Annotated in this window: 52 protein-coding genes (2 of these 52 running past the window's edge); 23 read left to right on the plus strand and 29 right to left on the minus strand. The window is 41.0% G+C overall.

What is annotated here, in order from left to right; all coding sequences use genetic code 11:
- A protein-coding gene (locus R2Q66_RS06295) for a hypothetical protein (protein WP_316747152.1) crosses the window boundary here: on the minus strand, positions 1-75 show its start. The gene continues 114 nt to the left of window position 1, outside the view; the window shows 75 of its 189 coding nt (coding positions 1-75); its start codon is at positions 73-75; its stop codon lies off the left edge, out of view.
- A 117-nt stretch (positions 76-192) separates the two neighbouring features.
- Between R2Q66_RS06295 and R2Q66_RS06300 the strand changes: the two genes are divergently transcribed.
- Positions 193-1,152: a polysaccharide deacetylase gene (locus tag R2Q66_RS06300; protein WP_316747153.1), complete on the plus strand. Its 960-nt coding sequence runs from the start codon at positions 193-195 to the stop codon at positions 1,150-1,152.
- Between the two features lie 103 nt (positions 1,153-1,255).
- Positions 1,256-2,293 carry an Atu2307/SP_0267 family LLM class monooxygenase gene (locus R2Q66_RS06305; protein ID WP_316747154.1) on the plus strand — a complete coding sequence of 346 codons (1,038 nt, stop codon included), beginning with the start codon at positions 1,256-1,258 and terminating at the stop codon, positions 2,291-2,293.
- A gap of 76 nt (positions 2,294-2,369) precedes the next feature.
- Here the strand turns inward: R2Q66_RS06305 and R2Q66_RS06310 are convergent, their stop codons facing one another.
- The 9 genes from R2Q66_RS06310 to R2Q66_RS06350 form a co-directional block, all read right to left on the minus strand.
- Positions 2,370-3,734: an aldehyde dehydrogenase family protein gene (locus tag R2Q66_RS06310; RefSeq protein ID WP_316747155.1), complete on the minus strand. Its 1,365-nt coding sequence runs from the start codon at positions 3,732-3,734 to the stop codon at positions 2,370-2,372.
- Positions 3,731-4,447, minus strand: coding sequence for a gamma-glutamyl-gamma-aminobutyrate hydrolase family protein (locus R2Q66_RS06315; protein WP_316747156.1), 717 nt, complete (start codon positions 4,445-4,447; stop codon positions 3,731-3,733). The genes R2Q66_RS06310 and R2Q66_RS06315 overlap by 4 nt, the downstream gene beginning before the upstream one ends.
- 45 nt (positions 4,448-4,492) lie before the next feature.
- Complete coding sequence (locus R2Q66_RS06320) at positions 4,493-5,641, minus strand: iron-containing alcohol dehydrogenase (protein WP_316747157.1); 1,149 nt, start codon at positions 5,639-5,641, stop codon at positions 4,493-4,495.
- Between the two features lie 28 nt (positions 5,642-5,669).
- The gene (locus R2Q66_RS06325) at positions 5,670-7,028 is read right to left on the minus strand and encodes a glutamine synthetase family protein (RefSeq protein ID WP_316747158.1); all 1,359 of its coding nucleotides are present in this window, start codon (positions 7,026-7,028) and stop codon (positions 5,670-5,672) included.
- Positions 7,025-8,341, minus strand: coding sequence for an ethanolamine permease (gene eat, locus R2Q66_RS06330; protein ID WP_316747159.1), 1,317 nt, complete (start codon positions 8,339-8,341; stop codon positions 7,025-7,027). The genes R2Q66_RS06325 and eat overlap by 4 nt, the downstream gene beginning before the upstream one ends.
- A gap of 54 nt (positions 8,342-8,395) precedes the next feature.
- Positions 8,396-9,958: a SusD/RagB family nutrient-binding outer membrane lipoprotein gene (locus tag R2Q66_RS06335; RefSeq protein WP_316747160.1), complete on the minus strand. Its 1,563-nt coding sequence runs from the start codon at positions 9,956-9,958 to the stop codon at positions 8,396-8,398.
- Between the two features lie 23 nt (positions 9,959-9,981).
- Complete coding sequence (locus R2Q66_RS06340) at positions 9,982-13,380, minus strand: SusC/RagA family TonB-linked outer membrane protein (RefSeq protein ID WP_316747161.1); 3,399 nt, start codon at positions 13,378-13,380, stop codon at positions 9,982-9,984.
- A gap of 222 nt (positions 13,381-13,602) precedes the next feature.
- Entirely contained in the window at positions 13,603-14,724 is a 1,122-nt protein-coding gene (locus R2Q66_RS06345; RefSeq protein WP_316747162.1) for a FecR family protein, read from the minus strand.
- Between the two features lie 71 nt (positions 14,725-14,795).
- Complete coding sequence (locus tag R2Q66_RS06350; protein WP_316747163.1) at positions 14,796-15,389, minus strand: RNA polymerase sigma-70 factor; 594 nt, start codon at positions 15,387-15,389, stop codon at positions 14,796-14,798.
- A gap of 295 nt (positions 15,390-15,684) precedes the next feature.
- On the opposite strand from R2Q66_RS06350, the gene R2Q66_RS06355 reads away from it, so the two are divergent.
- Positions 15,685-15,981 carry a Dabb family protein gene (locus R2Q66_RS06355; protein WP_316747164.1) on the plus strand — a complete coding sequence of 99 codons (297 nt, stop codon included), beginning with the start codon at positions 15,685-15,687 and terminating at the stop codon, positions 15,979-15,981.
- 135 nt (positions 15,982-16,116) lie between these two features.
- Positions 16,117-16,407, plus strand: coding sequence for a thioredoxin (trxA, locus tag R2Q66_RS06360; protein ID WP_316747165.1), 291 nt, complete (start codon positions 16,117-16,119; stop codon positions 16,405-16,407).
- A gap of 54 nt (positions 16,408-16,461) precedes the next feature.
- On the opposite strand, the gene R2Q66_RS06365 is transcribed toward trxA, so the two are convergent.
- The 4 genes from R2Q66_RS06365 to R2Q66_RS06380 form a co-directional block, all read right to left on the minus strand.
- Positions 16,462-18,165 carry an ArnT family glycosyltransferase gene (locus R2Q66_RS06365; protein ID WP_316747166.1) on the minus strand — a complete coding sequence of 568 codons (1,704 nt, stop codon included), beginning with the start codon at positions 18,163-18,165 and terminating at the stop codon, positions 16,462-16,464.
- A 13-nt stretch (positions 18,166-18,178) separates the two neighbouring features.
- On the minus strand, positions 18,179-18,589 hold the full coding sequence (locus R2Q66_RS06370; protein WP_316747167.1) for a GtrA family protein: 411 nt from the start codon (positions 18,587-18,589) through the stop codon (positions 18,179-18,181).
- Between the two features lie 262 nt (positions 18,590-18,851).
- A complete protein-coding gene (locus R2Q66_RS06375; RefSeq protein ID WP_316747168.1) occupies positions 18,852-20,048 on the minus strand; it encodes a glycosidase in 1,197 nt (398 codons plus the stop codon).
- A gap of 9 nt (positions 20,049-20,057) precedes the next feature.
- The gene (locus R2Q66_RS06380) at positions 20,058-21,887 is read right to left on the minus strand and encodes a sodium:solute symporter family protein (protein ID WP_316747169.1); all 1,830 of its coding nucleotides are present in this window, start codon (positions 21,885-21,887) and stop codon (positions 20,058-20,060) included.
- Positions 21,888-22,048: 161 nt separating this feature from the next.
- Here R2Q66_RS06380 and R2Q66_RS06385 point away from each other — a divergent pair, with 161 nt between their 5' ends.
- A complete protein-coding gene (locus tag R2Q66_RS06385; protein WP_316747170.1) occupies positions 22,049-22,927 on the plus strand; it encodes an AraC family transcriptional regulator in 879 nt (292 codons plus the stop codon).
- Positions 22,928-22,929: 2 nt separating this feature from the next.
- Here the strand turns inward: R2Q66_RS06385 and R2Q66_RS06390 are convergent, their stop codons facing one another.
- Positions 22,930-23,619, minus strand: coding sequence for an MCP four helix bundle domain-containing protein (locus R2Q66_RS06390; protein WP_316747171.1), 690 nt, complete (start codon positions 23,617-23,619; stop codon positions 22,930-22,932).
- 26 nt (positions 23,620-23,645) lie between these two features.
- Positions 23,646-25,082: an ATP-dependent RecD-like DNA helicase gene (locus tag R2Q66_RS06395; protein ID WP_316747172.1), complete on the minus strand. Its 1,437-nt coding sequence runs from the start codon at positions 25,080-25,082 to the stop codon at positions 23,646-23,648.
- 68 nt (positions 25,083-25,150) lie between these two features.
- On the opposite strand from R2Q66_RS06395, the gene R2Q66_RS06400 reads away from it, so the two are divergent.
- From R2Q66_RS06400 to coaD, 3 genes are read left to right on the plus strand one after another with little or no spacing between them, the layout of a single operon-like run.
- Positions 25,151-25,981, plus strand: coding sequence for a DUF3822 family protein (locus R2Q66_RS06400; protein ID WP_316747173.1), 831 nt, complete (start codon positions 25,151-25,153; stop codon positions 25,979-25,981).
- The gene (locus R2Q66_RS06405) at positions 25,972-26,511 is read left to right on the plus strand and encodes an RsmD family RNA methyltransferase (RefSeq protein WP_316747174.1); all 540 of its coding nucleotides are present in this window, start codon (positions 25,972-25,974) and stop codon (positions 26,509-26,511) included. Before R2Q66_RS06400 ends, R2Q66_RS06405 begins: the two co-directional genes overlap by 10 nt.
- Positions 26,512-26,561: 50 nt before the next feature.
- Positions 26,562-27,026, plus strand: coding sequence for a pantetheine-phosphate adenylyltransferase (gene coaD / locus R2Q66_RS06410; RefSeq protein ID WP_316747175.1), 465 nt, complete (start codon positions 26,562-26,564; stop codon positions 27,024-27,026).
- On the opposite strand, the gene R2Q66_RS06415 is transcribed toward coaD, so the two are convergent.
- A complete protein-coding gene (locus R2Q66_RS06415) occupies positions 26,994-27,626 on the minus strand; it encodes an NUDIX hydrolase (protein ID WP_316747176.1) in 633 nt (210 codons plus the stop codon). The genes coaD and R2Q66_RS06415 overlap by 33 nt on opposite strands.
- Before the next feature lie 404 nt (positions 27,627-28,030).
- On the opposite strand from R2Q66_RS06415, the gene R2Q66_RS06420 reads away from it, so the two are divergent.
- The 4 genes from R2Q66_RS06420 (at position 28,031) to R2Q66_RS06435 (ending at position 30,010) form a co-directional block, all read left to right on the plus strand.
- Positions 28,031-28,549 (plus strand): hypothetical protein, encoded by a 519-nt coding sequence (locus R2Q66_RS06420; RefSeq protein WP_316747178.1) that lies wholly within the window; start codon positions 28,031-28,033, stop codon positions 28,547-28,549.
- A gap of 158 nt (positions 28,550-28,707) precedes the next feature.
- The gene (locus R2Q66_RS06425; RefSeq protein WP_316747179.1) at positions 28,708-28,860 is read left to right on the plus strand and encodes a hypothetical protein; all 153 of its coding nucleotides are present in this window, start codon (positions 28,708-28,710) and stop codon (positions 28,858-28,860) included.
- Positions 28,861-28,944: 84 nt separating this feature from the next.
- On the plus strand, positions 28,945-29,604 hold the full coding sequence (gene pyrE, locus R2Q66_RS06430; protein WP_316747181.1) for an orotate phosphoribosyltransferase: 660 nt from the start codon (positions 28,945-28,947) through the stop codon (positions 29,602-29,604).
- A 7-nt stretch (positions 29,605-29,611) separates the two neighbouring features.
- On the plus strand, positions 29,612-30,010 hold the full coding sequence (locus R2Q66_RS06435) for an SRPBCC family protein (RefSeq protein ID WP_316747183.1): 399 nt from the start codon (positions 29,612-29,614) through the stop codon (positions 30,008-30,010).
- Between the two features lie 69 nt (positions 30,011-30,079).
- On the opposite strand, the gene R2Q66_RS06440 is transcribed toward R2Q66_RS06435, so the two are convergent.
- Positions 30,080-30,910: an endonuclease/exonuclease/phosphatase family protein gene (locus R2Q66_RS06440; protein ID WP_316747184.1), complete on the minus strand. Its 831-nt coding sequence runs from the start codon at positions 30,908-30,910 to the stop codon at positions 30,080-30,082.
- 7 nt (positions 30,911-30,917) lie between these two features.
- Entirely contained in the window at positions 30,918-32,171 is a 1,254-nt protein-coding gene (locus R2Q66_RS06445) for an MFS transporter (RefSeq protein ID WP_316747185.1), read from the minus strand.
- A 370-nt stretch (positions 32,172-32,541) separates the two neighbouring features.
- Between R2Q66_RS06445 and clpB the strand changes: the two genes are divergently transcribed.
- Positions 32,542-35,136, plus strand: a complete 2,595-nt coding sequence (gene clpB, locus R2Q66_RS06450) for an ATP-dependent chaperone ClpB (RefSeq protein WP_316747186.1) — start codon at positions 32,542-32,544, stop codon at positions 35,134-35,136.
- Between the two features lie 246 nt (positions 35,137-35,382).
- On the opposite strand, the gene R2Q66_RS06455 is transcribed toward clpB, so the two are convergent.
- Entirely contained in the window at positions 35,383-36,594 is a 1,212-nt protein-coding gene (locus R2Q66_RS06455; protein WP_316747187.1) for an MFS transporter, read from the minus strand.
- 121 nt (positions 36,595-36,715) lie between these two features.
- Here R2Q66_RS06455 and R2Q66_RS06460 point away from each other — a divergent pair, with 121 nt between their 5' ends.
- Positions 36,716-39,010 carry a glycosyltransferase family 4 protein gene (locus tag R2Q66_RS06460; protein ID WP_316747188.1) on the plus strand — a complete coding sequence of 765 codons (2,295 nt, stop codon included), beginning with the start codon at positions 36,716-36,718 and terminating at the stop codon, positions 39,008-39,010.
- A 2-nt stretch (positions 39,011-39,012) separates the two neighbouring features.
- Entirely contained in the window at positions 39,013-40,020 is a 1,008-nt protein-coding gene (locus tag R2Q66_RS06465; RefSeq protein WP_316747189.1) for a glycosyltransferase family 4 protein, read from the plus strand.
- On the opposite strand, the gene R2Q66_RS06470 is transcribed toward R2Q66_RS06465, so the two are convergent.
- Positions 40,017-41,624, minus strand: coding sequence for a glycoside hydrolase family 130 protein (locus R2Q66_RS06470; RefSeq protein ID WP_316747190.1), 1,608 nt, complete (start codon positions 41,622-41,624; stop codon positions 40,017-40,019). The two genes, R2Q66_RS06465 and R2Q66_RS06470, sit on opposite strands and share 4 nt — an antisense overlap.
- 375 nt (positions 41,625-41,999) lie before the next feature.
- Between R2Q66_RS06470 and R2Q66_RS06475 the strand changes: the two genes are divergently transcribed.
- The 3 genes from R2Q66_RS06475 to R2Q66_RS06485 all read left to right on the plus strand — a co-directional run bounded on the left by R2Q66_RS06475 (position 42,000) and on the right by R2Q66_RS06485 (position 45,033).
- On the plus strand, positions 42,000-42,641 hold the full coding sequence (locus tag R2Q66_RS06475; RefSeq protein ID WP_316747191.1) for an outer membrane beta-barrel protein: 642 nt from the start codon (positions 42,000-42,002) through the stop codon (positions 42,639-42,641).
- Between the two features lie 213 nt (positions 42,642-42,854).
- Positions 42,855-43,958 (plus strand): C1 family peptidase, encoded by a 1,104-nt coding sequence (locus tag R2Q66_RS06480; RefSeq protein WP_316747192.1) that lies wholly within the window; start codon positions 42,855-42,857, stop codon positions 43,956-43,958.
- 358 nt (positions 43,959-44,316) lie between these two features.
- On the plus strand, positions 44,317-45,033 hold the full coding sequence (locus tag R2Q66_RS06485; RefSeq protein WP_316747193.1) for a glycosyltransferase family 2 protein: 717 nt from the start codon (positions 44,317-44,319) through the stop codon (positions 45,031-45,033).
- Between the two features lie 138 nt (positions 45,034-45,171).
- On the opposite strand, the gene R2Q66_RS06490 is transcribed toward R2Q66_RS06485, so the two are convergent.
- A complete protein-coding gene (locus tag R2Q66_RS06490; protein WP_316747194.1) occupies positions 45,172-47,670 on the minus strand; it encodes a S9 family peptidase in 2,499 nt (832 codons plus the stop codon).
- A gap of 190 nt (positions 47,671-47,860) precedes the next feature.
- Here R2Q66_RS06490 and R2Q66_RS06495 point away from each other — a divergent pair, with 190 nt between their 5' ends.
- A complete protein-coding gene (locus R2Q66_RS06495; protein WP_316747196.1) occupies positions 47,861-48,748 on the plus strand; it encodes a polysaccharide deacetylase family protein in 888 nt (295 codons plus the stop codon).
- Positions 48,749-48,756: 8 nt separating this feature from the next.
- A complete protein-coding gene (locus R2Q66_RS06500) occupies positions 48,757-49,626 on the plus strand; it encodes a polysaccharide deacetylase family protein (RefSeq protein WP_316747197.1) in 870 nt (289 codons plus the stop codon).
- A gap of 117 nt (positions 49,627-49,743) precedes the next feature.
- Here the strand turns inward: R2Q66_RS06500 and R2Q66_RS06505 are convergent, their stop codons facing one another.
- Positions 49,744-50,379 (minus strand): hypothetical protein, encoded by a 636-nt coding sequence (locus R2Q66_RS06505; protein WP_316747198.1) that lies wholly within the window; start codon positions 50,377-50,379, stop codon positions 49,744-49,746.
- A gap of 292 nt (positions 50,380-50,671) precedes the next feature.
- Between R2Q66_RS06505 and R2Q66_RS06510 the strand changes: the two genes are divergently transcribed.
- Positions 50,672-51,463: a glycosyltransferase family 2 protein gene (locus R2Q66_RS06510; RefSeq protein ID WP_316747199.1), complete on the plus strand. Its 792-nt coding sequence runs from the start codon at positions 50,672-50,674 to the stop codon at positions 51,461-51,463.
- 156 nt (positions 51,464-51,619) lie between these two features.
- On the plus strand, positions 51,620-52,411 hold the full coding sequence (locus R2Q66_RS06515) for a glycosyltransferase family 2 protein (RefSeq protein ID WP_316747200.1): 792 nt from the start codon (positions 51,620-51,622) through the stop codon (positions 52,409-52,411).
- On the opposite strand, the gene R2Q66_RS06520 is transcribed toward R2Q66_RS06515, so the two are convergent.
- The 3 genes from R2Q66_RS06520 to R2Q66_RS06530 are packed head-to-tail and all read right to left on the minus strand — an operon-like array spanning position 52,408 to position 54,094.
- Positions 52,408-52,860, minus strand: a complete 453-nt coding sequence (locus R2Q66_RS06520; RefSeq protein WP_316747201.1) for a 3-oxoacyl-ACP synthase — start codon at positions 52,858-52,860, stop codon at positions 52,408-52,410. The genes R2Q66_RS06515 and R2Q66_RS06520 overlap by 4 nt on opposite strands.
- Before the next feature lie 3 nt (positions 52,861-52,863).
- Positions 52,864-53,514: a nitroreductase gene (locus R2Q66_RS06525; RefSeq protein WP_316747202.1), complete on the minus strand. Its 651-nt coding sequence runs from the start codon at positions 53,512-53,514 to the stop codon at positions 52,864-52,866.
- On the minus strand, positions 53,486-54,094 hold the full coding sequence (locus tag R2Q66_RS06530) for a hypothetical protein (protein ID WP_316747203.1): 609 nt from the start codon (positions 54,092-54,094) through the stop codon (positions 53,486-53,488). Before R2Q66_RS06530 ends, R2Q66_RS06525 begins: the two co-directional genes overlap by 29 nt.
- Before the next feature lie 92 nt (positions 54,095-54,186).
- Between R2Q66_RS06530 and R2Q66_RS06535 the strand changes: the two genes are divergently transcribed.
- Positions 54,187-55,809 carry an ABC-F family ATP-binding cassette domain-containing protein gene (locus R2Q66_RS06535; RefSeq protein WP_316747526.1) on the plus strand — a complete coding sequence of 541 codons (1,623 nt, stop codon included), beginning with the start codon at positions 54,187-54,189 and terminating at the stop codon, positions 55,807-55,809.
- Between the two features lie 44 nt (positions 55,810-55,853).
- On the opposite strand, the gene R2Q66_RS06540 is transcribed toward R2Q66_RS06535, so the two are convergent.
- The 3 genes from R2Q66_RS06540 to R2Q66_RS06550 all read right to left on the minus strand — a co-directional run.
- Positions 55,854-56,729, minus strand: coding sequence for a glycosyltransferase family 10 domain-containing protein (locus tag R2Q66_RS06540; RefSeq protein ID WP_316747204.1), 876 nt, complete (start codon positions 56,727-56,729; stop codon positions 55,854-55,856).
- 86 nt (positions 56,730-56,815) lie between these two features.
- Positions 56,816-57,538, minus strand: coding sequence for a hypothetical protein (locus R2Q66_RS06545; protein ID WP_316747205.1), 723 nt, complete (start codon positions 57,536-57,538; stop codon positions 56,816-56,818).
- 9 nt (positions 57,539-57,547) lie between these two features.
- On the minus strand, positions 57,548-57,671 hold the 3' end of the coding sequence (locus tag R2Q66_RS06550; RefSeq protein WP_316747207.1) for a hypothetical protein. The gene runs 485 nt beyond the window's last position; 124 of the gene's 609 nt are visible here — the last part of the coding sequence; its start codon lies beyond the right edge, outside the window — the gene reads right to left on this strand; the stop codon is at positions 57,548-57,550.

Genomic DNA, 57,671 nt, shown 5'->3' on the forward strand with positions numbered 1-57,671 from the left:
TAACACCAGGTCTTCTTCTTTAAGTTCTCCGCTAACCTGAGCTTTGCAATAATGTAAAAATTCAATTTCCGTCATGATGTTTTCCTTTGTTTGATAATTATTCTATTAAAACAGGCACTAAAATTGCCGTAGCCAGCCTGATATTCTCCGGCAAATATCGCTATCTTAATCATCATTACATACCATAAACAGATGATAAAATTATACGCCACCTTGATTCTCTTATGCTGTAGCCTGATGGTACAGGCTCAAAAAGAAATACAACAGTACCAAACGTACTTTGCAACCGGCAATTACAAGGGGAAAAACATCCTGGTCTTACGTAAGTTTGAACAATCTGATCAGCAGCACTACCTGATTGTTGATCCCCGTAGCCTGGAAACACAAATTATAAGCAGCAAACAAATTTCCGTAAATCCCATCAAATTTGAGGACTTCGGAACCTACAATACCCCATACTTTAAGGCTCTTCAAACGGCACAAAAACAATCGCTCAACCTTCAGGATGCCGGAATTACCCAGGGCTTTCCAAAGGAAAAAGGCATCACGCTAACGATAGATTTATGCCCTTCCCATAAACCTTTAGACAGGAGTATCTTCAATTCACTGATCGCTGCATTTCAAAAAGAAGAGCGACCGGTTCCAGTGGCCTTATCCATTACCGGAAAGTTTATGTTGAGTCATACGGCCGATATCAACTGGCTTCAGGGACTGGAAAAATCGGGCGATTTAGCGATAACATGGACCAACCACACCTATAACCACCATTATGACCCCAAAGCCCCCTTGGCGATCAATTTTTTAATGAAACCAGGAACCGACCTTAACTTTGAAATATTAGGCCTGGAACAGGCAATGATCGAGCGGGGATTACTACCTTCGGTTTTCTTTAGATTTCCAGGTTTGGTATCTGATCAAAAGCTAGTCGACAAAGTAACCAGCTATGGCCTTATTCCAATTGGAAGCGATGCCTGGCTGGCAAAAGGACAACAAAGTCATGCCGGAAGTCTCGTGCTGATTCATGGAAACGGAAACGAACCTATTGGCGTTCAGGATTTCCTAAAGCTATTGGCTAGCGAGAAAGCGACCATTAACCAGCAGCAATGGCTACTTTATGATTTGAGAACAAGCGTTGGAAATGAATTCAAATAAGGAAAAACGGGTTTAAATTAAAACTTAAAACAAGGCTTTTGGTTCTCTCTTAAAAGAGAAACACAGCTGCATTAAAATAAGCAAAGCAACTAAAAATTTACACATGGAAATTGGGATCAGCACATTTGGCGAGTTACAACCTGATGGCGTAGCAGGAAAAGCTGTTAACGCACATAAAAGAGTTCAGGAATTATTAGAAGAAGTAAAGCTTGCAGACGAAGTTGGTCTCGACGTCTATGCCTTCGGAGAGCATCATCGTTCCGACTTTGTCATTTCCGCACCTGAAATTATGATGGCAGCGGCAGCGGCCATCACCAAAAACATTAAACTATCAAGTTCTGTAACGGTATTGAGTTCCACAGATCCGGTCCGAACTTTTCAAAACTTCGCTACCGTAGATTTAATCTCTAACGGAAGGGCTGAAATTATTGCCGGTAGAGGATCATTTACAGAATCATTCCCTCTTTTCGGTTATAATCTGAATGATTACGATGAGCTTTTCACTGAAAAGCTAGGTTTATTCCTACAGCTCAATGAAGAAGAAATTGTAACCTGGAAAGGAAAGCACCGCGCTCCAATTGTGAAAAGAGGCGTATATCCACGTCCTATCCAACCTTCTATACCACTATGGATTGGGGTTGGTGGCACACCCGCATCAGCACAACGTGCCGGAAGAATGAACCTGCCGATGGCAGTGGCAATCCTGGGTAGTCCGCCAGAACAATTTGTCCCTTTTATCAACCTATATCGTAAATCAGCACAGGAAGCCGGACACGATCCTACTAAACTTCAACTGGCCATCAGCTCGCAGTTTTACGTAGCAGAAAATGCGCAACAGGCTGCTGATGAGTTTTACCCATCTTATGAGCAATTGATGAACCGTGTAGGGAAAGATAGGGGCTGGTCGCCGATGAGCAGAGAACAATTCGATTATTTACGTACTGCCGGGCCATTGGTCGTTGGAAGTCCCCAACAGGCAATTGATAAAATCATGCATCAGTATGAGCTTTTCAAAAACACCAGATTCCTGGCGCAGCTGGTAACCGGATCTATTTCGCACAAACAGGTATTGAAAACCATTGAATTACTGGGCACTCAGATTGCCCCGGTGATCAGAAAAGAAACACAGTATAAAAGCTAAATACCATTATATTTAAGTTGCCTTCAAAATACCGGAGGCAACTTAATTACGCAGCTATCGGCAGCTCATCAATCAGTTATTTGCGCAAATGCCAGGCTTTTGGCTTCGCAAAAGCACGCAATCCCTGATGCGAAAGCGTAGCACCAAAACCAGAATGTTTCCTGCCGCTCCATGGCAAACCAGCGCTTACCCGATCGCAACAATTCCAATATCCTGAACCCGCATCAATATCTCCAAGAATCTGCGCTGCGCGATCCTGATCAGCAGAATATACCGCAGCAGTTAAGCCATAATCACTATCTTTCATCAATGCGATAGCTTCCTCATCATCTTTCACTTTCATGATGCCTATAATAGGACCGAAACTTTCTTCCCGCATCACTTTCATCTCATGATTTACGTTTATCAATACTGTTGGTTCAAAATAATAGCCCTTTCCTGGTCTTCTTTTCCCTCCACACAACAATACTGCGCCTTTCGACAAAGCATCCTGCACCTGATCTTCTAATACCTCCAGCTGCTCCTTCCTCGTTAGCGCAGCGATATAAACCACTTCTTCCGTTGGCAAACCTATTTTCCAGGACTGTACTTCTTTCAAAAATGCGGCTTCATAAGTATCATAAACCTCCTCATGAACATAAATACGCTCTACTGCACAGCAACTCTGGCCATTGTTATAAAACGCACCATCTGCTGTTCCTATCGCTACCGCAGCCACATCAGGCACATCATTAGCCACATATAGCGGATCCTTCCCTCCTAATTCCAGCTGACAAGGCACCATTTTCTGCGCTACCCTTTCATAAATATATTTTCCCGTACGATAAGATCCTGTGAAAAAATAACCGTCAAAATCAAGGTCCAGCAAGGCCTCCCCTGTTTCTTTAGCGCCAATAGCAACTTTAAAAACATCATCAGGTAATCCGGCCTCTTGCCATAACCTTTCAATTTCCAGCCCGGTTAATGTGGCATATTCAGAAGGTTTATACAACACTGCATTTCCAGCAATTAGTGCAGGAACAAACACATTGACACCCACCAGATAAGGGTAATTCCAAGCAGAAATATTACAGATTACCCCCAAAGGTTCATAAGAAATTTTTTCCTGTAGCTCCTCCGTATCCGTTACCAATTCATCAGCTAAATATCGTTCTGCGTAATTCATCATCCAGGAAATCCGCGTTCTTGCCCCCTTAATTTCATTGCGCGACTGCTGTATGGGCTTTCCCACTTCCGAGGTCAATACCGTAGCCAAAACTTCTGTTTCTAATGCCAACAGGTCGAAAAAGCGCTGTACAACAGCCAATCGTTCCGCTAACGTTTTCTTTGCCCATCCTTTCTGCGCCTCCCGGAGTAAAGTATATTTCTCCTTTAACGATGCAAGGTTGTCTTCCTGGACCGCCTTTATGATTTCTTCAGTGGCTGGATTGATGATCTTCATTTTTGATGATTTCTAATTTCCTGAATAAATTGTTCTTTGATCTTTTGAGAAAAAGGCCGGGTTTCCTTTTCCTCCATTCTTTCCGGATGCCATTGAACCGCCAGCATAAAGCCATGGTTCTTTTTATCCTTGTACTCTAAACCTTCGATGGTTCCATTTCCTGAAACCGCATAGGCATTGATCATTAAGTTATCCGCCAGACGCAAAGGATCTACTGCCTGATGGTGTGCACTATTAACCAGTCCGTTTTGTTCATTGGTAATTTCTGCTAATAAAGAGCCTTCAATTAGTTTTACCTCATGAACTTTATCAATTGATCCTTTTTTATGAATCGCATTCTCCGCTTCTCCGATATCATCAAAAACAGCTCCTCCTTCTAAAATATTGATGTATTGCATTCCTCTGCAAATACCCAGCAAGGGCAATCGTGCTGCTTTTGCATAGCTATAAATCTGCCGTTCAAATTCGTCCCTTTCCGGAGAAAACTGTGCGGGCCGGTAAGGATAATCTGCTGCTCCGCCAGAAATAGCAGGTGTTACATCAATCCCTCCGCTTAATACAAACCCATCGCATTTCGCAATATCTTCGGTGTTTCCCTTTTCAAAAGAAAGTTCCAGCAATTCCAAATCTTCCCCAAGATCAGTAGCGGTAAACCAATTCCAATAATTTTGAAAACCAGCTTCCGTAAAGCTAATTCCTATCTTTTTCCGCATTGATCAAATCATTTATATTATTGAAATACTATTCCCCTTTAAAACTTACAGTGCCTCTAAATATAAAGCTTTAAAATCGGCCCTGCTCACCGGTTTAGGGTTATTTGGATGTGCAAAATCCGCAAAAGCGAGATCAGCCAGCGTATCAATATTTTCCATGGAAACCCCGATATCCCTCAAATGATGGGGAATACCTAACTTAGAATTGAGTTCAAAAAGATAATTGACCACTGCTTCTCCTGTTTCGGTTTTCAAGCCCAGGGCCTGCGCGATCCTGGCAAACCTATCCTCAAAACCGGCAATATTGAAGGCCATTCCATAAGGAATATTCACAGCATTTGCTAAACCATGGTGGGTATCTAACAAAGAAGAAAGTGGATGTGCCAGAGAATGAACCACTCCTAAACCCTTTTGAAAAGCAATAGCACCCATCATCGAAGCCAGTAGCATTTTACTCCGACTCTCCACATCTGGTTTCAGCGTAGCGGTTACTAAGGAATCCCGGATCAAGCTAATTCCTTCCAGCGCAATTCCATCACATAAAGGATGGTAATTTTTGGCGAGGAAAGCCTCCATATTATGTGTTAAGGCATCCATACCAGTCGCAGCGGTAATATGTGCCGGTAAGTCCATGGTCAACAAAGGATCTGCAAACACAATTTTCGCCATCAGCTTTGGCGAAAACAAAATCTTCTTTTGATGCGTCTCATCATCAGAAATGATTGCACTTCTCCCCACTTCGCTCCCTGTACCGGAAGTTGTAGGCACCGTAATAAAATGAGGCACCTCATTGGTTACAAACACATCGCCACCAATCAAATCATCATATTTGAATAAATCTTCCCTGTGGTTTACGCGTAAAACAATAGCCCTGGCTACATCTAAAGCTGCACCACCACCAATTCCGATCACACAATCTCTGGAATTCTGGTCCCAAACCTCCGTTCCTTTGTAAACATCACTTTTAACCGGATTCTTATGAATATCATTGAAAACCACTACAGAAAAATGATGCGCTTCCAGGTCTGCAACTATCTCAGTAAAAAAAGGCAGAGCGGAAACCGTAGGATCGGTTACCAGTAAGGGCTTACTTAAGCCATTGGCTTTTAAATAAGCTGGCAATTCTTTGATCACACCAGCACCAAAACGAATCGTTGTCGGAAAATTAAATTGATGTATTTTATCAAAAATCATAGTTAAGCAGGTTTAAATAAATCAAAGTTTAAATAATTTCAAAATATCTTTTCATTTCCCAGTCGGTCACCGCTTTGGCGTACTGCTTACACTCCCATTCTCTGGTCAATGTGAAATGTGATACAAAGTCGGCACCAAATAAAGTAGCAGCCAAAGGCGATTCCTTCATTTTCCTGGTGGCCTCTTGTAAACTACCCGGAAGTATGCCATTGGCAATATCTTTATAACCATTCCCCTGAGTAGCAGCCTGATCTAAGGAAAGCTTGTTTTTAATCCCGTAGAGTCCGGCGGCCAGACAAGCAGATAAGGCCAGATACGGATTGGTATCTGAACCCACCACCCGCGTTTCTAAACGCGTGGTCTTTGCATGACCTGGCAAGGCCCGTAAAGCCACTGTTCTATTGTCGATTCCCCAGGTTAAGGTAGTTGGTGCCCAGGCGCCTTCCACCAGCCTTTTATAACTGTTAATTGTGGGCGCAATCATGGGTAAAATAAAAGGCAGACAATACAATTGTCCGGCAATATAAGACTTCATCACTGCACTCATTTTTGAGGCATCCTGCTCCTCATAAAACAGGTTATGCTTGCCTTCTTTATCCCATAAACTCTGGTGTACATGACCACTGCAACCCGGCAGATTTTCATTAATCTTAGCCATAAAGGTGGCCATAATACCATGCTGATAGCCAATCTCTTTAACCGCTGTTTTAAATAAAACGGCTTGATCTGCGGCTTCCAATACCCCGGCATATTTAATCGCGGCTTCATAAACCCCGGGCCCTGTTTCGGTATGTAAACCTTCAATAGGAATTCCGAATTTGCACAGGAGTTCAAACAGATCGGTCATATAGCTGTTTTTCAAGCTACTGCGCAGGATCGAATACCCGAACATCCCCGGTGTTAAGGGCTGGAGCTGCTGGAAATTCTTTTGATGCACAGATTCCGGTGTCTCCGCAAAATTGAACCACTCAAATTCCTGAGAAAAAAACGGTTTAAAGCCCATATCTTCTGCTTCCCCGCGTATTTTATGGAGCAATTGCCGCGGACAAGCATACAGTGCCTGATGCTGTTCATCCACAAAATCACCTAAAAAAAACGGCAGGTCATTTTCCCAGGGGATTTTACGAAAAGTCTGTAAGTCTAATTTCACCTGAGCATCTGGATAGCCCGTATGCCATCCGGTAAGTTTGACATTATCGTAAGCCACATCGCCCATATCCCATCCAAAGGTGACATCGCAAAAGCCTAATCTCCCTTCCAGAATCGATAAAAACTTCTCTGTTGCAATGTATTTACCCCTTAAAACCCCATCAATATCGGTAACAGCTACTTTTACTTTCCCGGAGGGATGTTGTTTTACATAAGCTAAAATTTCTTCTGTTGTCATTTATCTGCCGATTTAAAAGTCCTGTATAATAAAAAGGTAACCGCTAAAATGGAGAAGTAAATTAATCCAAGTTTAGGGTTAAAAATAAACATAGCGACGATAGATATCGTGGCTATCACTAAAGCAATTATTGGAAACAAAGGGTAAAAGCGCAAACGGAAAGGGCGTGGCAAATCCGGTTCTCTTTTCCTTAAAATCATGATGGAAATCATGGAAATGATATAAAGCGTTAATGCGCCAAAGACAGAAACGATGATAATTTCGGAAGTTTTTCCGGAAAGTAAGGCCAGAATACCGATCAGCATATTCCCGATCAGGGCATTGGCAGGGGTATGAAAACGCGGAGATATTTTGCCTAAAAAAGAAGGAATGTGCTGTACACGGCCCATCTCGTAAGTAGAGCGACCCGCAGCCAGAATCAGGCCATGGAAAGAAGCTACCAAGCCAAATAAACCAACTGTAATCAGCAAATGATACATCAAATGATTGTTTCCCGTGATCTTCGCCAGCGCCAGCGGAAGTGGTGAATCGGAAGTCTCCCCGCTAATTCCATTTTTATACACGATAGCCTCCCAACCGGCAATACCCGTAGCCGTCACAAAAACCAGGACACACAAAATCGACAGGGTAAAAATAGCCCAGCCGAAGCCTCTGCTGATATCCCTTTGAGGGTTTTTAGTTTCCTCGGCCACATTGGCAATCCCTTCAATTCCCAGAAAAAACCAGATGGCAAAAGGGATGGCTGCAAACACACCCCTCCAACCATTTGGTAAAGCATTGTGTGTTAAATTGACCATTTCAAATTTTGGCAGGGCGATTCCTGAAAACAACAGCAATTCCCCAACCGCGAAAACGGTGATGATCACCTCAAAAGATGCCGCAGCTTTTACGCCGTAAACATTCAGTGCGGTAAAAATAAAGTAAATGGAAATGGCACTTGTGAGAATTGGTACCTGGGGATAGAAAGCATTAAAATAGGCACCGATGGCGAAAGCAATCGCCGGCGGTGCCAATATAAATTCAACAATTTGGGCAATACCGGCTATAAAACCGATATTTTGCCCCATTGCTCTTTTTGCATAATCAAACACACCTCCTGCTTTAGGAATTGCGCAAGCTAATTCTGCGTAACTAAAGGTAAACGTAACATACATCAGCATGATCACCAGGGTGGCAATTGCCATCCCTCCTGTCCCACCTTTTTCAAGGCCGAGATTCCATCCGAAATACATGCCTGAGATGACATAACCTACGCCCAGCCCCCATAACATAAAAGGAGTCAGTGTTTTCTTTAAACCCTTAGTTGGCGTCATAGGCGTTGGTTGTTTTACATGAAAATTACCGTATTACTAATATAACATAAAATCTTACTTTAAGATCCACATGACCTGATTAACATCATCATTACCACCATATTGGCTCTGAATCGCAGCAGACACATTTGCGGAATTATAATCCAGTTCCTTACCCGGATACAACCAACGTAGCGGAAAATTAGTAGTTGGCGTATTTAAGTTGGTGCTGCTGTTTAACGTAAATACCGGGTAACCGGTTCTTCTGTTTTCCATCCATGCACTGTTTTTCCCGCCCTGTAAGAAATTAGCCAGATATTTCTGGGTAATGATCTGTTCGATTTGCTGTGCTGGTGTTCCTGCAAGCGCTACACCGGCAGAAGCTGGAAAAGCATCAATATAAGCAGGCTCCATTTTCATATTGTGGTTATAATCTACCAAATCTGGTGTACTGGCAGCCACAAAATTCATAGAGCTACTGATCCCGGCAGCATAATAACTTTGTGCGCTGGCCCCGGTAATCCAGCCTCTTACCTGAGCTTCTGCGAGGATAAATTGTTGATCCCAATAACTGAACAAACTCACTGCTTCTGCATTTACCAATTGCACATAACGGTTATTCAAATCCGCATAATCTTTACCTACCCTACGCGTCTGCAGCGCAGAGAAAGCATCTGAAGGATCTACACCTGGATAAGCATTGTAATCTGAGGCCAAAAGACCGGCAATAATTTTTACCGGAGAAGGTTTCGCATAATAGAATAAACGTTGATCTTTTTGTGCTTTCATTGGCGCTAATAAAGTATTGGAAAGCATGGTATAGTTGGACTTTACGAATGAATTTCCTGAACCCGCAGGCACATCAGACCAGGGATAATTTTGTCCGGCAACGTTGTTATAAGCCAGTGCAAAATTGTCTTTATAATCGCGCATCAGCGGGCGGTTAGCAGCGATGTCTTTAAAGCGTTCTATGACTTTCAAATCTGCATCTCCGGTTTTTTTATACAAGTTCATCAATACATGAAGCTCAAAACTATTGGTTAACCTTCTCCAGTTGTCGGCCTTACCGCCATAAATCGGATCACCCTCAAAATTTGCCCCTTCGGAAAACAATTGATTGGCTTGATCCAGCTCATTTAAAATCCCTAAAAACACGGTCTTTTGCGCATCATATTTTGGCTGTAAAATCTTTTCCGTTTCTCCTTTTATGGCCTCCGTATAAGGGATATCTCCAACCTGCATACTGGCCTGAAAAAACTGCCATGCACGAAGGAAATGCCCCAGCGCCTGATAAGATTTCCTAAGCCCTTCGCTGGTCGCATATTTTTCCATTGGCGCGATGTTCACCAATACCGTCAGGCGTGCAAAATCTGCTCTGCCCAGCTTATTGTATTGTAAGTTTTCCTGACCTTCACCCCAGGTGATGTATTTACCCAATAAATAGGGCTGCATAAACGCTTTCTGCGCACCAATTTCATTTTTGGTCACCTCCAGCAGCATACCTGTAGCCAGGATAGAAGAACTTACTTCCGTAGTTCTGTCGGGGTTTGAATTGATATCTTCAAACTTCTGACAACCCGTATTCATTACTGCCAACATCGGCAAAATCGATATATATTTTAAAACGTTAGTTTTCATATGAGTATATTTTTATTTAACGGTTAGAAGCCTATTTTAAAATTGAAACCCAACATACGTTGCGAAGGTGAATTCAGGTTTTCTTCATCAAAATCAGGATCTGAGTATTTAAAATTGGTCCACATCCATAAGTTTTGTCCGGTTATAGAGAATGAAGCTCTTTTCAAACCCAATTTGTTAACGAATTTTGGCGCGAAGCTATAGCCTAAAGACAATTCACGAAGTTTCACAAAAGACTCATTCTGAATCCCTTTATCACCACCTCTAAATTTCTGTGCATGGTCCTGATAACCTACCTGTACATCATTTGGTGCATACTGACGTGTATCACTAACCACCTGACCATACTTATCAAAAACTACCGCTCCTGAGATCACTTTAACCCCTTGACCCACAAAATTATTCTTACCATTCACAACCTGATCGTAGCGATACTGGTTATCAGAATCAGGGTTTGTTCCGGTATCCCACATCTTATCATACATGTAATTGTACATCAGTCCGCCAATACGGCCATCAAAATTCACATTCAGGTTCCAGTTTTTGTACCTGAAATTATTGATAAAACCAAAGCTGAAATCAGGTTCACCATAACCATATTTTTTATTGTAATCGCTGTTTACCGGAGAACCATTATTGAAAATAATATTCCCCTGAGGGTCTCTCAACCAGTAATTCGCCTTGTAAGTATCCAGTCTTTCTCCTTTTTTAGTCCAAAGATCATCCGGAGAATATAAAGGATCCAGGTCCACAAAGTAGCGGTGTTGCTGCGCCCAGTTCATGGTGGCGTACCATTCGAAATCTCTGCCTTTAATCACCGATCCATCTACTGTAATCTCTATACCACGACGCTCAAAAGTTTCTTTCGTGTTGACAATTGCCATGCTAAAACCACTTGAATTAGGTAAATAAGCAGTATTACCTTTTTCTTTAAGATCCGTCTGACGGTTATAGTAATACTTATTAAAATAGGCAACATCAAAATGCAGGCGTTTCTTAAACAGGTAACCTACAGCCCCGATTTCCCAGGTCCGTTGCGAACTTGGTAACAGACCATCACCTAAGATGTAATTAGGATAACTTCCTGAGTTTAGCGTGTTCCATGCAGCAGTTTTGGTGGTATATACATTATTGATGGCATAAGGATCAAAGGCATTTTTAAAGATGGTCCAGGACCCACGCAGTTTAAACATATCCACTACTTCCGGTAATTTCACCAATTCGGAGATCACCACACTGGAACCGATAGAAGGATAAAAATAATCTCTTGATGTTTTTGGTTGTGCAGAATTCCAGTCATTTCTACCGGTTACATCTAAGAACACGGCATCATTCCAACCAATGGAAGCACGTCCATAAAGACTATTTATTTGTCTGGCTTTATGATATGGCGTAACAGTTGGCGGTTCGATAGAACCTGCCAATGAGAAGAAGGTTGGAGAAATCAATCCGTTTTTCGTGGTTGATTTTAAACCCTGATCTGCATAATAGTAGATGGTTCCACCGGCAAGCGCATCAAATGACCATTTGTTCAGCTTCTTTTTATAGGTTAAAATCAGGTCATCATTGGTACTATATCCGGTTGTATTATCGATGCTATACATCCCTCTTGCATTCCATCCTCCTCTGGTAGAGAAGATATTTGCCGTAGGGTTACGCATGGTTTCTGAGTTATTATAGTTGTCATAACCCAAACGCAACATCAGATTAAAGTCTTCATTAAACTTATAACTTGCGGTTACATTGGCATTAACCGTACTTTCTGTCTTTCCATTTAACTTCTCATTTGCAATCAAATAAGGGTTGTCATACCAATTGGTATACATCCAGTTTTGCGTTTTGTTAGGGACTACCCAATAGTCTTTATAATCGCGGATATCATACTCAGTACCAGTCCACATCACCAATTGGTAAAGGTAGCCCTGGTTGTCATAACCACCACCCCATATTTGTGGTGCATCGCGTCTGCTTAAACCAAAATGACTTTCGATTTTAAATTTATCATTGATTCTGATCTCTCCACCAGAAGTTAAATTCAACATGTTCAACTTCTGATTTGGAAACTGCCCTTTATTATAAACATGGTTTAAACCGATCCTGAAACTTCCATTTTCGCCAGTCTGAGCGATAGAAATATTGTTGTTGGTGATGATACCGGTATTCATGAAGTTTTTCAGGTTGTCTTTCCCTACAGAAACCAGCGGACGGTTATCTTCGAATTGTTTGGTTGCCGGATTCCAGTCTCTGGCGGTATTACCCGCGTCTAATTTTGGGCCCCAAACATAATCATTGTCGATTACACCATTCTGTCCACGTCCATAAGAACTCTGCACTTCCGGAACAGCCAGATAGCCCAGCTGAAACATGGTATTGCTATTCAGATCCACTGCAAAACCTTTACCTGCAGCGCCTTTTTTTGTGGTGATCAATAATACACCACCACCAGCACGTGAGCCATACAAGGCAGAAGCAGTAGATCCTTTTAACAGGTCCATGCTTTCAATATCATCCGCAGGAACATCGCGAAGGGTCAGGTTGCCATAAGGCACCCCGTCGATCACCAATAAAACATCTTCCCCTCTAAGTTCCAGTTTTGGCTTTGCATTAAATTCCGTAGAATTCTTCACTACTAAACCTGCTACCTGTCCGGTTAAAGAGGTTCCAAGGTCCACACCTTTCACGGTCTGCACTTTATCCCCGGCAATCTTTTGAACGGCATAACCCAGTGATTTCTCCGAGCGTTTTATCCCTAAGGCGGTTACGACCACTTCAGAAAGGTCTTGTTTTTGGGCTTCCAGGACGATGGTCATCGTAGAAACACCCGAATTTACGGTGATTTCTTTTGTAGCATAGCCAAGATACCTGACCACCAGTACATCGCCTGGTTTTGCATTGATCACAAAATCGCCGGAGGTACTCGAAGAGGCCCCTTCTTTGGTGCCTTTTACAATAATAGAGGCCCCTGGTAAAGGATTTCCTTCGTTATCTACTACTTTTCCTTTGATCTGTACCATGGCAACCATCGTTACCGCTGCCGGACTAATCAGGCCGGTTTCCATGGCTTTCTTTTTAATCACCACAGTTTTATTGAGGATCATATAAGAATATGGGCGGTTCCTGAAAATCTGCGTTAAGGCATCATCCAGGCTAACATCTTCCAGTTCCACACTGATCAGGCCTTCCTGTTTGATCAGTTTATTATTGTAAAAGAAAGTATAACCGCTTTGTTTTTTAATGCTTTCAAAAATAGCGTTGAATGTGGTGTTTCTTTTTGAAAGTGTAATTTTTTGGGAGAACCCATCTGCAGATACCTGAAGGCAGCTAAAGAAGATTAAAATTACGGTGAGTTTCATGGCCAGTAAGGTCTGAGTTGAGCATAGCCACCTCATAAAAGGGGCTTTACTACATGAGTTTAATTTCATATTTTTGGTATGTTTTGGTTTATTCATTAATTATCCAATAAGTGTTTTTTGAGGTCAACCGGAACGATGTTCCTATCTGAGATGATCGGATGGGGGCGATCAGGGCCCTGTTCGAGCAGGGTCCTGTTTTATTCCTTCATCACAGTGTTGTTTTTTGAGTATTTATCTTTTCATATGCGAATGGGATTGGTTTAACAATTCAACTAAAGGATTAAATTTATTTTACTTTTTAACGGTGAGTTTATGTCCATCAATTTTAAACTGTGTTCCTTCAAAAGACAACATTTTAAGCACTTCAGAAAGCTTGATTCCCCGGGGAATATCTCCCATAAACTCATCATCAGCACGGTTTACTTCATAAACTACGTCCACATCATACCAGCGCGATAATTGTCTCATTACCGCATGAAGATTGTCTTTTTCAAAATGGAAAAACCCATTTTTCCAGGCCATTACCTGCGCTATATTCGCCGGTCTTAACTGAACATTGCGCAACTCTTTCCGATTCACACTGGCCTGCTGTCCGGGTTTGAGCAAGACGGAATTTCCTGCAAACACTTTCAGGCTACCTTCCAGGAGTGTTGTTTTAACTTCCTCCTCATCGGGATAAGCATTGACATTAAAATGTGTCCCCAGCACCTTCAACTGCTGACCGCTGCTGGAAACGATAAAAGGAAGATTTTTGTTCTTTGCGACTTCAAAATAAGCCTCACCTTCCAGCTCCACTTTCCGTTCTTTGAGGTAAGCGAAAGTGGTGGGGAATTTGATGGAGGAAGCTGCGTTGAGCCATACTTTAGTGCCATCCGGAAGATTCACCTGGTAAACTCCCCCTCTTGGGGTGCTGATGGTATTAAAAACAGGTAATTTAGTGTCGGATGCAATCACCGAATAGACCAGTTCCCCGTTTTTACTTTTCGAAATCCTTACCCCACTTTGTTTGGCAAGTTCGCCGTTACCGGCATCCGTAAGCGATATTTTGGAACCATCAGCCAGGGTTAGCGTCGCTTTATTACCACCGGGATCCGCGTCATTCAGCTGTGCAGAAAGTTCTACAGGAGTTTGGGATGCATATTTTTGATAGCCAAAGTAACCGGCAAAAGAAATCAGGATTAAGATTGCTGCTGCGGCAACTGCTTTAGGCCATAAGAACCTTACTTTCTGACTCTTTTGAAAATCCAATTCGTCCGCTTCAGTAATCCCGGCATCTTCATTCCAGGCGGCAAACAACTGATCGTCCAGTTTACCGGTTCTTACCAATTCGGCAAAAAGTTCAAGCTCCTGATCCGTCAGCTGATTGCTCAGATAACGTTGCACCAGGGCTTCATAAAAATCATGTTCTTCCATAGGATGTCCGTTCAAATATTAAGACAATATTTAAAGGGTACGAGGGTAGCTGAAAATCATTTATTTTTTAATTATTTCAGGAAGAGCACCAGAAGTATGCTGAGTGATATGCCAAGGTCTTTTTTTACGGAAGCACTTAATATTTTCATGGAACCGACCATGTGATTTTTGACGGCATTTCTGGAAATCCCCAGGGCAGAGGCCACCTCGTCATAACTTTTTCCTTCCTGGCGACAAAGTTTAAAGATCTCTCTTGTCCGGCCGGGTAATTCCGATAAGGCCTTTTCCAGGTATTGTAAATATTCCTTACTCAGCAGTTCTTCTTCGGTATCATTTCTTTGTTCTACGAAGCTATTGAGTACTTCGGCCATCGCCACATCAGACCTCATCGCCTTTTTAAGGCTATTGAGCGTATGGTTTCTCGCCATGATAAACAGGTAAGCTTTGATTGACCTCACCTCTTCCAGCTTCGATTTACACTGCCAGATCTTGATAAAAACTTCCTGCGTCAAGTCTTCTGCGAGGTCAGAAGAATGCACAAACCGTTTAATATAAGCAGATAGTACAGCGCTATAGCGGTCGTAAAGTTCCGAAAAGGCAGACTCCTCCCCGGCTATAATTTTAGCCTGAATTTCTTGGTCGGATAGTTTATATTTTGCTGGCATCTGGAAATCCCCGAAACTAATTTATCAAAATTAAACCAATGTATCCTCAATGTTTTTAAATTAACAATTCCATGCAAGCAACTACAAAATATTGAAAAATTTTAATTCCACTGTAGCGTTTAAGCATCCATTCCCGTTTCTATTAGGCACGCTAGATTAAGTTACCGGAGGAAGACCCATATCTTTCTCCGGTTTCTTTTCACCAGCTCCCATTTTTTTCCTGCCAAACGGAATATTCAAATCCGCTTTCTCCGGCACCATACAATTCCCTATATTTACCAAAAAACCTTAATATATGTTAGCTCATCACGTTTTATTCTGGCTAAAAGCCGACACTACCGAAGAACAAAAAGCCGCTTTCAGAGATGGCCTTGAAGGATTAGAAGCAATCGAAACGGTTGAAGCTTTTCATATCGGTACTCCTGCTCCGATTGACCGTGCAGTAGTAGATACCACCTATTCTTTCTCCTTAATTTTATTCTTTTCAGACCTTGCCGGACACGATGTGTACCAGGTTCATGAATTGCACAAAGCATTTTTGGATGAATTCCGTGGTCTTTTTGAGAAAGTAATCATTTATGACGCTCATTAATTTTTAATGACGCCTGCTGAATTTTATTTGAAAATTGCAGCATAAAATTTACCGGAGGAAAGCCCTGCAGCAATGCCTTGCTTTTCTCCGGATTACCACCCCTAATTAAACAAAAGCATCCTTAATTAAATAGCTATGAGTGCATTTCAAGATTTAATACAATCAGGTACACCAGTTCTGGTAGACTTTCATGCAGATTGGTGTGGCCCATGTAAAACCATGAATCCAATCGTTCAGGAAGTGGCAAGAATTACCGAAGGTAATGCAAGGGTGATCAAAATTAATATTGATAAAAACCAGGCGGCAGCCATTAAGTACAATGTAAAATCAGTACCTACGTTTATGGTTTTTAAAAACGGAGAAATCATCTGGAGACATTCCGGAACGATTGATCAAATGACCTTGCTAAAACAATTATCAATCTAGCTAATTGTCTATATAGGGAAATCTATATAGACAATTACCAGTTTAACCGCTTCACTATTTCACTTCAACAGCGATCATATTGCTGTTTCTGCTTCCCGAAAAAGGGTCTGTTCTTAAAGAAAAGATCAGTTTATACTTACCCGGTAGTTCAGGAGTAGTGATTTCTGCATCCAGGATAACCGATTGTTTCGCAGGAATCCTCAGCTGCTCCAGATCAGCTTTAACCGGCCTAAATTCGCTCAGATCCGCTCCTTTTTTGTAACCATATTCCAATATACAGGCCCATTTCTCGCCGGCATTGCCCAGGAAAATCTCCTGATCATAAGGATTAGTAATCTTTAGTTTTAATGTTAAGGGCCTGCTCTTTTCAAGCACCGCAGGGATTTCTACAGGATTTACTGCTACTTTTTGATACATCCTCACCGAATCTACCCAACTGCCATAATACAATCCTTTTGGGGTTACAAGGGTATCTTGCTCTGGTAAACCCCTGCTATAAGTGAGCGCCAGATAAACGCGTTTATTTCTTAAACTGTCTTCCAATGACCAGATATCGTATTGATTTTTTCGGTAATTACGGGAATCATAACCAAAGCCTTTGGTGCTTTTGGTATAATAACTATACTTGGAAGGCTCCTGGAAAGCGTCCATAAAAATCACTGGCGCATCTCCTGCCTTTTCATGAATCTGTTTTGCCCAGGTCTCATTGCCGAAATAATACGCCACAGGTTTGATTTTCATCAGGGCAGGAACAGGAACTAAAAGGATCATTCTGGTGATTAAAATCAAGGCAATATTAACGATTGCCAGTCTTTCAAACCATCTAGGAACGGTTCTTTTCGACAAATAAAGATAAGCCAGAATAAACAGACAGATCATTCCCGGCAAAGTCCAGTGTGCCTCTACCCTGCCTTTTAAGGTGCTGAATAGAAAGAAAATGAAAAACCCATAAAAATTAACTTTAATGGCGCGGATAAAAGTATCCGGTGTTTTTAGCAGTACCGCAGCACGATACATAAACCAGCCGACTAATGGGCCGGCAAGTGCCAGTTGCGCCAGCAAATATTCTGTGGTATATCTGGATTTATAAAATGCCGCAGAGCGATCAATAACATGATAATAAAAAGAAGGGTAATTGTTCTCTATCTGCCACCAGATATGCGGAAGGAAAGCCAGGATGGCCACCCCAACAATCAGCCAGAAAGAAGGTCTTTTCAGCAGTTTCAGATTGGAGATAATCGTCAACAACAAGACTAAAATCCCATGGTATTTACTATACAGCAAACAAGCGATCACCAATGCCAGCAATAGTGCCCATTTCAATTGATCTGAGGCTACGTATTTCTGATAAACATAGAAAAACAGGATGGTAAAAAGGAACAGCGGTGCATCAGGCGTGGTGATAAATCCATAAACATGGAATAGCACTACAGAACTGAATAACAAGATAAAGAGCTTGATATGCTCCCCGTAAGGTTTCAGGATTTTCCAGAGAAAGAAAACAGAAAGCGTACTGCTGATTACCGTCAGAAAGCGCATTCCCAAAGTACCCGGCAACAATAAGTCACCTATTTTGATGAACAAAGCAACCATGGGTGGATGATCGAAATAGCCCCAGTCTAAAAACCTGGAGTATACCCAATAGTAAGCCTCATCCGAATGAACTTCTACAAAGCTGGCCTGGATGATGTTTAATATCGTCCATACGCCTAAGAAAATAAATAAGATTTGCTCAGGACTCTTTTTGGTTTGCAACATTTAAGGATTGGTTTTAGCTAGAAAAAGTATACAGGTAATTGGCGAAAAAATTCCAGAGGGAAATCACCACGATGGCGCAGCCTTTGGCTACATAGAAGTTCCATTTCAATTTATCATGAAGCAGATAGATCAGGATATTGCTTAGAAATAGGCCAAACAAAGCAATCATAAAAAATTTACTAAATTGCGTTAAGCTGGCCGCAGCATGATCTTCAAAAGTCCAGTTGCGGTTAAGGGTATAATTAGAAGCTGTAGCAACAGCAAAACCCAATGAACTGGACACGTACTTATGAATCTTTAGTTTTTCCTTACAGAGGTAAGTGATCCCGAAATCAATCGCAAGACCAGAAAAACCTACCACACCAAATCTGATAAACTTATACAATAAGGTTTGGTTAAATTCAATCAGGGCAAGGTTCATCATAGCAATAGAAATCGGTATCTGTCGCAAAAGTACATATTAATTTCATTTATGAAAGATTCCGGGTGTGGTTGGGAAGGGTGTTGAGCTTCGCCGGCCTTTCCTAACCCTTGGGAAAGGGTGGGTTACCTAAACCCTAAACCAAAGCCCGGTCGCGGTATACTGAACCTTTTCGGAACCCTATAGCAAGATGCCACTCTTCCCGACCACAACCCGACCACTTCCCCCGTACCAACAAAAACCTGGCTGAACACCAGCACCAAGCTCAAGACATCTTCTTCGTAACCAAAGACTTAACTCCTTTATTCTGATCAATTAGATTGTAGATACGCTGTACCGTTGCCGCCGACCTAAGCCCATCTTCCGGCGTATTCATCACATAATCAAGCAATTGATCTATACTACTGGTCGCCACATGAATCCTGGAATCTGAAGCTGCATAATAAATAAATACCCGGCCATCTTCATCCGCAATCCAGCCATTGCTAAACACCACATTAGATACATCGCCAATCCGCTCTTCTCCTTCCGGGGCAATAAAATAACCCGCAGGTTTATGGATCACCAGGCTCAGGTTGTTCAGATCTGTCATGAATACATAGAGCACATATCGGAGTCCCGCAGCGGTATTTCTAACCCCATGCGCGAGGTGCAACCAGCCGTATTTCGTTTTTATAGGTGCCGGTCCCTGCCCGTTTTTAGCCTCGTAAACCGTATGGTATTCCTTTTTATCCATCAGTAATTCTTCCGGAATTTCGGCATTTTCTATAGATTCAGAAAGGCCAAAGGCAATTCCTCCGCCATTACCGGCTTCAATAAAAGAATCCTGTGGACGCGTGTAAAACGCATATTTATCTCCCACAAACTCCGGATGAAGCACTACATTTCGCTGCTGCTGAGAGCTGGTTTTCAAATCTGCCAGGCGTTCCCAGGTAAGTAAATCTTTAGTACGGATGATGCCACACTGCGCCAATGCGGCCGATTGATCTCCTGCCGAAGCCGATGGATCTCTTCTTTCCGTGCAAAACAGCCCATATACCCAGCCATCTTCATGCGCGGTTAACCTCACATCATAGACATTGGTATCCGGTAATGCGGTTTCCGGAATGACCACCGGATATTCCCAGAACTTAAACTGGTCGATCCCGTTGTCACTTTCCGCAATGGCGAAAAAAGATTTCCTGTCGCTCCCTTCCACTCTGGCCATCAGCAGGTATTTATTGTTCCATTTGATCGCCCCGGCATTAAACACCGAGTTGATGCCAATACGTTCCATCAGAAAAGGGTTGCTTTCTTTGTTCAAATTATAACGCCAGTAAAGCGGAGTATGTGCCGCGGTTAAAACCGGGTGTTCATATCTGTTAAAAATACCGTTTCCTAAGTTCTCCGGTTTGTTGCTGCGCGTAAGTAAAGACTGATGGGCACGGTTGAGCTCCTCCAGTCTGTTGTCGTAATCCATCATATAATTCTATTAATCTTCGAGTTTATTCCACCAGGTTCTTTTCAGAATGATCACTATCACCGCCAATATGGCGATCGTGATCATCAGGGGCATTTTCATCATTAAAATCAGGTACATCGGCAATAGGGTGAGGCAAAGCTGTGCGATGATACCCAGCACCACGTTGAACATATCCCTGCCAAAGTTTTTATTCGCTTTAAAAGAAGGGTCCTCTTGTAAGACCAGCTGGTGTACCGGTTCCCAAAATCCCCAGGGACGCACGGTTTTATAAAAGCTTTTCAACGTTTCTTCATCGGTAGCTGGCGCCATATACGTTCCAATCACAGAACCAGCTAAAGAAAGCAGGAACAACAAAGGGAAATAATACAGGAATTCTACCCCGGAGAAAAATCTGGTAAAGACCAATGCGGCAACAATACCGGTAAACATCCCCCAGAAGAACCCATTCGCATTGAACCTCCACCAATGCCATTTCAACACATTGGCGGCGATATAGCCCCCATACAGCGCGGATACAATCCATTGCAACACGCTATTCACATCCCTGGCAAAGAAACCGAGGGTGATCCCCAGCAGTACCACCAATACACCCGACAAATAGTTCATCGAAATGATCTTTTTATTAGAGGCTGTAGGGTTGATATATTTGAGGTATACATCGTTCACGATATACGCTTGTGCTGCGTTGAGGGTTCCGCTAAATGTACCCATAAAAGCACCTAACAGACCGGTAAGCACCAATCCAAACAAGCCAACCGGAACAAAACTATTGATACTTGCCGGTAAAATCCTTTCGTAATCTATGGCCCCGTCTATTCCTTTCAGGTTCATTTGATCATAGTAAAGAATGCCCAGAACAGTTAATCCAACAATGAGCGAATAACGAATCGGCAGCAACACAATAGACACAAAACCACTCATTTTACTCGCTTCTTTAGGCGATTTTGTAGACAGGATTTTTTGCATATCATAGTTCGGCGGCGGGCCGGCTAAGGAAGCAAAAACCCCTTTAAAGAGCATCATCATAAAGAAAATGCTGAACATGGAATACCCGTCACTGGCTATTTTTTTGTTGACATCATCGATGATGCCCGTCCAGTCGAGCTCTAAATGCGTTCCGAAGAAAGGACTATCCCAGCCTTTTGGCACATTCAGCTGCTGACCGTTCAGGTTAATCATCGCAATAATGGCTATAGAAATACAAACTACCGTCATGATCGCGTACTTGATCATGTCGCCAAACACAATCCCATGCATCCCTCCCAAAATGGAGTAAAACATTGCAAATAGCGTGAATATAATGCCATAAAAATGAGGCACATAATGTGGGGAGACTTCAAAAGGCACGTAAGCCTTTACAAATTCCCATGGAATAAAAATCTCTACAAATTTACCAAGGCCAATAAAACCATAAGCGAGGAAGCCCAGACAGCTCAACAGCGCAAAAGCAACGACCACTTTATGGGAAGGGCCAACCCCGCGGCCTTTTAATCCGAACCTGGTGGATAGCCATTCTGCGCCGGTAGTGGCATTAGAGCGTCTCAGCCATTTCGACAAATACATCATCAGAAATACCTGATTAAATACCGGCCACAACCATGGAATCCAGATGCTCTTCATCCCATACACAAAGCACAGGCTCACCATCCACATGGTCCCACTAATGTCAAACATATCAGAAGCATCACTCAATCCCAGTTTATACCAGGGTAATGATTTACCCCCCATGATGTAGCTTTGGTTATTTTCTCTGGCCTTTTTACGGTACCAAAAACCAATAACAATGGTGCTGATCAGGTAGGTGATGATAATGAGAACATCAATGAGTTGAAACTTCATAAAATCAAAACTATACTATTTTCGCATACAGCTTCAATACTATTTTAACAATTAATTGTATTCTCAAAACAAAAAGACTCATTAATATGGTATTAATACTAGTTTAGACTAGTACTATTTTAACATAAACCTAATTCATTAAAGCAGATTGTTATATTTATATGATGGCCAATAATATAGTCAGGGAAATTACCCCTTTAACGCAGAGCGATTGCTTTACCATTTTCTCGAGGACCAAAAAGGACTTTGACTTTCCCTTACATTATCATGAAGAGTACGAACTGAACCTGATTTTAAAAGCAAAAGGGGCAAAAAGAATTGTAGGAGATCATATTGAGCTGATCGAAGATGCGGAACTGGTATTTATCGGACCAAATCTGTACCATGCCTGGTTTACGCATCAATGTAAAAGCGAGGAAATCATGGAAATCACCATACAATTCCACAAAGATTTGTTTGATGACCGATTACTCAAAAGAAATCAATTGAGTTTCATTTCCAATATGTTTGATCGCGCACAAAAAGGGATCTTATTTTCTGCGGATACCATAGAAAGGTTGATCCCGAGAATCCTTGCTTTAGGCCAGAAGAAGGGTTTTGACTCGGTACTGGAACTTTTTTCTATTCTGCATGATCTTTCTATTTCCAGAAATATGCGCACATTATCCAACTCCAGTTTCAACAATGAACAGTTCAATTACAACAGCAGAAGGATAGAAAAGGCCTTCGATTACATGAATGCGAATTACAATAAAGGGGTTTCTCTGGAAGAAGTAGCTAAAGCGGCAAGTATGCCGGAAGTCTCTTTCAGCCGCTTTATCAAAAAGAGAACAGGTAGTACGTTCATTGACAGCCTGAATGAGATCCGTTTAGGTCATGCGACAAAAATGCTGATTTCCAGTACCCAGACGATTTCAGAAATCGCTTATAAATGCGGATTTAACAACATATCTAACTTCAACAGGATTTTTAAGAAGAAGAAAAACTGTACGCCAAAAGAGTTTAGAGACAGTTTTTCCGGAACACGTTCCTTTATCTAAGGTTAGTTCATATTGAACTTGTCGTTGCTGACCTGGACTACATTGGAAGCAGAGATAATTCCGACAACCAGAATTCCAATTAATACCGCCAGGGCAATTTGCAAAGACGAGTAGGTTTTACTTCTGGACACCATAGATTCGGAACTTTGAATCAGCTCCTGCCCTACCTGAGTCTGGATGGTCATCAGTTCCGTTAATTGTTGCAGCGTTCTTCTCGATGTTGCTCTCCCTACCGTTTCATAAAGTTTTCGCCCATCTTCGATACTATGACTTTCCGTTAATGAAATCACATGTTGTTCTGCTGCCATAGAACCGATCAGCCGGATTTTCAATTCCTTCAATTCCTCCTTTTCCTGTTTCACCAGAAAAGTCTTTTCATATTTTTTCATTAAGGAATCAATGGTGGTATTGAAATTTGCAAATTGAGTTTTCAATAAGTTGACATCCTTTTTTTCGGGATTACCGGAATAAAGAAAACTATCCAGGGTTAATTTTTTCGCAAAGATATTTTCCGCGATGTAAAACAGGTCCGTTGCAGGAACCAGACGGTCGTTATACATGGAAACGAAAGACTCGTTCATGCTTTTCACGCTTTTATCCTCCAGGATTCTGATGAGAATCGTACAGGCCATAATCGCAAAAAGAAACGTAGCGATTTTCATTTTCTGTTTTAAAGAATATGCAACTTTCATAAGGTTCCTAATAAGTTAAGGTTAAGTTAATCTTCCAAAGGGGAAACAAAAAGGTTTGGAGCAAAATTTACTAAAAATAATTCTCTTTTTGCTCTGGTTACACCGGTATATAGCCAACGTAAAAAATCCAGGTCGATCATTTCTTCCGTTAAATAGCCCTGGTCTACGAAAACCGCATCCCATTGTCCGCCTTGTGCTTTGTGACAAGTTACCGCATAAGCGAATTTAATTTGTAGCGCATTGTAATACGGATCTTCTTTGATGGCAGCGAAACGCGCTCTTTTATTGGTCAGGTGTTCGTATTCTACATTTAAGGCTTCAAATAATTTATTGCCCAGCTCATAAGAAAGGTTAGGTGTTTCGGCAGTTAAAGTATCGAGCATCACTTTACAGGAAATTTGTCCGGCATCAGGGAAATCCAGAAACTCCAGGGCCACTTCTGCGAAGTGGAAACCAAAACGCTCTTCTGTACCCCGCACCCGCACAATTCTGGCCATATCGCCATTGGCAATAAAAGCAGCTGCTTCATTTTCGGGAAGCCAGAAATAGTTATTTTTTACCACCATGATCTGGTCGCCGCCAGTCAGTTCTTCTTCCCGGTAAAGGATGCGCGCACGAATCTGCTGGTTGTACACATTGGCTGATTTATTAGAACGGCAGACCACCAGGGTGTTTTCCATCCCAAATTTGCTGTACGCATATTCTAAACCCTCGACCAGCTTTAAGCCCGTCATCCTGAAAATATCTTTATATCCGCTGGTGATAAATTTTGGGAGTTCAATATCATCTGCTTCTTCCGATGACCCTTCATTGATCAGATTCCGAAGCATCGTGGCATTGGCAAGGATACCGGATTCCTTCTCTTGTCGCACCACCTCCTTCAATTCTACCGCCCGCACCGACAGGCCAAAATTAGCCGCTACATATTCTTTGTTTAATGCCGGACTGTCGATACTGCCAACCGGTGGTAACTGTGCCGTATCTCCGACAAATATCGCCGCACAATTTTTCTGATTGTATACATATTGTATCAAATCCTTCAAAAAGGAAGAACTGGTTTGTGTATTCCACTCATCGGCAATCATGGAAGCCTCATCGATGATAAAAACTGTGTTCTCCGATAGATTAGGTGTAATCTGAAAAGACATATCCGTAGACACTGCTGACCTTTTTCTATAAATCCGCTTATGAATAGTGAGTGCTTTACGCCCGGTATAATTGCTCATCACCTTTGCCGCACGCCCGGTAGGCGCCATCAGCACTGCTTTAAAACCAAATTTCGGTAATGCTTTTACAAGGGCACCAACAGAGGTTGTCTTTCCCGTCCCGGCATACCCCCTCAATATAAAACACTGATCATCCAAGCCTTGACTTAAAAAAGCCGCCATTTCCTGACAAAAAACCAGCTGTTCGGCAGTCGGTGTAAACGCATAAGACTGGGCTATAATTGATGCTTTATCCATTTAACAAAGATGCAATGGTGATGTTATAGAAAAAAGGATTAATTTTGATCTTAAATAATTTGATACAGATGAGCCATAAAAACAGCATTTTATTAGTTGATCCGGAATTTGATCCTAGTACAGCGCCAGACTGCAATTTATTGTTAAAAATTACTGCAGATAGCTTCTCCTACGCCATTATTGACAAAACTACGAACCAACTAAAAGCAGTATATGATCAACAGGAATCTAAAAATATTCCACAGGATCTTGCTACAAAATTAAAAAACGACAGCTACCTGAATCTGGCTTTTAAAGACATTAAGGTAGCGGTATACAGCGAAAACGCTATTGCTATTCCGACGGAATTGTTTGACGCGAAGAATTTAGATCAATACGCAAAGTTTTTTACTGAAGAGCAATCAGACAACCTATATGTAAGGCCATTTGCAAATTACGGCTTCACTTCTATTTTTACGCTTCAGCGTTTTATGGATGAAACGTTGGCAGATGCCCTGTTGAGTTGTAAATTATTCGACCAGGTGGCACCCATGCTGGCCATGGTTCCGGATAGCGCTCAGAAAACTTTAGTTCTGGATTTTACAGCGGCTTCTTTTACAGCGGTACTGACCGAAGGTGATCAAATGATTTTCCGCAATTGCTACGAAATTGAGAATGCAGAAGAGTTTAATTATTACCTGCTATTGATCATCAATCAGATTAAAATCGACCTCAAAGATACAGCGGTATTATTGAGTGGCATCGTTCACGAAAATGATGCTTATTACCAATGTCTGGAGAAATATTTCCAGAAAATAGACTTTAACACTCCCTTAAGTGATCAGGTAGATCACAAAATTTTAGAAGACATGCCTGCTCATTATTACAGCAGCTTGCTAGCACTGGATATATGCGAATAATTGGCGGTACATTAAAAGGCATTCGTTTCAATGCCCCGGAAAGCTTACCGGTAAGGCCCACTACAGATATGGCCAAAGAAGCTCTTTTTAACATTCTTTACAATACTTACGATTTTGACAGCTGTGATGTGCTGGACCTATTCTGCGGAACAGGAAATATCAGCTTTGAGTTCGCTTCCAGAGGGGCAAAAAGCGTAACGGCAGTGGATAAACATTCGGGATGTATCTTTTGGGTACAATCGGTGATTGCCAAGCATAATCTGGATGTAATTGAGGTTCAAAAAGCAGATGTATTCAAGTTTTTGGATACGCATAAGAAATCATACCAGATTATTTTTGCAGATCCTCCTTATGATCTGCCTACGATTCCGAAAATTCCGGAATTGGTGATCAAGAACGACCTGCTGACAGATAACGGTTTACTGATCGTAGAACACCCTTCTTTATTGAAGATGAATGCGCAACCAGGTTTTAAAGAGACCAGAAGATACGGAAATTCGTCTTTTAGTTTCTTTGAAAAAGTAAAATAACAACCCCGACAGCCACATTTACCTGTGGCTGTTGTCATAAAACATAAAAGATGAAGATCGCCTTGTTTCCCGGATCATTTGATCCGATTACCATTGCCCATGTGGACATTCTGAAACGCGCCTTGCCGCTATTTGATAAAGTAGTCGTTGGGATTGGATTAAACAGTTCGAAACAGAGTTACCTTTCTGCGGAAATGCGGGAAGAGATTGTGAAAACGGTCTTTGAATCGGAAGCTAAAGTAGATGTTCAGCTTTATGAAGGGCTGACGGTTGATTTTTGCAGGAAGATCAATGCGCAGTATATGGTTCGCGGCATCCGCTCTGTGGGTGATTTCGAGTATGAACGTGCCATTGCGCAGATCAACCAGACGATGATGCCGGAAATGGAGACGATATTCATATTGAGTAAGCCGGAATATTCGGCAATCAGCTCTACCATCGTCCGTGATATCCTTAGAAATCACGGAGATGTGAGCCAGTTTTTACCTCAACACGCTATCCCGTTCCTCAAGTAAGGAACCTACTTCCAGTACCTGGATGATCGATGGATAGGTATTTATAAGTACAGGAGCCAGGTCTGCTTTATTTAACCATTTGGCTTTTGTAATTCCTTCTTCTTTTTGGGGAATCAATTTCGGTTCTCCTTTAACGGTCATGCTGTACCATTTGGTTTTCTTTAACACCAATTTAGTGCCCATCGGATAAACATGATAAGTTTTGCAAAGCTTCTCGTCGTTGGTGTAAATTTTCACTCCGCACTCCTCTTCCACTTCCCTAACCGCAGCTTCTCTCATTTTTTCGCCCTTCTCTACCTTTCCTTTTGGCAGATCCCATTTCTTATTTCTGAAAATAAACAGGTAGTTGCCTTTCGAACTTTTTACCAGTCCACCAGCAGCTTTAATCAACGTAAGGTTATTTTTAATCTGGTTGAAAGCCGCTTTGGGGTCAGCTACCAATAGTAAAAAATCTGTAGTGGTATTTGCAGGTAAATTTTTGTAGAACAATCTGAAATCAAAACCGGCAACTTCTAATTGCTGAATTTCTTTTTCCTGAACAGGCTTAGAATCTGCAATAAAGAAGGTATTGTCGTTGATGTAAATGCTGTATTTTTTCATGCTTCGCGCTTAAAATGCTTTTTATTACAGGCCGTAAAATTTCATTAGAAAAAACAGACCCCTTTGAATTGCATTCTAAAGGGGTTTTTAATCAAAATTCTTACAAATTCACCTGGATATTTGAGTTTTTAAAATTATAAATATTTATCTAATAAATGATATCAAAAAAAAGGAAGCTTTTGTAACCTGCTGATCCCGAAATTGGGATTTAAGGATTGGGCGGTTTTGCTATCCAGTTATCGGTGTAGCGTTTTCCGATAATACTACGTTTTCAATTATAAACACCTTATCTTTCTAACGTTATGAAATATTTCTCTTTATTATTTTTTGTTATTTTCCTTTCTGCCTGCTCGAAGGAAGAAGTTTATGGCCCTAATAAATTAAAAAACGGCCAGGAAGTTTAGTTGCTGGTAGATCATCGCTATGGGGCCATAGGCGAGACTTTATTCCTCCCGGGAAATAAACCCGCAGAATTGTCTTTAATTGGCTTTGTGGAAAGAAAACCGGGTTATACTTACCGTGTCAAAGCCAGGTTCCATATCGAGAAAGAGCCGCTTCAGGATGACTCCGACCGCTGGTTTGATTTCCTGAAGGTGATCACTGAACAGAAATATACGGGAACAGAAGCTTTCGAGATCAGCTTAATTAAAGATTACGTAGTGGCTGGTCCTGTAATTTACATGACCAAAAAAGATGGGCAGTATCAGTATATTCAGGAGAAAATACAGCTTAATTACGCCAGTCCGGAACTGAAAGCCCAATTGGAAGAGATTTGGCTACATGCCCTGGAGGTTCGTCAAAGTGAAGGAAAAGATAAAGAACCGATCCGTTTAAAATGGAAGTCTATTCAAGCAACAGTGACCCATGACCCAGCGAATTTCGGTAAGGCTTACCTGGTGCAAAGTATAGCGTTTAAACTGTAGCGGGCTGTACTTTACTTTTTACAGATTTTATTTGACACAAACCAAAACCATAAATTATTCTTAATTGTTGTTGATCACAAAACCCATACATCCCTCCTATCGCTTGTTTAAATCTTATTGATTGACTCATTATTACAATAATAATAGTAGGGGAAATTATGGAAAGTAAACAAACGAAACGGGAAATGATAGAGCAATTGCAATTGGAGATGATTATTGCAAAAGAAAACAATGATCCCGAGCTGTATCACATTTTGGAATTGATTAAACAAAGACTAACAAGTGGCGATGAAGAGGAGGAGGAAAATTGAGGGATAAACCTGGATTTATTTATTTTGTTCCTACATTAAGAATTAATACTAGGACAAACGTATGAAAATCCTTAATTTTGGAGCATGTATAATAAAAGTGATATTGAATTAAAGGTAGCTGAATTTTTATTACAAATAAAAGCAATAAAGTTACAACCAAATAACCCGTTTACATGGGCTTCAGGTTGGAAATCTCCAATTTATTGCGATAATAGAGTTACACTTTCCCATCCCTCAGTAAGAACATACATCAGACAAAAACTGACGCAATTGATCCAGGAAGAATTTGGTTCTGTGGATATTATTGCGGGAGTAGCAACGGCTGGTATTCCTCAGGGTGTATTAGTTGCCCAGGAATTGGGATTACCTTTTGCTTATGTAAGAGCGAAAGCAAAAGAACACGGCACCGGAAGTCTGATTGAAGGAGAAATAGTAGAAGGACAACGCGTTGTTGTAGTAGAAGACTTGATTTCTACCGGAAAAAGCAGCTTACAGGCAGTAGAAGCATTGAGAAATGCTGGATTATCTGTAGCAGGTTTAGTGTCTATCTTCACTTATGGTTTCGACCAGGCAGAAGAAAACTTTAAAGCGGCAAAATGTCGTTACGCCACCTTATCCAACTACAATACATTAATTGAATATGCGGCTGAACATAGCTTCATTGCTCAAAATGATGTAGACTTATTGACTAAATGGCGCAGAAACCCATCAGAATGGGGAAAAGAATTAGAACAACTAACCTAAAATCATAATGACAGTTATTGAGAGTACTACTGACATCAACCAGCCTGTAGCCAAAGTCTATGCTTATTTAGCTGATATGAATAATCATCAGCCATTGATGCCGGAAAACATCTACAATTGGTCGTCCACTACTGATGAAGCTAGCTTTACCATCCAAAACATGGCTAAATTGGCCATCAAGATTTCCAGTCGCGTAGAAAACCAGGAATTAATTGCGATCCCAACGGAGAAACCTCCTTTTGATCTGGAATTGAAATGGACGGTTGCTGACAATGGAAATGGTGGTACTACCGCTACATTGATTATCACCGCAGATTTAAATATGATGATGAAAATGCTTGCTGCCGGACCGCTAAAGAAATTGGCTGACCATCAGACTCAAAAACTAGCAGAAATATTGAATTAATTTTTCATTCTATACAAAAAATAGCCGCCCTTTAAAGGAGCGGCTATTTTTTTTGCGTTTACTACGCGCTTAATTTAAAGAGAACTCCAGATAAACAGGCACATGATCAGAGATCCTTCTGGCCTCTTTCAGCTCTTCAAACTGCGTATAAAAAGGCACAATCCCTGTGCTGACCACTTTCAGCTTATCCCCATGATAAAAGAAGTTGTCATATTCTGAAGCCAGAGACTCGCCCTTCACCACCTTTTGTTTAAGGGAAGTTTTCTGATTAACCATCGCCGAAACATAGCCCATATTCCTAAGCGGATTAAAGACGGAATGAGATTGAGGAAGGTTAAAGTCTCCGCAAAAAATCAGCGTCTCTTTTGGGTGTAAATCCGGCAGGAATTTCAGGTATTTAATCTCCGTTTCCGGTTGTTTCGCTTTTGGCTTTGCATGAAAAGAAACTAAGGTAAAGGTTTTCTTTCCGAGTTGGAAAGTCCCAAAATAGGGCTCACGCTCTACTTCCAGCTGATATTTCTTCTCCAGCCATGGCTCCCCCACTTTCTTTATCTTTTTGCTTTTCCACATAAAAGCATAGCGCTCTTTGCTATAACGATCACTCGAAGTACCATGACTAAAGGTATACTCCCATTGTTCTCCGGTTTTATTTAAAGCTTCGGCTAATCTGATTACCGCCTTTGGTCCGCCATAACCGGCCACCACTTCCTGAATGGCAATCACATCAAATTTCTTGATCACATTGGCTATAAAAAGGATATTTTCATCTGTTTTGGACTGGCCAAAATCTTTAAGGTTCCAGGAACCCACACGAACATTTTGCCCGGAGGCCGTAAAAAAGCAAACCGTAAGTAGCATCAGGAGCGCATTCCGGCGCATCCACAAAAGGGAATTTTTCAAAAGATATTTATTTAATGGTGTTTAATTTCATTCTTTTCATTACAAAGAAAAAGCCGATGGAGGTTAGTAACAGCACTACGGCCGTTCCCCACCACAGCACGTTAAAGCCGTAATTTGCAGCAACACGCGTCCCCAGGAATGGAGAAAACACATGTGCGGCAGAGGTACAAAGCGCATTAACGCCCATATAAGCCCCTCTGGTTTGAATTGTGGAGCGTTGCAAAGTGACAGTCGCCATAAAAGGCATGGCCAGAATTTCCGCCAGACAAAGCACAAACATCGCCATATAGAGTACCCAGACGCCATGGGCAAGGTTTAAGATCAGGAAAGAAAAACCGCAAAGCAAAGTCCCCATCACCATGATATCCCTTGGCGTAAAGCGCTTCTCTGCAATATGTACCAGCAGCATTTCTAAAAGAAAAACGACAATTCCGCTAAAGGCGAGAATAACGCCAATATTAGCTTCAGTCATTTGATAGACTTCTCTGTAATATAAAGGTAGTGTACTTAGTAATTGAAGAAAGCAGATGGTAAAAATACTGCAAAGCAAGCTGAACAGCATAAACAATACGTCTTTATAAGGAGATCTACCTGGACCTGGTGTTTTCGTAGGTTCAGGTAATACCGCTTTATCCTCTTCCGACAATTCCGCTTTCGCTTCAGTTTTCTCATTCCCTTTTCTATTTCTAAAGTAAATGAAAAACAGCACTGCTGAACAGAAAGCCGCTATCGCATTGCCATAAAATAAAAAGGTATAAGAGATTGCAGCGAGGAAGCCACCTAATGCAGGGCCTATAGAAAAACCGAGGTTCATCGCCATGCGGTTTAAAGAAAAAGAACGGATGATGTTATCAGGTTTCGAATAATAGGCAATGGATACCGAGTTTGCCGGTCTGAAAGTTTCAGAAATCACACTCAATATAAATACCCCTACTGCCAGTTTTACCACAGTATTCAGCTCAGGAAGCAGGAAAAACATCGGTACGGTAAAAATTAAGCTGAAAAGCTGCACTTTAAAATGGCCTACTTTATCTGTTAACCAGCCCCCGGCAAAAGAACCAGCTACTGCACCCACCCCAAAACAGCTCAATACCATCCCGGTGTCTTCTAAAGAAAAACTCAAATGATTGATCATGTATATCCCCAGAAAAGGGATCACCATGGCACCACTCCTGTTGATCAGCATCACCAGGGCCAGCATCCAGGCTGGCGTGGATAGCCCACGATAGGCATCTAAATATAACCGTAAAAATTCCTTCATCGCTCTCCTTATCTAAATTCAACACCTACTGCCTTTCCGGAGCAATTTTGCCGAATTGTACTCCATTATTATTTTAGATAAAACATAAAAAGGAAAATTCAGGAATCCGCCGGATGAAAAGCATGCAGGTCTGCTAATTTAAGAAGAATATTACCTTCCAGGTCAGGAAATGGACATCCATTTATAGATTTGTTGTTGCAAGTTCTAACAACTGGAGTTTAAAAATTAGGTTTCCTTTTTTCGCAGACCAGCTTTCCGCCAAACAGGAGCGCAAAACGGTCACATTGTCATGTTAATCTCATGAAAACAGACATATTTTCAGGATTTTCCTTTAAGAACAATATGGCATTTTCTTTGTTTACCAAATATTATGAACTTCAACAACTTCACTATAAAAGCACAGGAAGCGATTCAACAGGCTTCTGAAATAGCTCAAGGCAACCAGCAACAAGCTATTGAGACAGCCCATATACTTAAGGGGCTGCTTACTGTTGATGAAAATGTGGTTTCTTATGTTTTAAAGAAATTAAATGTAAATCTGAATGTTCTAAATCAACATTTGGATAGCCAGATCGCTAAGTTTCCTAAAGTTAGCGGAAGTAGTCCGTATTTAACTTCAGGAAGTAACGCCGCTTTACAAAAGGCACAGACCTATCTGAAAGAGTTCAAAGATGAATTCGTTTCAGTAGAGCACCTTTTATTGGGTTTACTTTCTGTAAATGACAATACTTCTAAGCTATTAAAGGATCAAGGCGTTACAGAGGCCGACCTTAAAAAGGCCATTTTGGCTTTGAGAGGCGACAACCATGTAACTGACCAAAATGCTGAGGCAACTTATAATGCTTTAAATAAATATGCAAGAAACCTGAATGAATATGCAGAATCAGGAAAGCTTGACCCTGTAATTGGTCGCGATGAAGAGATCAGAAGAGTGATCCAGATTCTTTCGAGACGTACTAAGAACAACCCGATCCTGATCGGTGAACCTGGTGTTGGTAAAACTGCCATCGCTGAGGGTATTGCCCACAGGATTATACAAGGTGACGTTCCAACCAATCTAAAGACAAAAACAGTATTCTCTTTAGATATGGGGGCCCTGATTGCAGGTGCCAAGTACAAAGGAGAATTTGAGGAACGACTAAAAGCGGTGGTTAAAGAGGTGACTCAAAGCGATGGTGACATCATTCTTTTCATTGATGAGATCCATGTTTTGGTAGGTGCCGGTGGTGGTGATGGCGCTATGGATGCGGCCAACATTTTGAAACCTGCATTGGCCAGAGGTGAACTTCGTGCAATCGGAGCCACTACGCTTGATGAGTATCAAAAATATCTTGAAAAAGATAAGGCTTTAGAACGCCGTTTCCAAAAGGTAATGGTGGGCGAGCCAGATACTATGGATGCGATTTCTATTCTGCGTGGATTGAAAGAAAAATATGAAACTCACCATAAAGTGAGGATTACGGATGCAGCGATCATTGCCGCAGTAGAGCTGTCGCAACGCTATATTTCTGATCGTTACTTACCGGATAAAGCCATCGACTTAATGGACGAGGCCGCTTCTAAACTACGTTTGGAAATGGACAGTGTTCCGGAAGAAGTGGATGAACTGAACCGTAAGATCATGCAGCTCGAAATTGAGCGTGAAGCGATCAAAAGAGAGAATGACGATAAAAAAGTTCAGTCTCTTGGAGAGGAAATTGCCAATATATCTGCGGAACGTGATCAGCTAAAAGCGAAATGGCAAGGTGAAAAAGACCTGGTAGATGCTATTAACGCAGAAAGTGAGCAAATAGAACATTATAAACTGGAAGCAGATCAGGCGGAACGTGCAGGAGATTATGGTAAGGTAGCAGAGATCCGTTATGGAAAAATTAAGGAGTCTCAGGACAAAGTAGAACAACTGAAAGCGAAACTTGAAAATCAGCAATCCGAAGGCAGAATGCTGAAAGAGGAAGTGACTGCCGATGATATCGCAGGAGTTGTTGGCCGTTGGACTGGTATTCCGGTAACCAAGCTGATCTCTAGTGAAAGGGAAAAATTACTTCATCTGGAAGAAGAGTTACACAGACGTGTGGCTGGTCAGGATGAAGCAATTGAAGCCATTTCTGATGCGATTCGCAGGTCCAGAGCCGGATTACAGGATAAACGTAAACCGATTGGCTCGTTCATCTTCCTGGGTACTACCGGTGTGGGTAAAACCGAGCTGGCTAAAGCATTGGCGGAGTATTTGTTTAACGATGAGAACGCCATGACCAGGATAGATATGAGTGAATATCAGGAACGTCATGCGGTATCCAGATTGATTGGAGCGCCTCCGGGATATGTAGGTTACGATGAAGGTGGACAATTAACGGAAGCCGTTCGTAGGAAACCTTATTCGGTTATCTTACTCGATGAGATCGAGAAAGCGCATCCGGATGTGTTCAATATCTTATTGCAGGTACTGGATGATGGCCGTCTAACAGACAATAAAGGCCGTATGGTGAACTTTAAAAACACCATTATCATCATGACCTCCAATATTGGAGCACACATGATTCAGGAAAACTTCAAAGACCTGAATGATGACAACCGTGAAGAGGTAATTGCGAAGACGAAGAGCGAATTGTTCGAAATCTTAAAGCAAACCATCAGACCGGAGTTCTTAAACAGGATTGATGAGCTGATCATGTTTACCCCATTGAACCGCAGCGAGATCAGAAACATTGTGGACTTACAGTTCAACCATGTGAAAGAGACGCTTGCCGAGATGGGTATCGAGATCGAAGCAACACCAGAAGCTTTAGACTGGTTAGCTGAACTAGGTTATGATCCTCAGTTTGGAGCAAGACCGCTGAAACGTGTGATCCAGAAAAGGATCTTAAATGAATTGTCTAAAGAAATTCTTGCTGGAAAAATAGACAAGGACAGCAAGATAAAATTAGATACGTTCAACAATAAATTCGTGTTTTTAAACAACCAATAAGCGTCCTCGCTTATTAAATTGCGACCATTGTTAAATTAAAAGCCTTCAGGGATAACCTGAAGGCTTTTTCTGTATAAAATAAATTACAAATAAAATTTAATAATTATTATAATAACAGTTTGTCCCGGTTAATATTACCACAAGCCATTTAATTGGAGTGAACTACCACTTTTAAGGAAAAGCACTTATACTAAAAATCCCCCGGTAAGTTTTAGCTAACCGGGGGATTTTTAGTATAATTTACTTTTACGCTTTCTTTTTACTGCTTTCAATATTCGGTAAGAAACCGGTTATTAAGCCAATCAGGGGTAAGAAAGAGCAGATGTGAAACACATAAGCGATACTGGTGCTATCGGCCAGTTTACCAAGTAAGGCCGAGCCGATCCCTCCCATTCCAAAAGCGAAACCGAAGAATAATCCGGATACCAGACCTACTTTACCTGGAATCAGCTCCTGCGCATACACAAGAATTGCAGAGAAAGCCGAAGCCAGAATCACACCTATCGGCACAATCAAGACGCCTGTCCAGAACAAGTTGGCATAAGGCAGCATCAAAGCAAAAGGCGCGGTTCCTAAAATAGAGAACCAGATCACGTATTTTCGCCCGAAACGGTCGCCAACAGGGCCACCAATCAGTGTTCCGGCAGCTACAGAGAATAAGAATACAAATAAATACAATTGGGAAGTCTGCACGGAAACATGGAATCTTTCGATCACATAGAACGTAAAATAACTGGTCAGACTGGCCATGTAGAAGTATTTAGAGAAAATAAGCACCAATAATATGGAAATGGCAAAGATGACTTTCTTTCTGGAGAACCTATTGGCAACTACTTCTGTAGGTGTTCCCTGTTTTGCTTTACTAAGCATATGTCCTCTATACCATCTGCCTACCCTGCTTAAAATCAGAATCGCCAGTAAGGCAATTAAAGAGAACCAGATCACGCTGAATTGCCCTTGTGGTACGATGATCCAGGCTGCTAATAAAGGTCCCAAAGAACTTCCCGCATTTCCACCCAATTGAAAAATGGATTGCGCCAACCCTCTTCTGCCTCCCGAGGCCGCATGTGCCATCCGGGATGCTTCCGGGTGAAAGATGGATGATCCGGTTCCGATCAGGGCCACAGATACTAACATCATATAAAAACCGTCGGAAAGCGCTAAAGTGATCAATCCGATCAATGTAAAGCCCATTCCTATAGCCAGAGAGTAAGGCTGTGGCTTTTTATCGGTATACATTCCCACAAAAGGCTGAAATATAGAGGCAGACATCTGAAACATTAGGGTAATCAGACCGATTTGCGAAAAACTAAGCTTATAACTCTCCTTAATTACCGGATAAATGGCAGGAATCAAAGATTGGATCGTGTCATTTAGCAAATGCGAGAAACTGATAGCGAAAAGAATAGGGAATACGGTATTTTCTACCATTTTCCCTGTAGAAGGAGCAGAATTCATAATAAAACTATAATTAAGTCCAAAGGTATAAAAAACAATCCCCTTTCGCATATGTTGTTAGGAATGAGATCTCCCGATCTCCGGAACCTCTATTGTTAATAGCTTAAAAACGTATGTTATTATGAAAATCGCTTATATTTCTTCCTATCCACCACGTGAATGTGGCATCGCTACGTTTAACCATAATTTGCTACGCGCAATTGGACATGATAAAGTGGCTATATCCGGCGACAGTTTTGTAGTGGCCATGAATGATTCAGAGCATTTACATGAGTATGAATATCCTAAAGAAGTAAAATATATCATTCGCCAGGAAAATCAAAAAGATTATATCCGCGCAGCAGATTATATCAACACCAGTCTGGCTGATGCCTGTATCCTGGAACATGAATTCGGAATTTATGGTGGTGAAAGTGGCAACTATATCCTGCCTTTAATTGCCCGGTTACAAAAACCATTGATCACCATTTTCCATACCATCTTAAAAGACCCGAATTATCTGCAACTGACGATCATCAGGGAAATTGCCAAACATTCTTCCAGAGTTGTGGTGATGAGTCACCGTGCCGTAGGTTTCCTGACGGGGATTTACGGGATTCCATTTTCAAAAATACAGCTGATTGAACACGGTGTTCCGGATCTGGAAGCGAAAACAGATAACCCTGTGAAGCAATCCCTGGCTTTCAAAAATAAAAAAGTGCTGTTTACCTTTGGTTTGATCAGTAGAAACAAAGGGCTGGAAACCGTAATTCAGGCTTTGCCTAAAATTGTGGCAGAAAATCCGGATGTCATGTACGTGATTCTGGGAACTACCCATCCGGGGGTCATCAAAAATTCCGGAGAAGAATATCGCGACAGCCTCAAAAAACTGGCAAAAAAACTGAACGTATCCGACAACCTGACTTTCATTAAGAAATTTGTTTCGGAAGAAGAGCTGTTTGATTACCTCACCGCAGCAGATATGTACATTACCCCTTACCTGAATGAGGCGCAGATCACCAGTGGCACCTTGTCTTATGCGGTAGGTGCCGGTGCAGCGGTAATTTCTACCCCTTATTGGCATGCACAGGAATTACTGGCCGACAACAGAGGCCGTTTATTTGATTTCAGAGATGCGGATGGACTCGCAAATAACGTTAATGAATTGTTTAAAGACCAGGAGAAACTAGCACAATTACGCAGCAATGCTTACGAATACGGCCTCCATTTACGCTGGCCAAGTACGGGTCAGGTATTTATTGATGTGCTGGAGGAGGCAGTCTCCAAATATCTTTCCGAAAAGGAAAACGGTGGTAAACAAATCATTGATCCGGATATGATGCCGGCTTTTAGTCTGGCACATGTGCAGCGTTTAACCGATGACACCGGTATTGTGCAACATGCCAAGTATGGCATCCCAAACCTCAAAGAAGGCTATTGCCTGGATGATAACTCCAGGGCGCTCATCCTGGCTATCCTCGCTTATCAGCAAAATAAAAGTAAGGCCGCTTTAGAACTACTGCCCATTTATTTAAGCTTCATCCAATACATGCAATGCGATGATGGTAATTTCAGAAATTTCCTCAGCTTTAAACGCGAATATCTGGATGAAGTAGGCTCAGAAGATTCTTTCGGCCGGACAGTATGGGCTTTAGGTTACCTGATCAGCAATGCGCCAAATAATTCTTACCGGGAATTTGGCAAAGATCTTTTCTTAAAGTCCGCCGCACATTTCAGCAAACTAACTCACCTCAGAGGGATCGCAAATACGGTGGTCGGGCTTGGGAAATACCTGGAAGCACACCCTTACGACGGACATATTAAGGAACAGATGAACCTCTTAATTGTGCCATTAAAGGCTGCGTACAACTTAAACCGCAGCGATAACTGGCATTGGTTTGAGGATAAAATGACCTACGACAACGGGATTCTTCCACTGGCCTTACTTTGCCATTACGAAGTGAGCAAGGATGAGGAATCTTTAACTATGGCGCTCGAAAGCATGCAATTTCTATCCAGACATACCATGACCGATGGCTACCTGAATCCGGTTGGCAATGATGGCTGGCTGTTTAAAACCGGTGGTCTGATGGCACTTTATGATCAGCAGGCAATTGAAACGATGGCCATGGTTCTGATGTATTTCAAAGCTTATGAAATTACGCTCGACCTCAGTTATGTGAAACAAATGTATTTGTGTTACCAATGGTTTTTGGGCGAAAACAGTCTACACCTTCCTTTATACGACCATGAAACGAAAGGTTGCGGCGATGGCTTACAACCTCATGGTGTCAATAGAAATCAGGGTGCAGAAAGTACGCTGGCTTATTGGATCTCCCATTTAATTGTCCTGAGGGCTTTAGAATCGGAGTATGAGTACATCCAGAGTGGCGAATTATTTGGCATCCAGAAAGAAGACAATAAGCGCTTAATCTAAGTATGAAGATCGCAGTTTTAGCGCCCGTAGCCTGGAGAACTCCTCCAAGACACTACGGGCCCTGGGAGCAAATGGCTTCCAATTTAACAGAGGGATTGGTAGAGGCTGGACTGGAGGTTACGCTTTTTGCAACCGGTGATTCCCTGACTGCCGGAAAACTGGATGCGGTAATTGCAGAAGGATATGAGGAAAACCGGAATCAGGATGCTAAAGTTGTAGAATGCCTCCACATCAGCAACCTGATGGAAAAAGCAGGATCATTTGATTTGATTCACAACCATTATGATTTTCTGCCCCTTACTTATAGCGGTTTAATAAAGACGCCAATGATGACCACCATACATGGCTTTTCTTCAGAAAAGATCATTCCGGTGTATCAAAAATATAATTCCAGAGGCCATTACGTCTCTATTAGTGATTCAGATCGTCATCCTTCGCTTCAATACCTGAAAACGGTATACAATGGAATAGATTCTTCCGCTTTTGAGTTTAACGCAGTTCCTGAAGATTATCTGTTGTTCTTTGGAAGGATTCACCCGGATAAAGGAACTGCCGAAGCGATACAAATTGCCATTCAGAGTAACCGGCGACTGATTATTGCGGGGATCATCCAGGATCAGGATTATTTTAACGCTAAAATTGCCCCCTTTTTAAATGGGGACATTGACTTTGTTGGTGCCGCAGGGCCTGAGCAGCGAAACAAGCTCCTAAAACAAGCCTCCGCTTTATTACACCCTATAAATTTTGAAGAACCTTTTGGATTGAGCGTAGCCGAAGCCATGATTTGTGGCACACCTGTGATTGCTTTCAACAGAGGTTCCATGCCCGAATTAATCAGGGATCAGGAAACCGGTTTCTTAGTAAACAATGTGGAAGAAGCAGTAGAAGCCTTAGTTAAACTGGATCAAATCGACAGAGAAACCTGCCGGGAATGGGCATTGAGTCGCTTTTCGCAAGAAACAATGGTAAAGGATTACCTCAGCCTTTACCATCATATCCTCGGTCTTTAATCCTTCTTATGTTGAATTGGTTTTTCTTTTCCTTGTTCGATCGCAGTAGGTTCAGCCGTTTTTTCTTCCGGCAGACCAGCGTTTTCTTCTATAAGTAATACATCATCCTGTGCTTCTCTTCTTTCCGCCATTTTGATCAGGCATTCCGAACTTTTCAAACGACCTAAAAGCAGTTCTATTTTAACCGAGGCAAAAGAAGAACAATAATCGGATAAGCCATAAGGGATGATCAGTTCACCATTATGGATGATTGACCCACAGGAATAAAGCACATTGGGCACATACCCTTCACGCTCGTCGGTATTCGGAATCACCAATGGCTCATTTAAGCGGCCAATCTCTATGGATGGATCTTCCAGATCAAATAAACTAGCGCCTAAGCAATATCTGCGCATTGGGCCAACACCATGCGTAATGACCAGCCAGCCATCTTTGGTCTCAATTGGTGATCCGCAATTCCCGATTTGTATGAATTCCCAGGGGAACTTTGGCGATTGCAGTTTCACAGGATTATCCCAAACCGTTAATTTATCAGAATACATCAGGTAATTGTTCCAGCCATCTATCCTGGACATCATCACGTATTTACCATTAATCTTTCTTGGAAACAATGCCAGATTTTTGTTCTGCGCACCAATACCATGTAAAGGGCTAACCTTAAAATCGTAGAAATCTGTGGTTTGAAGTAATTTAGGCATGATCATCGCGCCATCAAAAGCGGTATAGGTGGCGTAATAAATGACCGAACCATCTGATTTCACAAAGCGTACAAATCTGGCATCTTCAATTCCTTTTCTTTCAAATTCGGAGATCGGGAAGATGACACGGTCAGAAATATCGGTATCTCTGGAAAAACTGATTTCGTGATAAGTATCCGAAAGCCATAAAATCTTGTCGTATTCAAGCTTCCTCAGGTCGTCTTCCTGCAAGCTTTTGGTATCCAATATAATGCGCCTCAGGGTGGCGTAATCAAATTTATCTTCTAGTTTATGTCCCAGTTCATCGAGGATTTCTATGTCAATTTTAGAATCCGCGGCTTTCTTCAGGAATAATTTTTTGTTGTATACGGCATTTTTAACCACCTCTGCTTCGTCAATATAATTTCCAGCGGGGATTACGGTAATGTTGTTGTCTTTATCAATCAGCGCTCTTCTAAAAACGACTGAGGAGATATGGCCCTCTCCCACGGCTCTAAAACTGATGATGACTCTTTTTTCGCCCTCTACCAATTCCGATTGGTCGGGATCTTCTACAATAGAGGGGTTAAAAAAGGCGGCAGATTCTATAGAATATTCATGTGTAAAATAAGAACCGATTAATAATCGCTGGTATTTATCAAGAGATTCCGGGTCATGTCCTGCTTCTTTAATGGCATTCACTACCTTTTTGCAATGCCTGGTCAGGATTTTTGTGATGTTCCTATGCCTTTTTGAATATTCCTGCAACAATGGAGAGATGATGCCAAACACTTCCTTATCAGTTAGCGCCAATACGTGTTTTACGACTTCCACTGCCCGCTCTTCACCGTTGAAGAAAAAACGTGCAATCACACGCTTTGGATCAGGATATACTTTAACCGGTTTTCGTTCTACAGATAATCTCATGTGTTATTAACGTTTTATAGTGGTAAAAAGGTTTATGAAATTATACATTTTTTTAAATAAAAAATTGTTTGATGTCCTGTTTGTCAGTACTTGTCTGAAAAAGCACACATCAGAGCCTGACAATCCTACAAATATAGTCAGGATGACAAGCACCCAAGCAGACGCTAAAATGACAATACTCAGGGGATTGTCACCGAATCATAATATTGATTTTATCTGATAAAATCTATTTGATTATCAATTAAGGACTTACGAAAAATATGGATTACTAAGCTCAAAGGGAATATATCCTTTGGCACAAGTGTTGACTATATGACATCAATGGTCAGAAATTACAAATAGAAAAGACCAGCTTAATTATTTAAAAAAAAGAACATGAAAAAATTATTATTATCATTAGTTGCAGTTTCAGCATTCGCATTTGGCGCTCAGGCACAAACTGAAAAAGGAAAAGTTATGGTAGGTGGTAATGTTGCATTTGATACGCATAAAAGTGATGCATCAGGTGCAAAATCAAACAGCAGTTTCCAGATTGTACCAAGTGTAGGTTACTTTGTTTCTGATAACATCGCAGTTGGTACTGGTATCGGATACGGTTATAGCAAAACAAATGGTATTCCAGGTCCAAACAATACCACTTTAATAAACGGTGTTAAAAATACTGCTTTCGTAGTGAACCCATTTGGTCGTTACTATGCTAACCTTTCTGAGTCTTTCAAATTCTTCGGACAATTATCAGTTCCAATGGCATTCGGTAAAGACAAAGCAGTAGATGCAGATGGTCATACAGGTGCTAAAACCGGAAGTACTACAGAAATCGGTGTAGCTTTATCTCCAGGTTTTGCGTTCTACCCTACTAAAAGAATCGGTATTGAATTCGCATTAAACGGATTAAACTACAATACACTTCGTAAAGAAGACGCTAATGGCGACAAAATGAAAGGTGCTGGTTATGATGAATTTAGTTTCGGTGCTAACTTCTTCTCTCCAAAAATCGGTGTTCAGTTGCATTTCTAGTCACTCTACTTAATTTAGATTTTTATAAATGCCCGGAGATACTCTTCGGGCATTTATGCGTTAAAGCCCTTTATTTTTTAGTGATTTTCGTTATTTTAGCTGTGGATTTAATCCGCTAACTTATATTCTTCAGGAAATCATCATGGAATCTATGCACCAACACCGGGCATTTAATACCTGATGACTTCTAAACCGTAAAAAACTAAATTACTGATGAAAAAAATACTTTTAATTGCCTGTGGTATCGGCTTCGGCTTATCCGGATTTGCCCAGGAAAAAACCCTAAAAACGCTTAAAGACAATGCGGCGACAGTCGTGAAAAACCAGGGTAAAACCGGCACCTGCTGGAATTACTCGACTACTTCCTTAATCGAATCGGAAGAAATGCGTAAAGGATTGGGCGAATTTAACCTTTCAGAGATGTTTCCAGCCAGAAACATCTATATCGAGAAAGCCAAAAACTATGTACTTCGTCAGGGGAAAGCGCAATTTAGCGAAGGTGGTTTGGGTCATGACCTGATCAGAGCAATTGCACTTTATGGTGCCATGCCTCAGGAGGCTTATCAGGGAGCAACAGGAGAGATTCCAGACCATACCGGCCTTGATCAATCGCTTAAAAGCTACCTGGACACTGTTTTGAAAAAACGTCCGGTTGCCGCCAACTGGCTTGTCGGTTATGAGCAGATCCTGGATCAGAAATTAGGTACTCCTCCTGCAAATTTTGACTATAAAGGAAAAAATTATACGCCAAAAACTTTCGCCAAAGAAGTGCTTAAATTCGATGCTAACGACTATGTAAACATTTCTTCTTTTACCCACCACCCTTATTACTCGACTTTCGTACTGGAAGCTCCGGATAATTTTGCCAATGGTTCTTTCTATAATATCCCGCTTGAGGAGATGATCAGTCTGACGAAATCTGCGGTTCAAAATGGCTATACGGTAATGTGGGATGCCGATGTGAGCAGCAAAAACTTTCAGCAGAAAAAAGGTTACGCCCTGTTATTTGCTGATGATGCCGATGTGAAAGCAGCAGCTATAAATCCTGATGCAAAAGAGAAAGCATATTCTCCGGAATTACGCCAGCAGCTGTATGAGGATTTGACTACTCAGGATGATCATTTGATGCACCTCGTTGGATTGGATCAGTCCAGTGACGGTAAGTACTTCTTTAAAGTGAAAAACTCTTGGGGCGAAGTTGGTCCGTTCAAAGGATTTATCGAAGTATCTGAGCCTTACTTTGCCATTAACACGGTAAGTCTGGTTGTGCCGAAAGCAGCGTTGTCTTCACAATTGAAGAAGAAATTAGGAATTTAATTCCGTGTTGTTTTTTTAAACTAAACCTGTTGCTCTGAATTAAACGTGTTGTTTTGAATTGAAGAAAAGGCCTGTGCATTTTGCTTCGTACAAACTTTTATATTAAAGGTTTGATTACGAAAAAAGCACAGGCCTTTTGCTTTGAACCGACATCAAGAAACCTATCCATCTTGATACTATAATATCTATACATCACCACATCTAGATATAAATACATAGTGATATCCAGATATCAATACTTAAGAAAGTAACCACACAAACAACTAAAAACCAATGGATTAAATAATATATTTTTGAGACATTTGACCCTATAAAACATTAATATTGTTTTCTACCTTATGCAGAAATAGGACGCAATATGAAAATTAAAAAAAACTACCCTTTGATTTCTTGTATATGTATCAGTCAAAACAGACCACAGCAATTGCTAAAGGCAATTGTGAATTTCGAACAGCAAAGTTACCCAAACAAAGAGCTGGTGGTCTCCTACCCCCGCAACGACTTACCCACAAAAAAACTGCTGGATAGGATCTTAAAAATCTCTCATTTAAAAATCATTATCCTTTCCAGGGAAAGCAATGGCTCCTTAGGTAAAAAGAGAAATCAGGCTGTCGCAGCAGCTCATGGAAGTTATATCTGCACCTGGGACGACGACGATTGGTACCATCCGGAAAGGCTGAAACAGCAAATGAGTCAGCTTCAAGACTCAATCACAAAACACCAGGCCTGCGTACTAAAAGAAATCATCTTATATAACCGATTGAATGAAAGCGCCTATCTTTCCGCAGCCTACAACTGGAGTGGCACGCTCTTATGTAAAAAAGATCTGGTGATTCAATTTCCCTACCAGGACACCAACAGACTTGAAGACGGCCCTTTAATCGAACACCTGGAATCCAATAAACTCCTCCTCCCCATCAAAGGATCTTTCTACCTCTACGTATACATCTATCATGGCACGAATGTCATAGACGGAGTTCTTTTCAGCTATTACACCAGAAACGGGCCGCAATTAGACCATAAAGCCACCCTAAACATCATTAAAAATGTAGAAGCTTCCTTTGAAATAAACTAAAACCTATGCAATAAGCCTGGATTTATTTTTTGCGCATAAAAAAGCCAGGAAGGCCTGGAGTACCTACAAATCTTTCTTTCAAAAGATTTGAGTACGAAAAGCGTCCTGGCTTTTAAAAACTATTTCTTCGGATCTAAATTATTTCTTCGGATCCAATTCCATACCTGTCACATCTACCTCTCCCGTTTGAGAGAAATCGCCGATCAGGTATTTGTTAAAATGATCTGCAAGCTTCCAGAAAGTATATTCTGTTAAGTCGCCAAAACCATGACGTTGTCCCGGAACGATAACAAACTCAAATCTTTTCCCTGCTCTCATCAAAGCATTTGCTACTCTAATCGTGTTTGCAGGGTGTACATTGTTGTCAATATCACCAGTCATTAACATCAAATGACCTTTCAGGTTTTTCGCTAAATCAGGATTCTTATCAATGCTATATTTGAAAGTCGTGTCACCTTTAGCAGAAATCACTTCTTTTACCCCATGGTGTTTCTCACTCCACCAACGGTTGTAAATGCTGTTATCGTGGTTACCGGCATTAGATACCGCAGCTTTAAAGAAATCAGGATAAACCAACATTGCAGCTGTAGACATAAATCCACCACCCGAGTGACCGGTGATTCCTACTTTAGTTGCATCGATAAACTTGTTTTTATCTGCCAATTGCTCTACTGCAGCTTTCTTATCAGCCAATCCATAATCACGCAGGTTGCCATAACCGAAAGTATGGTACCATTTAGAACGTGCAGGATTTCCACCTCTGTTACCTACCGTGATCACGATATAGCCAAACTGTGCCAATCGCTCCGTTCTATCCATGCTTTTGCTGAAAGACTTGTTAACCGCCTCCGTTTGAGGACCTGGATATACATACTCGATGATCGGGTATTTTTTATTTGGATCAAAATCGAAAGGCTTGTACATGACACCATAGATATCGGTGATTCCATCATCCGCTTTCACCTTAAAAGGCTCAGGGAATTTGTAACCGGTAGCCATTAGCAAGGATAAATCTGTTGTTTCCAGATTCATGACTACCCTACCGTTATTATCCATTACGACTGCCTTAGGCGCTGTATTCACTCTCGAAGAATTGTCTACAAAGAATTTAGCCTCATCATTCATGCTGATCGCATGGTCAAAATCGCCTTGATTTAACAGTTTCATGCCTGAACCATCAAAATTGATGCGGTACAAGTGTACATAATAAGGATCTTCCTTGCTTTCTTTGCCATTGGCAGTGAAATAAAGCACTCTGTTTTTCTGGTCTACATTTACGATTTCCTCGCAATGGAAAGCACCTTTAGTAATCTGATTTTTCAGTTTTCCGGCAGCATCAAACAGGTAGAAATGTCCCCATCCATCACGCTCCGACCAATGAATCATTTCTTTACCCTCATTTACCAATCCCGGACGGTTTAACTCCAGGTAAGTATTGAAACGCTCTTCAATTAAAGGCGTAACGGCACCGCTCTGAATGTCTACCGCACATACATCCACACGCTTTAAATCTCTGCTGGTACGGCCAAAATAAATCTTATTATTTGTTCCCAACCAGATCGAAGGACGGAATTCATTGTCTCTGTCTTTAACCAGGTTTGGCGCTGGCCATACTGATAAATTCTGGTCTTTAAAGGCGTTGGTATTGAGTTTTTTATAGCTTTTAGCTGCGAAATTGAATAGCAACATCTCATCGATAGGTGCTTCCGCTTCACCAGGCATCTGGTATTTATAGGTTTCCAGCGTTGGTCTTCCTGCGGAAACATTATTGATCACCCAAAGGTCTTTTACTTTACGACTATCGGATCTGTTTAACACAAAATGTTTTGCATCCGGCGACCATAACACATAAGCTCTTCTTCTTTTTTTATCATTTTTCAGGAGCTCTTCGTTGTTCTCGCCATCGCCATTGCTGCCGTAAGCGTAGAACTTCTGACCGTCTTTTGTCAGCTGGTTCTCTACAATCGTGCTGTCTTCTTCATTCTTGACTGCCTTCTTGTAGTTCTCCTTATCCATCCAGTACAAATTGTAATTTCTGGTAAAGACAATGGCTGATGAATCTGGCGCTACTGCTCCCCAGGTTGGTTTTGCCTTAGGTTTCGTATAATTAGGAACTTCGGTCAGCTTTGCTGTTGCCAGCACATAGTTGAAAAAGTATATCTTTTTCTGCATCGAATCTGCAGCTTTTTTATCTTTTCTATCTTTCTTTAGCTCATCAATTGTACTTTTCAGCTCAAAAGTAACCGCCTTTTCATCTGCGGAGAACTTCAGGTTTTCTAAAGGCAGGTGTTGTGCATCAAAAGGATCACGCATGATGGTGGTGATTTCTGCTGCCAGCTTCGCATTGTCAAATATTTTCTTTTTTGTTTTCGCGGATGGATCTACCAGATACCATTCCTTGCCTGCCGGAGTTTCATATTCGTACCAGAATCTGTTGCTCAGTTTCAGCCAATGTGGATCAACGGCCGTAGAATAAACCAGTTTTTTAATCTTGGCAGGTGAGAATCTCGAAGCCAACTGGTAATTGGCCTTCGGAGCAGCTACTGTCGACTCTGTAATCGTAAAGGTTTTGGTTTGCGCCATGGCACCATACCCCATACAAAGCGATAGTAAAAGTGGAGTGTAAAGTTTCTTCATTAGTGGTTTTAAATAAACCGCCTAAATTATTGATTAAAGATGGTAAGAACTGGCTTTATTATGTAATAAACATGATAGTTTTAACGAATTTTGTGGTGTGCGGCAGTACTGATCATACTTGTACTCAGACATTGTAAATATAATGAGTAAATCAGGATTGATTTTTTAGTTTTGTATGAAATACTGAATTATGAAACATACCTTCCTCCCTATTCTTGCTGCCGCAGTAATGCTCAGTGCCGGATGCCAGTCAAAATCACAGACCAATGGTGCTGCTGACAACCCTAAAGACTCTTTAACCACTACAACTGCAGAAGGTACTCCAACAATGGAGCAAAGCAAAGCGCCAGTTACGGATATCTCTAAAATCAAAGTAGCAGATGCTAAAACCATCCTTGCACGCAAACAAGTGCCTATTTTATGCTACCACCAGGTGCGCGACTGGAGAGAAAAAGACTCGAAAGCAGCAAAAGATTATATCATTCCTATCGCTACTTTCAAAGACCATATGAAAATGTTGGCCGATAGCGGTTACCATACGATCCTTCCAGATCAATTATACGACTACTTAAACAATGGCACTGCCTTGCCAACTAAACCAATCATGCTGACTTTTGATGATACTGACTTGGATCAGTTCACCATTGCAGCGCCGGAAATGAAGAAATATGGCTTCAAAGGAGTGTTTTTCGTGATGACAGTTTCCCTTGGCAGACCAAATTACATGAGCAGAGACCAGGTGAAACAACTTTCTGATATGGGCCATGTGATCGGTTCTCATACCTGGGATCACCACAATGTGAAAAAATACCAGGGTCAGGATTGGGTAACGCAAATTGAAAAACCAACCAAAACTTTGGAAGAAATTACAGGAAAAAAGATTCAGCATTTCGCTTATCCCTTCGGATTATGGAATCCTGAGGCCATTCCCGAACTTAAGAAAAGAGGTATGAAATCTGCGTTTATTTTAGCTACGAAACGTGATGAAAATGATCCGTTGTATACCATCAGAAGGATTATCGCCAGCGGTTACTGGACTTCAAAAACATTAAATAACAGCATTAAAAACAGCTTTTAAGTACTTCAATGAGAAATACCCTGTTCACACTGGCCGCGCTCTCGGCTATGTTTTTTTCTTCTTGTGTGGAAAATAGTAAAGCTGAAAAAGAGCACTCAGTAGTATCGGAAAGTAGTGATACTTCTGCAACTGGAACTACCGATGCAACAGCGGTTGGCCGCTCCGGAAAAAAGGCTGGCGCAGCAGAAATCCTGGCAAAAAAAGAGGTGCCCGTACTTTGTTACCATCAAATCCGCAACTGGAAAGCCAGTGATTCCAAACGGGCTCATGATGATATCATTCCACCGGCTAATTTTAGTCAGCATATGAAAATGTTGGCCGATAGTGGTTACCATACCATTTTGCCGGATCAGCTATACGACTACCTGAATTACGGGAAACAGCTTCCTGAAAAACCAATTATGATCACTTTCGACGATACCGATCTTGATCAATATACGGTAGGTGCTAAAGAATTGGAAAAACATGGTTTTAAAGGCGTTTTCTTTATCATGACCGTTTCCATTGGCCGACCGAGATACATGAGTAAAGCGCAAATTAAGGAACTTTCTGATGATGGGCACATGATTGCCAGTCACACCTGGAACCATAAAAACTTTGCGGAGTTTACGGATGAAGATTGGGAGATTCAGATCGATAAACCGACCAGAACACTGGAAACGATTACCGGTAAAAAGGTGGAATACTTTGCCTATCCTTATGGCGTTTCCAAAGCGGAAAACTTACATAAGCTACAAGAACATGGCTTTAAAGCTGCTTTTATCTTATCGACAAAAAGAGATCCGGATTACCCTTTGTTTACGATCCGCCGGATTATAGACCCGGGGACTTATACTGCAAAGAATCTATACAATAGCATCAATAAAAGTTTTAAATAATAGCTTTTATTATAATTTACAAGAAAGGTATGCCCTGCTAAATATAGTAAGGTATACCTTTTTTTTGTACGCTTCTGTTTTTGAAAGTAGTTGTTTTAATCACCAGGCCTTAGTCGTTTAGTCCGGACAGGAGGTCACCGCAGCATAGATTTTTAAAAGCATCGTCCAGATCCCCTGAGATTGTCTTTGGCCCATAAAGTCCTTAGGCTCATTTGCCGGATCTTGCTCTTCTTCAGGCAAGGTTAACATCTGACTAAGCGTATCATTCCAGAAATCGACTATCTGAACGGAATGATTACATTTTTTCAAAAAAATAACGTTAGAGATCAACTGACCAGTTTCCCTGGCAGATACCGCATTAAAATAATCGAATACCTCCCTTTTAGTATACTTCAGGTCTGAATGCTGAAACCCCAACACTCCGGTTTCTGATTGATTCAATTGATCCAGATATTGGTCAAATCTTTCCCTACCTAATTTATTAATCTGGAAATCCGGATCACCATAAACTAAGATGTCTCCATCTTCCATATCCTGTAACGCTCTTTTGATAAAGTAGGGCCTCCATACAACGCCTCCACCCAAGGTAAGCTGAAGCGCTTTATGAAATTCCTTCTCGAATTCTATATCAAAGTCTTCATATCTAAAAATAGTAACCTTATCAAAAAAAGAAGAAGCAACCGCGAGGGCCTTAAAATACCCACTTCGCAACTCATACCCCTTATCACCATAACTGATTAAATGTATTTCCATATCTAAATGATTAGTCAAAGTCTAATTTATATATTTTTATAGCTAATAACCAAATCTTAGAACTATAAATTAAAAAACATAACTTATTTACAATCAAATAATTGATAATAAAATCATAAATTTATACACACTGTAATTTATTTATGTTAAAACCAATATTTTTAAGCACAACTACATCAGAATACAGTGAAATTTCGAATATTCCGAGCTATTGTGTCAAAAATTTGGGCTATACCACCCTGTTTTAAATATTGGAAATTTGTTAAATTCGTATTTACTAAAACCATGAATTATGGAACGCGTTCTCGATAATACCGAATTTGAAGATTATGACACCTCCGTTGTCATGTCTTTTTATAAAAAAATGAAAGACTTTAGAAGAGTGTTTCCGGTCAATGCCCCTTATCTCGAAAGAAATGGCATAGAGGTCATCATTGCATTAGATGAACCTACGGAATGTGAAGAATTAATCGAATTCATAAAGGGATACCCGAATATCAACTGGCGGGTAATTGTGAACCGTAACGATCATGAATGGCGAAATCCATCCAAGGCCTGGAATGTTGGGATCAGGCATGCCACAAAAAAATTCATCCTGATCGTAGATCCGGAATGCGAATTTCTTACCGACATCGTTCAGCATTTAAAAGACGCAGCTGAAATGTATAAGAATTACTTCTATGTCGGTAAAGTTGCTTTTGTAGATTACGCTTATAAAGCTAGCCCTCACAGCGCAGAAACGCAGTCATTTAGCAAAATTGGTAGTATTTTAACCAGAAAAACCGACATCGAAAAAGTATCCGGCTATACCGAAGCTTTCAATATCTGGGGTGGCGAGGATGATAATTTACACGCAAAACTGAAGAAGATTGGCATTAGGAAAGCAGATGTCGCAACCGCATTACTCTTGCATCGCGAAGAGAAAACTGATGGGACTGATATCAGAGCACATAAAATCTTAGCCCTTCCAACAAACCTGATCAATAAAGCGATTACGCCTGACGAGCAAGACTTTATTGACCCAAACTGGGGAAGAGATTTTAAAGAGGTCTGTTTTGATTATTTAAAGATCAATCAAGATTAAATGATTTCATTATTCAGGTAATGTTTGCGATTAAAATTAAAAGATTTTTTGAAGTCTAATTTTTATAGGCTCCGGTAAAGTCCATAATTTTGGGTCATATGACCCAGTTTTGCAGTAGCAAAATACGTTAAATTTGTGTTTACTAAAACCTGAATTATGGATCATACGATCAGTAATACCGAATTTGAAGATTATGACATCTCCGTTGTTATGTCTTTTTATAAAAAAATGAAAGACTTTAGAAGAGTATTACCGGTCAATGCTCCTTATTTCGAAAGAAATGGCATAGAGGTCATTATTGCATTGGATGAACCTACGGAATGTGAAGAATTAATTGAATTTATAAAGGGATATCCTGATATCAACTGGCGGATCATTGTGAACCGTAACGATCACGAATGGCGAAACCCATGCAAGGCCTGGAACGTTGGAATCAGACATGCCACAAAGAACTACATCCTGGTCGTAGATCCGGAATGTGAGTTTCTTACCGACGTAGTTCATCATTTAAAGTACGCGGCTGAAACGTATGATAATTATTTCTATGTTGGTAAAGTTGCCTTTGTAGATTACGCTTATAAAGCTGGCCCTCACAGCGCAGAAACACAGACTTTCACTAATTATGGCAGTATTTTAACCAAAAAAAACCACATCGAAAAGGTATCCGGTTATACCGAGGCTTTCAATATCTGGGGCGGAGAGGATGATAATTTACGCGCAAAACTGAAGAAGATTGGCATTAATAAAGCAGAGGTCGCAACTGCACTAATCCTGCACCGCGAAGATGAAACCGGTGGGGTTGCTACCAGAGCACATAAAATCTTAGCTCTTCCCACAGACCTGATCATCAAGTCATTTACCCCTGACGAGCAAGACTTTATTAACCCAGACTGGGGAAGAGATTTTGAGGAGATCTGTTATGATTATTTAAAGCTCAATGAGGCTTAAATGATTTCTTTAATCAGGTAATGTTTGCCATTAAAATCAAAAGATGCGCCTTTTTCTTTACCAATCAGCAGGTTACCAATTGGAGAAGCGGCAGAAATCGCAAATATATTTTCGCCATCCAGTTTCAGTTGTCCGGCACTAATGCTAATGTAAAAAGCTCCTTCAGAGGTATAAACCAGGTTTCCGTTTCTTACCCTATCATTTAAAGGGGTGTCCTTGAGCGATTTTAGAAGTTGTAAATTTTGTTGCGCATCCATCAACAGCCTTTTACTCCTGCCGATGTCCTGACTCATCATTTCGCGCGTGGTCTCAAACTTATCTCCGGCGCTACTCTTTGTATCATCATTACTGGCTTCGCGCGACTGTTCCAATGCTGTCTCTGCGGTAAGGATTCTCTGTTCTATGAAGTTCAAACAAAGCAGGTATAATTTTTCTTTAATGTCTTGCATAATTTATGATTCTACCCATTTTACTTTATCAGCTATCGGAGTTCTTTTGGCATCTCTTGGTGCTTCATTATGGTATCCCATATAGAACAGACCAAAACATTTTTCGTTCTTTTCCAGCTTTAAAAAGCTACCAAGGTTATCAATCAGACCAGGAGAACTCCAATACGCACCAATATTTAAGGCTTCTGCGGTCAGGGCCATGTTTTGTACGGCGCAGGCCAAGGCAGCAAGCTCTTCCCATTCAGGGACTTTGTCGGTGTGTAAAGCTGCATTTAAAGTAATGATGCAATTTGCCTGGGCTGCTTTCTCCAGAATGCTATCGTATTTCTTTTGCAGGAATTGATGCGCTGGTACAGTTTCTTTATACAACCTGGCCAGTTCTGCACCAAGTTTCATTTTACCTTCATTTCTGAAAACAATGAAACGCCATGGTTCCGTCAGCTTATGGGTAGGTGCATAATTTGCACTTTCCAACACTTGTTTAATCAATTCTACCGGAATCTCCTGCTCCGTATAGCTGATTGGGAAAATACTGCGGCGGCGTTGAATAATGCGACTTAATATATCTATTTCTTTTTCCATGAATCTTTCTGCTGGGATATAACTATTGGCAAAAGTAGCAATATCAGCTTTCCTTTTGTTGAAATTGGTCATTGTTTTCCGGCTTGATCTTTTTAAGCTGCTTTTTAACCTGTTTAGCTCTTCCAAAAAAGGCTACGCTTTCCATGTCTTCCAGATGGGTAATCGTTTCCATTAATTCGTCTTTAATCCATGGATATCGCGGAGCGAGGTTGGCTAAGGCCTGCATGGCTTGTACTTTAGTGGCCACCAATACCTTCTCTTCAATCAGCCAGTCGAACATTAGCCCGATCAGCGGTTCAAAATCTATTTTCTCCAGTTGTCCGGGGTGTAAGCCTTTCGCTTGTTTACTGGTCGCAAAAGCCAGAATTTTGGCGTAATGACGCATCGGGCCCGGGTGTTTCTGCGCAGGGAAACGACCTAAAAAATCTTCCAGGTAATCACCCAGACAATAATAACTAAAAAAAATATTCTCCAGTAACCATGCCGCCCTGAATGCCAGTTCTTTCCTGGAATGAAAGGTCAGGTCAATCACATCTTTAACGGTAAAACCGTCCTCAGATTTAACATAAAAATTCCTGTTAAGGGCAATTGCCTTTACCGTTTTCAGCCCCATTGGAGCGCCCAACCTGCTGATCAATTCATCTTTCGTCACCTTCTTGAAATTAGATTAGTCAAAACTAATAAATCCCCAATCAAATCATTTTATAAATTATGACTACCTTTGCGGCTTATTTTATCAGCAATATGATTTCAGTTTCTAACTTATCCCTCCGTTACGGAAAACGTACCTTATTTGAAGATGTGAACCTAAAATTCACGCATGGCAATTGCTATGGTGTAATTGGGGCGAACGGCGCAGGTAAATCCACCTTCCTTAAAATTCTTTCAGGAGAAGTAAACCAAACTTCAGGTAGTGTGGCTTTTACTCCAGGCGAACGTATGGCAGTTTTAAAACAAAACCACTATGAGTTTGATGAATTTTCAGTGATTGAAACGGTAATGATGGGTCACAAGGAATTGTACGACATCATGAAGGAAAAAGACGCCATCTATATGAAGGAAGATTTTACCGACAAAGATGGTGAGCGTGCTGGTGAGCTGGAAAACAGATTTGCAGAAATGGATGGCTGGAATATGGAAAGCAACGCTGCGACCATGTTGAGCAATTTAGGTATTAAAGAAGAACACCACTATAAGCTGTTAAAAGAATTAGATGGTACCCAAAAAGTACGTGTGTTATTAGCACAAGCTTTATTCGGTAACCCTGATGTATTGCTACTGGATGAGCCTACCAACGATTTGGACATTGAAACAATCGCCTGGTTAGAAAACTTCCTTGCAGATTACCAGACTATTGTATTGGTAGTATCTCACGATAGACACTTTTTAGATGCGGTATGTACGCATATTGTTGACATTGATTTCAGCAAAATGAGCATTTACTCGGGTAACTATACCTTCTGGTATGAGTCTAGCCAACTTGCTTTGAAACAACGTGGTGATCAAAATAAAAAACTGGAAGAGAAAGTTAAAGAACTTCAGGAATTTATTCAGCGCTTTAGTGCGAATGCTTCGAAATCGAAACAAGCAACTTCCCGTAAGAAAGCTTTAGATAAAATCGATATCTCGGAAATTAAAGCTTCAAGTAGAAAATATCCTGCAATTTTATTCAATAATTTGGGTAGAGAAGCTGGTGATCAGATTCTACAAGTTGAAAACCTTTCTTGTACGATCAATGGAGATGTGATGTTTAAAAATGTCAGCTTCATGGTTAATAAAGGAGATAAAGTGGCTATTCTTTCTCAGAACAGTTTAGCAACTACTGCTTTTTATAATGTACTGACGGCTCGTGAGCCTAATTATACAGGTGAGTTTAAGTTTGGTATCACTATTAGTACAGCAGATATTCCTAACGACAACACCCCTTATTTCGAAGGAAAAGATGAAAATCTGGTAGATTGGTTACGTGAGTATTCAGGTACTGAAATGGATGAGCAGTTTGTAAGAAGTTTCTTAGGTAGAATGTTGTTCTCCGGTGAAGAGGTTCTGAAAAATGTGAAAGTATTGTCAGGTGGTGAAAAAATGCGTTGTATGTTCTCTCAAATGATGTTAAAACATGCGAATCTATTGTTATTAGATGAGCCTACGAATCACCTGGATTTAGAGTCGATCACGGCACTAAACAACGGATTAAAAGATTTCAGAGGTACCGCTTTGTTTACTTCACGAGATCATGCGTTAACAGAATCGGTAGCAACAAGAATCATCGAAATTACGCCTAAAGGTGTAATTGATAAGATGATGACTTACGACGATTATATTACGAGTCCTGATGTGGCTCAGTTAAGAGCAGAAATGTATAAATAATTTAAAAGGGGGCTTACAGCCCCCTTTTTTTTATGGACGTCTGATTAAACATCGGTATAAACCAGTTCTTTGAGCAAGCGATAAAGATTTCCCTGCTGAAAGTACCTGTTCTTGTTATTGTCCATATCTTCTCCCGGTATCGGTGCCGGTTTTTTAATAATTTCTTTAATATCTTCTATGATGCAAGGGCTATCCAGATCCAGTGTACGGAAGTATTTTTCATTGTAGACTTCTGCAATGTTTGGCGCGCCGCAATAGATAGGAATCGTATCGCAAAGCGCACAATCCACAAACTTTTCCGTGATGTAATTCTTTTCATTGGAGTTTTCAATGGCGATAGAATATTCATAAGGCATTAAGCCGGTATGTTTATGTTCTATAAAGCCTTTATATCTCCCATCAGTTATATTAAAGCCCTTACCATAAATGTCAATATCCAGGTCTGATGAAAGAATCTGACGAAGCAATCTCATTCGCTTCGTGTAATTCCCAATATGGAAACTTAACGAAGACACAATCATTGATAGCTTTTTAGGCTTCTGGATCGATTTATTTTCTATAAACAGGGATTTATCTACGTTATCATGAAAAAACATGTAAGCAGGGCTCTCTATCACTTTCTTGCTCAATTTAATGTGATGGGTCTCTTCAAACAATTGCTGATCATGGACAATCAGATAATCACTATTACTTAAAAAGTAAGTATTGAGGTGAGCCGGACTCCAGGAAGGTTCCTGAATTATGGTGATTATTTTTGCTTTACTATGGATGCTTTCAGCTGTACTGTTAAATACCACTGCATAATCATAATCATCACTAGTGGTAAAGCTCAATGCATCATCATAAACTTCATAATTGGCCTTGAATCTTTTCAGCAGAACCTCTGAACAATCATAGTTGGCGAAAAATTTAACTCTCATATTTAGGTAGCTTATCAGTTGATATTTCTAAAGTAATGACAAAGAAACAGACAAATGAATTGCAGGGAATTATGGGTCATTTGTCCCTACATCTCCTGCCAATTCTCTCCTAAACGCGGATACCATTTCTTCTCGTAATACGTTCCCATATTTTCGGTTAACTCAGATTGTCTCTCCTCAGTTTGGTGGTTTAAGGTCTGTGTTTCCAAATGATCTACGAGGGAGGACGTAATTAACGCATGCTTTAAACCCAAAACAGAAAGGGTATTCGCATAGTCATTATCAGCACACCAAAACTTGAGGTTCTCATCTAATTTTCCGGTAAGCCTTAATACGTCTCTTTTAAGAAATAGACACCAACCTGAAATTTCATAGCGAATCCGATAACCCGGATAAATTCCCGTATGGGGTTTAAACCCCATAGTTTCATGATGTTTGACACATATAGGAGATGCGCTGGATAGATCTGGGTGTTTTAAAAATGCTTTAAAAATTTCTGTCGCCCAACCTGGATGAAAAATCAAATCATTGTTGCAAAGACAAACAAAGGGCGAGGAAGTCATGGCTAAGCCCAGATTCATATATTTATGGTAACCAAATTCTGTATCCGGATAAATAGTAGTCCCATATGGATAGGGATCAGGTTTATTTATTTTTTCTGATTCAAAGGTTAAAATATTGAATTCAATTATTTCAGGATCCTCAGATGCCATCAGAGAAGCTAAACAGTTTTCGGTCATTTGCTTCAAATCTTCCGTCTGTGCATAGCTCAATATGATCACATCGACTTTTATTTTCTTCTTTTCCATTTTAATTCATTATTCCTGGTACATACTATAAATCTTAAATTCCTCTGCTGATATTCCCAGAACGACTTCCATTTGAGAATTCAACAATCGTTGATTGTTTTCCAGAAATAAAAGCTGATATAAACTGATCAGT

Source organism: Pedobacter gandavensis, assembly GCF_032677645.1.
GTDB lineage: Bacteria > Bacteroidota > Bacteroidia > Sphingobacteriales > Sphingobacteriaceae > Pedobacter > Pedobacter gandavensis_A.

Bases quoted from the DNA above. Each gene is read 5' to 3' on its own strand.
- R2Q66_RS06300 (WP_316747153.1), top strand. From the start codon at position 193: ATGATAAAATTATACGCCACCTTGATTCTCTTATGCTGTAGCCTGATG.
- R2Q66_RS06305 (WP_316747154.1), top strand. From the start codon at position 1,256: ATGGAAATTGGGATCAGCACATTTGGCGAGTTACAACCTGATGGCGTA.
- R2Q66_RS06310 (WP_316747155.1), bottom strand. From the start codon at position 3,734: ATGAAGATCATCAATCCAGCCACTGAAGAAATCATAAAGGCGGTCCAG.
- R2Q66_RS06315 (WP_316747156.1), bottom strand. From the start codon at position 4,447: ATGCGGAAAAAGATAGGAATTAGCTTTACGGAAGCTGGTTTTCAAAAT.
- R2Q66_RS06320 (WP_316747157.1), bottom strand. From the start codon at position 5,641: ATGATTTTTGATAAAATACATCAATTTAATTTTCCGACAACGATTCGT.
- R2Q66_RS06325 (WP_316747158.1), bottom strand. From the start codon at position 7,028: ATGACAACAGAAGAAATTTTAGCTTATGTAAAACAACATCCCTCCGGG.
- eat (WP_316747159.1), bottom strand. From the start codon at position 8,341: ATGACGCCAACTAAGGGTTTAAAGAAAACACTGACTCCTTTTATGTTA.
- R2Q66_RS06335 (WP_316747160.1), bottom strand. From the start codon at position 9,958: ATGAAAACTAACGTTTTAAAATATATATCGATTTTGCCGATGTTGGCA.
- R2Q66_RS06340 (WP_316747161.1), bottom strand. From the start codon at position 13,380: ATGAAATTAAACTCATGTAGTAAAGCCCCTTTTATGAGGTGGCTATGC.
- R2Q66_RS06345 (WP_316747162.1), bottom strand. From the start codon at position 14,724: ATGGAAGAACATGATTTTTATGAAGCCCTGGTGCAACGTTATCTGAGC.
- R2Q66_RS06350 (WP_316747163.1), bottom strand. From the start codon at position 15,389: ATGCCAGCAAAATATAAACTATCCGACCAAGAAATTCAGGCTAAAATT.
- R2Q66_RS06355 (WP_316747164.1), top strand. From the start codon at position 15,685: ATGTTAGCTCATCACGTTTTATTCTGGCTAAAAGCCGACACTACCGAA.
- trxA (WP_316747165.1), top strand. From the start codon at position 16,117: ATGAGTGCATTTCAAGATTTAATACAATCAGGTACACCAGTTCTGGTA.
- R2Q66_RS06365 (WP_316747166.1), bottom strand. From the start codon at position 18,165: ATGTTGCAAACCAAAAAGAGTCCTGAGCAAATCTTATTTATTTTCTTA.
- R2Q66_RS06370 (WP_316747167.1), bottom strand. From the start codon at position 18,589: ATGATGAACCTTGCCCTGATTGAATTTAACCAAACCTTATTGTATAAG.
- R2Q66_RS06375 (WP_316747168.1), bottom strand. From the start codon at position 20,048: ATGATGGATTACGACAACAGACTGGAGGAGCTCAACCGTGCCCATCAG.
- R2Q66_RS06380 (WP_316747169.1), bottom strand. From the start codon at position 21,887: ATGAAGTTTCAACTCATTGATGTTCTCATTATCATCACCTACCTGATC.
- R2Q66_RS06385 (WP_316747170.1), top strand. From the start codon at position 22,049: ATGATGGCCAATAATATAGTCAGGGAAATTACCCCTTTAACGCAGAGC.
- R2Q66_RS06390 (WP_316747171.1), bottom strand. From the start codon at position 23,619: ATGAAAGTTGCATATTCTTTAAAACAGAAAATGAAAATCGCTACGTTT.
- R2Q66_RS06395 (WP_316747172.1), bottom strand. From the start codon at position 25,082: ATGGATAAAGCATCAATTATAGCCCAGTCTTATGCGTTTACACCGACT.
- R2Q66_RS06400 (WP_316747173.1), top strand. From the start codon at position 25,151: ATGAGCCATAAAAACAGCATTTTATTAGTTGATCCGGAATTTGATCCT.
- R2Q66_RS06405 (WP_316747174.1), top strand. From the start codon at position 25,972: ATGCGAATAATTGGCGGTACATTAAAAGGCATTCGTTTCAATGCCCCG.
- coaD (WP_316747175.1), top strand. From the start codon at position 26,562: ATGAAGATCGCCTTGTTTCCCGGATCATTTGATCCGATTACCATTGCC.
- R2Q66_RS06415 (WP_316747176.1), bottom strand. From the start codon at position 27,626: ATGAAAAAATACAGCATTTACATCAACGACAATACCTTCTTTATTGCA.
- R2Q66_RS06425 (WP_316747179.1), top strand. From the start codon at position 28,708: ATGGAAAGTAAACAAACGAAACGGGAAATGATAGAGCAATTGCAATTG.
- pyrE (WP_316747181.1), top strand. From the start codon at position 28,945: ATGTATAATAAAAGTGATATTGAATTAAAGGTAGCTGAATTTTTATTA.
- R2Q66_RS06435 (WP_316747183.1), top strand. From the start codon at position 29,612: ATGACAGTTATTGAGAGTACTACTGACATCAACCAGCCTGTAGCCAAA.
- R2Q66_RS06445 (WP_316747185.1), bottom strand. From the start codon at position 32,171: ATGAAGGAATTTTTACGGTTATATTTAGATGCCTATCGTGGGCTATCC.
- clpB (WP_316747186.1), top strand. From the start codon at position 32,542: ATGAACTTCAACAACTTCACTATAAAAGCACAGGAAGCGATTCAACAG.
- R2Q66_RS06455 (WP_316747187.1), bottom strand. From the start codon at position 36,594: ATGAATTCTGCTCCTTCTACAGGGAAAATGGTAGAAAATACCGTATTC.
- R2Q66_RS06460 (WP_316747188.1), top strand. From the start codon at position 36,716: ATGAAAATCGCTTATATTTCTTCCTATCCACCACGTGAATGTGGCATC.
- R2Q66_RS06465 (WP_316747189.1), top strand. From the start codon at position 39,013: ATGAAGATCGCAGTTTTAGCGCCCGTAGCCTGGAGAACTCCTCCAAGA.
- R2Q66_RS06470 (WP_316747190.1), bottom strand. From the start codon at position 41,624: ATGAGATTATCTGTAGAACGAAAACCGGTTAAAGTATATCCTGATCCA.
- R2Q66_RS06475 (WP_316747191.1), top strand. From the start codon at position 42,000: ATGAAAAAATTATTATTATCATTAGTTGCAGTTTCAGCATTCGCATTT.
- R2Q66_RS06480 (WP_316747192.1), top strand. From the start codon at position 42,855: ATGAAAAAAATACTTTTAATTGCCTGTGGTATCGGCTTCGGCTTATCC.
- R2Q66_RS06485 (WP_316747193.1), top strand. From the start codon at position 44,317: ATGAAAATTAAAAAAAACTACCCTTTGATTTCTTGTATATGTATCAGT.
- R2Q66_RS06490 (WP_316747194.1), bottom strand. From the start codon at position 47,670: ATGAAGAAACTTTACACTCCACTTTTACTATCGCTTTGTATGGGGTAT.
- R2Q66_RS06495 (WP_316747196.1), top strand. From the start codon at position 47,861: ATGAAACATACCTTCCTCCCTATTCTTGCTGCCGCAGTAATGCTCAGT.
- R2Q66_RS06500 (WP_316747197.1), top strand. From the start codon at position 48,757: ATGAGAAATACCCTGTTCACACTGGCCGCGCTCTCGGCTATGTTTTTT.
- R2Q66_RS06505 (WP_316747198.1), bottom strand. From the start codon at position 50,379: ATGGAAATACATTTAATCAGTTATGGTGATAAGGGGTATGAGTTGCGA.
- R2Q66_RS06510 (WP_316747199.1), top strand. From the start codon at position 50,672: ATGGAACGCGTTCTCGATAATACCGAATTTGAAGATTATGACACCTCC.
- R2Q66_RS06515 (WP_316747200.1), top strand. From the start codon at position 51,620: ATGGATCATACGATCAGTAATACCGAATTTGAAGATTATGACATCTCC.
- R2Q66_RS06520 (WP_316747201.1), bottom strand. From the start codon at position 52,860: ATGCAAGACATTAAAGAAAAATTATACCTGCTTTGTTTGAACTTCATA.
- R2Q66_RS06525 (WP_316747202.1), bottom strand. From the start codon at position 53,514: ATGACCAATTTCAACAAAAGGAAAGCTGATATTGCTACTTTTGCCAAT.
- R2Q66_RS06535 (WP_316747526.1), top strand. From the start codon at position 54,187: ATGATTTCAGTTTCTAACTTATCCCTCCGTTACGGAAAACGTACCTTA.
- R2Q66_RS06540 (WP_316747204.1), bottom strand. From the start codon at position 56,729: ATGAGAGTTAAATTTTTCGCCAACTATGATTGTTCAGAGGTTCTGCTG.
- R2Q66_RS06545 (WP_316747205.1), bottom strand. From the start codon at position 57,538: ATGGAAAAGAAGAAAATAAAAGTCGATGTGATCATATTGAGCTATGCA.